This window comes from Kribbella endophytica, from assembly GCF_054781295.1.
On record NZ_BAAGUR010000002.1, the window covers coordinates 687,659 to 744,096 of the forward strand.

Sequence of the window (56,438 nt, forward strand, 5' to 3'; positions counted from 1 at the left end):
GGCTTCCGCCTGCAGGGCGTGATCATCCCGATGCTGCCGCCGCGGGTCGGCGAGGTCGGGGCGCTGCTGCTCGGCCTGGCCGTGATCGCGCTGCTCGCCCGCAAGCTGGCTGTGCTGCCTGCCGGCGCGATGATCGGGCTCGGCATGGTCCTGGTCGCCCTCAGCCGCACCAGGACCGCGGCCGCCGCGATCGCCTTCGGCCTCTTCCTGGCGTTGCTGCTGACCCGCAAGACCTGGTTCGGCCGAATCGCCGCCCTGGCCGTTCCCGGCATGGTCGGCATCGCCTTCTTACTGATTCCGACCCTGCACACCTGGCTGCTCCGCGGCCAGGGCACGCAGCAGATCAGCTCCCTCAGCGGCCGCACCACCAGCTGGCAGTACGTCCTGGACGAGGAGGTCTCCCTCCAAACCGCCATCATCGGCCACGGCCTCGGCAACAAGCGCGTCCTGCTCCGCCGCGGCGAAGGCGACATCGACGTCATGGCCATCGACAACAGCTGGCTAGGCCTCTACTGGGAAACCGGCCTGCTCGCGGTCGTCATCGTCGGCATCGCAATGATCATCGCCTGGGTCTCGGTCCTCCGAGCCCCCACCCCCTACGTCAAAGCCTGCGGAGCCCTCCTCCTCGGCTACGTCTCGGTAGCGTCGCTCAACGAAAGCGGCCTCTCCGACCTCAGCTCGATGACCCTGCATCTCCTAGTAGCCGCCGCAGTCTGCGACTCCGACCGCCTCCGCGAGAGATCCAGAGCAGCAGCCCGCCAAAAACAGTCGGACCCCCTACCCCTACTACTCCCCAACAAGCCCGTCGACCCCGCCCCAAAGCCAGCCAAGCCACCCCCGCTGCGCTAACCACACCCGCCCCACCGCACCCGGCGGGGAGACGCGCAACCGCGCATGCCGCGCACCACTCGCGCAGACCGCGCCCCGCGCGTGCAGCGCCCGGTACCCCGCACCCCGCGCGTGCAGCGCCCGGTACCCCGCGCCCCGCACCGCGGGCGTTCCTACTTTGCACCTCTTCCGGCCGGAGCGGCCTCAGCCCGGACCGCCTCACCGGCCGCATCGCCGCCAAGCAGCCACCCTGTGCTAGCCCTCGGTAGGTGAGCAGCTGCCAAGCGGCAGACCCCAGACCCCGCCAGGTACCCAGCTCCAGCACGCCCAGGGCACACCGCCTACAACTCTTCCGGCCGGAGCGGCCTCAGCCCCAGACCGCCTCACCGGCCGCATGACCGCCGAGCTCAGCTCACGCCCGGCACTCCCGCGCCCCGCACCTCGCGCCCGGCACTCCGGTGTCCCGCGCATGCAGCGCCCGGCACCCCGCGCCGGGCACCCCGCGCGCGCACCCCGGGCGTTCCTACTTTGCACCTCTTCCGGCCGGAGCGGCCTCAGCCGTAGACCACCTCACCGGCCGCATGACCGCCGAGCTCAACCCACGCCCCGGCTCTTACAACTCCTCCGACAGCATCAACGCTGGCGGGTTGGGCGGAGGACGATCTCGTTGACATCGACTGCTGACGGCTGCTCAATGGTGTAGCCGATGGCCTCGGCGACAGCGGACGGCGGGATTGACTCAGCGCGGTACGTCGCCATCAGGTCCCGCGCACCCGGGTCGGTGATGGTGCCCGCGAGCTCGGACTCGACGACGCCGGGGGAGATGGTCGTGACCCGGATCGTCGGATCCACCTCGAGCCGCAGCCCCTCGGAGATCGCCCAAGCGGCGTACTTGGTGCCGCAGTACACAGCAGCGGTCTCACTCACCTGGTGCGCGCCGATCGAAGCCACGGTGACGAAGTGCCCACCACCCTGACGCTGGAAGACCGGCAGCGCGGCAGCGATCCCGTGCAGCAGGCCGCGGACGTTCACGTCGATCATCCGGTCCCACTCGTCCACTAGGAGCCGGTCCAGCCGCGACAACGGCATCACACCGGCGTTGTTCACCAGTACGTCGACCCGCCCGTACGCCGCAACAGCCGCCGCGACAAAGGCCTCGACCTCCGCCCGATCAGTCACGTCGAGCGCCCGCCCGGTGATACTGCCGCCCGAAGCACGGACACGATCGACCAGCTCGGTGATCCGGTCGGTCCTGCGCGCGCCGGCGACGACGTGGTGCCCGGCGGCTGCCAGGTGCTCGGCGACGGCCGCGCCGATGCCGCTGCTGGCGCCGGTGACCAGGACAACCTTCGGCTCTGGGGTGGTGCTCATCGTGGGTCCTCCTGAGGATCGCTGGATGTTCTTCAGCGATGCTCGGTCGTCCGGTGGCCGCTCCGGGAGACCGCGGGGTTCCTGGGAGTACTGGTACCAGGCAAGACCGTCGGCGCCCTCCTAAGCTGGCGGGCATGGGCAGCACACCGCTCGGCGACTACCTGCGCAGCAGACGCGCGCTGGTCTCACCGGCGTCCGCCGGGCTCGCGTCGACCGGGCTCCGCCGGGTCGCCGGCCTTCGGCGCGAGGAGGTCAGCATGCTGGCCGGGATGAGCGTCGACTACTACGTCCGGCTGGAGCAGGGGCGCGAGCGCAACCCGTCGGCCCAGGTGCTCGACGCGCTGGCGGTCGCGCTCCGCCTGGACGACGACGGCCGGCTCCACCTGTTCCGGCTAGCCGGAATGGCGCCACGTCCTCGCTCGGCCGCTGTGACGGACCGGGTGGATCCAGGGCTGCTGCAACTGATGGACGCGTGGCCGGACAACCCGGCGCTGGTCTACAACCGTGCGTACGACGTACTGGCGAGCAACCGGATCGCCGACGCACTGTTCGGCGAGTACGCGTTCTCGCGCAACCTGATGCTGCTGATGTTCCTGGACCCGCAGGCCCGGACCTTCTACGCCGACTGGCCGACGGTCGCCGCCAACTCGGTAGCCGGCTTCCGCCTGGGCCACGGCGAGGCCCCCGACGACCCGCGCATCCGCGCGGTCCTCAGCGAGCTCCTAGCAGCCAGCGAGGACTTCAGTCGCCTCTGGCAACAACAGAACGCCCGCGGCAAAGCCCTGGACACCAAACGCTTCCACCACCCGTCAGTCGGCGAACTGACACTCCGCATGCAGGCCTTCGACGTCCGCTCCGCCCCAGGCCAGGAGCTGGTGGTCTACCACGCCGAGCCCGCCTCACCCAGCGCCGAAGCAGTCAACCTCCTAGGCACCCTCGCCGCCACCACGGCCCAGGAGCGAACCCCCTAAGGCTCCGCCCCCAGGCGCCGCCGCTCCGAGGATGAGCCTCCACCCGAGCTCCTCCGCCCCCGCGCCGTTGCCGGGCCGAGGATGAGCTTCCACCCGAGCTGCTCCGCGCCCTCGCGCCGTCGCCGGGCCGAGGATGAGCTTCCACCCGAGCTGCTCCGCGCCCTCGCGCCGCCGCCGGGCCGAGGATGAGCTTCCACCCGAGCTGCTCCGCGCCCTCGCGCCGCCGCCGGGCCGAGGATGAGCTTCCACCCGAGCTGCTCCGCGCCCTCGCGCCGCCGCCGGGCCGAGGATGAGCTTCCACCCGAGCTGCTCCGTCCCCTCGCGCCGCCGCCGGGCCGGGGATGAGTTTGCCGACCGGACAGCGGCGGACCCCGAGCACCAGCGAGTCGAGACGCCTCCCGACCTCTACCTCTTTCCGGCCGCCGCGGCCTCAGCCATCGACCACCTCACCGGCCGCATCGCCGCCGGCCTCAGCTGCTGCGACTGTCCTTGTCGAACCCGGCGGCCTGCCACTGCTGCCAAGTCATCGGCGCACCCTTGTACGCAAACCGCTCCGCACCCCGGTCACCAATCCGGTAGCTGTTCCGCCGGAACTGCACCGACTCCGGCGCAGGGGAGTCCTTGTTCTCCACCACCCCCGTCGAAGCGGTCTGCTCGTCCATCACCACCTGGTTCCCCTCGACCAGCACATCCCGCAGCACATATCGCCCGCGCGGCCCCTCACCCCGAGTCCGCGACTGGATCGAGATCCCGTTGCGATTCGCCCGTACCAGGTTGCCGACCACCTTCACGTCCGACGACGTGTTCACGTTGATCCCCCCGCCGTCCCACAGACTCGGCCCCGACCCCCGCCCGGTCCCAAACCCGTTGCTCTCGACAACGTTCGCCTCGATCACCCCGTTGTAGCTGATCTCGTACCGGATCCCGTCCGCGGCGTTGTCGCGGATCCGGTTCGCGCTGATCCGCCGGTCGTACTCGGCGATGTCGCTCCACATCCCGATCCCGCGGTTGGCGACGATGTCGTTCCCGGACACCTCGCCCGACGACCGCGTCGCCTTGATCCCGCCCGACTCCCAGTCCGCGATCCAGAACCCGTCGGTGTTGTTGCGCGTGATCAGGTTCTCGACGATCCGCCCTTCGGCCGACCGGAACTGCCCGATCCCGAGCTGCCCGTTGTCGGCGACGACGTTCCGCCGTACGACGGCGCGATCGCCCTCGATCACCATGATCCCGACCGCGTGGTTCCAGCGGACCTCGTTCGCCTCAACAGTCCAGTCGGTGCCCACCTGGACAGCCCCACCCTGCGGCCGGCTCGCGAAGTGCTCGACAGTCAGCCCGCGCACCGTCACCTTCGCCGCGGACTTCTCGATCGCCGTCTCGGTCTTCGACAGCTCGACCTGATGCCCAGCCGGGTCGTCAGCGACGTACACGGCGTTGGCCACATAGTCGCCGTAGAACGTCCCAGCCTTCAGCGCCGCCAGGCTCATCACCCGCGTCAGATGCTTCCCGTCGACGAACACCTGCTCACCACGCTGGCACGGGTTGGTCCGCTCGTCCTCGCACTTGCCCTTCAGCTTGTACGCCGAGGGCAGCGCGCCGCGAACCACCCAGTGCTGGCCGTCCCGCTGCCAGGTGTTCAGCGTGACCGACCCGGTCAGCACCGCCCCCTGGTCGCTGGCCAGCGTGGACCCCTCGGTCGGGCGGATCGCCCGAGCGATCCGGTGCAGCCCCTTGCTGAAACAGAACGTCGAGCCCGGCGGGTGCTCGTCGATCACCTGCTGCGGGTCCTGCCCCGGCGCAATCCCAACCCCGTCGCAGGCGCCCGCCGTACTGGGCCCTGTCGCTCCCAGCTTGGTAGTAGCCGCCGCCGGCAGCGCCGGCGCCTCAGGAGTCGGCTCAGCCTCCGGTGCAGTGTCGGTGCAGCCGACCAGCAGTACCAGCGCCAGTGCGATCCCGGCAGCGCGCTTCATCCATCCCCCAACACCCCACAGCGGCAAGTCGCCCAACTGTAGTGCCGAGGAGTAGCTCCTGGCGCCCCGCCTACTGCGCGGCACCAGGAGCACGGACTAGCTCAGGTAGGTCGTACGCGCCAGGTTGTACGCCAGGTCCTGCGCGACCTGGAACGCGTCGTCCTCGTCCAGGCGGTGCTGGACGACCAGGTCGGCCAGGTAGCCCGCGTCGATGCGCCGGGCCAGGTCGTGCCGGGCCGGGATCGACAGGAACGCGCGGGTGTCGTCGACGAAGCCGGAGGTGTTGTAGAACCCGGCTGTCTCGGTCACCAGCTCGCGGAAGCGCCGCATGCCGTCCGGGCTGTCCAGGAACCACCAGGGCGCGCCCAGCCGGACACTCGGGTACACACCGGCCAGCGGCGCCAGCTCCCGCGAGTACGTGGTCTCGTCGACGGTGAACAGCACCATCCGGAACCCCTCGGCGTGCCCGAACCGCTCCAGCACCGGCCGCAGCGACTGGGTGAACTCGGTCGCCACCGGGATGTCGTGGCCCTGGTCCGGCCCGTACGTCGCGTGGATGCCCGGGTGGTGGTCACGCAGTACGCCGGGGTGCAACTGCATGACCAGCCCGTCCTCGGCGGACATCGCGGCCATCTGGAACAGCATGTTGCCGGCAAACGCCGCGGCGTCCTCGGGCGTGGTCCGGCCGTGCAGGGCGTCGGCGTAGATCCGCTCGGCCTCGGCGTCGCTCAGGGGAGTGGCGGCCGCGCTGAAGTGCCCGTGGTCGGTCGCGCGTGCGCCCGCCGCGATGAAGGTCTGGCGGCGCTGCTTGAGCGCTTCGAGGTACCCGGCGTACGACGTGGTGTCGGTCCCGGCGCGCTCGCCGAGCAGGGTGATCAGGTCGCTCCAGCCGGGCCGGTCGACGTGGACGACGGCGTCCGGGCGCAGCGTTGGGACGATCCGGCCGGGCAGGTCGGCGGCGATCTTCGCGTGCGGGGCGAGGTCGTCGGTCGCGGCGTCGGTTGTCGACAACAGCTCGATGTTGAACGTGTCGAGCAGCGCGCGCGGCCGGAACTCCGGCTGCGCGAGGCGCGCCGCGATCTCGTCGTACAGGAGGTCGGCGGTCTCGGCCGACGGGTGCACGGTCAGCCCGAGCACCTCGGCGAACTCGTGCTCGAGCCAGTAGCGGCTCGGCGTACCGGCGAACAGGTGCCAGTGCGAGCAGAACTCCCGCCAGATCTCCCGCGGCTCGGCCGTCGTCGTCCCGTCGCGGCGCGGCAGGCCGAGCCGGTCGGGGGAGACGCCCTGGGAGATCAGCATGCGGGTGACGTAGTGGTCCGGTACGACGAGCAGCTCCGCCGGGTTGCCGAACGGCTCGTCGCTCGCGAACAGGTTCGCGTCGACATGCCCGTGCAGGCAGAGCAGCGGCAGATCCTTCGTCGACCCATGGATCCGGCGCGCCAACTCACGCGCCTCACCCGCCGGCAACGCCCGATCCGGATGAGGCTGCAGGGCCTTCGGCATGTCGTCCTCCACTACGTCGTCTGCAACAGCACTGCAAAGGATTGCAGTAGCCTCAGGTAAGCACAAGAGTCAAGATTGTTGACACCACCTTGCAATCGCTTGCAGACTCCAGGACAGAGGTTTGCGGTGGTCGGCCTCGAACGGAGGTTGCGGCTTCGGTCTCCAGCGCGAAGGGCTTGGCCTCGAGCGCGGGAGGGTGCGGTGGAGCGATCACGGTCGGGGCGGGTGCTTCGGCTTCCGGCATGGAGTCTTCGCCTCCCGGGCGGAGGCTAGGGTTTCGGCGTCCTCGGCGGAGGCTGCTGCTTCACACCGTGGAGGCTCCCGTGTGCACTCCCTCCGCCGGCAGCGGCGGGACGTTTCGGGGACGTGCCCCGGCGGGACCGCGGCGACCAGCCGTAGGGCGTTGGAGCTGAAGCGGTGACCGGTGGGTTCGGGTTTCTGAGCGGGGAGGTGGATGTGGCAGCAACACTTCGCGATGTCGCGCGGTTGGCGGGGGTGTCGACTTCGACCGTCTCGCGGGCGCTGTCGCTGCCCGACCTCGTCAACCCGGCGACCCGCGCGCGGGTGCGTTCGGCGGCTGACTCGCTCGGCTACGAACCGAACAAGGCCGCCCGCGGCCTGATCACCGGCCGGACCGGCAACATCGGCCTCGTCCTGCCGGACCTCGCCAACCCGTTCTTCCCCAGCGTCGTCAAAGGCGTCCAGGCGCGCGCCCGGGCAGCCGACGTCGCGGTGTTCGTCGCCGACACCGACGAGGACGTCGCCGCCGAGATGGACCTCGTCCGCGCACTCGCCAAGCAGGTCGACGGGCTGATCCTCTGCTCCCCACGCGCCGAAGCCGAGGACCTGAAGGCGATCGCCGCCGACACCACCGTCGTACTGCTCAACCGCATTGTCGACGATCTACCGGCCGTCGTCTTCGACCACGAGGACGGCATGCGCCAAGCAGTCGCCCACCTGGCGGCCCTGGGCCACCGACGCATCGCCTGGGTAGGCGGCCCCGCAGCCTCCTGGTCCAGCGACCAGCGCGGCCAGGGCCTCTCCCAAGCCAGCGCGGCCCACGGCGTCGACCTCGTCGAGGTCGGCCACTTCCCGCCGCACTACGACGGAGGCATGGCCGCCGCCGACCAGGTCGTAGCCACCGGCGCCACCGCCGTCATCGCCTACAACGACCTGGTCGCCATCGGCCTCCTCGCCCGCCTCCACGCCCGCAACATCCCCGTCCCCACCCGCCTCAGCGTGGTCGGCATCGACGACATCGCCATGTCCGCGATGTCCCACCCGCCCCTCACCACCATCCGCCTCCCCAAACAACAGGCCGGCCGCCTGGCGGTAGAACTCCTCCTCACCCTCCTCGACAACCCAGCCACCACCCCCGAACGCCGAACCCTCCCCGGCGACCTCCTGGTCCGAGCCTCCACCACCGAGGCCCCCCAATGATCCCAGCACCCAGGCGACAGACGCTCCGCCCCGACACCCCCGAGCCGGCGCTGGGCCTCTTCGCCAGTGCAGCGCAGCTCCGGTCCAGCCGCGCCACCGAGCGAGCTGCGCCGCTCCGGTCCAGCCGTGCTGCCGGGCGAAGTGCGCCGTCCGGTCCGGCCGTACTGTCGAGCGAGCTGCGCCGCCCGGTTCCAGCGGCGCTGCCGATGGAACTGCGCCGTTCCGGTCCAGCCGTGCAGCCGAGCGAATCGCGCCGCTCGGGTCCAGTCGCGTCGCCGAGCCAACTGCGCCGCTTCGGTCCAGCCGCGCTGCCGAGCCAACAGCGCCGTTCCGGTCCAGCCGCGCTGCCGGGCCAACTGCGCCGCTCGGGTCCAGCCGCGCTGCCGGGCCAACTGCGCCGCTCCGGTTCAGCCGTGCCACCGAGCCAACTGCGCCGCTCGGGTCCGGCCGCGCTGCCGAGCCAACTGCGCCGCTCCGGTCCATGGCTCACTCCCCACCGCACTTCCGGCCGCAGCCTGCCCAGCCCCAGCAGACCTGCCCGGCCGCATGGTCGCCGGCCTCGCCCCCAACCCGCCCTTGGAGGTACTTCTGATGGTGATGCCTGATGTGCTCGTCCTCGGGGAGATCCTCGTCGAGCTCAGCTCCACCGAGCCTCTGGATGCGGGCACCAACCTCACGCTCAACTTCTCCGGGGACGCGCTCAACGCGGCCGCCGCATCGGCTGCGGCCGGGGCCAAGACCGCGCTGCTCGCCCGCGTGCCCGACGACGAGCTCGGCGACCGCCTGCTCGACCGGGTGGTTGCCCTCGGCATCGACACCTCGCTGGTACGCCGAGTGGAGGGCCAGCACGGCCTCTATCTCCAGCACGCCGACCCCTCCGGCGCCCGCGAGTTCACCTACGTACGCCGCGGAAGCGCCGGCTCCGGTCTAGGCCCCGGCGACGTACCGCTCGACCTGGTCGCCGAAGTCGGCGCCGTACTCGCCAGCGGCATCGCCTGCGCCATCTCCCCACTCTCCGCAAAGGCTGTCCGCGTAGCCGCCCGGCACAGCAAGTGCTTCGTCTACGACCCGAACTGGCGCCCGCGCCTGGTCTCCGCCGCCGGCGCCGCCGCTCACCTGCGCGCCGTCGCGCCGTACACCCGTCTGATCACCCCCGGCTGGCCCCGCGAAGCCCAACTCGTCGCCGACACCGACGACCCGGCAGCAGCCTGTACGACGCTCCGCGGCCTCGGCATCCAAGCCGTAGCCCTGACCCGCGGCGAGGACGGCATCCTTCTGGACGACGCCGGCCGCCTCACCGAAATCCCGGTCGTCCCCGCCCCGAGCGTTGTCGACCAGACCGGCGCCGGCGACTCCTTCGCAGGCACGGTTACCGCCCGCCTCGCCCTAGGCGACGACCTCCTCACCGCCGTCCGCCTCGGCGTAGCCGCCGCCTCGCTGTCCGTCGGCGGCCTCGGCGGCACCGGCCACGTCCCCACGCTCACCCAAACCAGAACCCACGCAGCAACGGAGGTCTCAGCATGAGCACCCCCGACAACCACCCAGCCGCACCCGCCACCGCGGCCGTCCACGCCGCCTTGCCCGCCCTCAGCACCTCAGGCGTCCACGCCGCCACCTCGGAGGTCTCGGCGTGAGCACCCCCGAGAACCAGTCCACCCCTGGCCGCGTCGCCCGCCCGAGCGCCCTTGAGAACCAGTCCACGCCCGCCGCGTCGCCCATCTCGAGCACCCCCGAGAACCAGTCCACGCCCGCCGCGCCCACCCCGAGCACCTCGGGCGTCCACGCCGCCACCACGGAGGTCTCGGCGTGAGCACCCCCGACAGCCACCCAGCCGCACCCGCCACCGCAGCCGCCCGCGCCGATGCGGCCGCCCATGCAGCCGACCACATCGCCTCGCCCGTCCTCACCACCTCGGGCGTCCCCGCCGCGTCGCCCACCCCGAGCACCCCCGAGAACCAGCCCACCCCCGCCGCGTCGCCCACCCCGAGTACCTCGGGCGTCCACGCCGCCACCTCGGAGGTCTCGGCATGAGCGCCGCCGACGGCCAGCCGACCGTCCATGCCGCCTCGCCCGCCCTCACCACCGCGGGCGCCCCCGCCGCCTCGACCGGCCCCAGTATCTGGGGCATCCACGCCGCCGACCTGGCAGCTGCGCCCGGTCGTTCCACCACGGAGGTCTCCGTATGAATCGCCTGAGCTTGAGCAACCTGCCCACCAAACCCGCGGTCGACCCCGGAGAGCTTGCTGTCGGCATCGTTCACCTCGGCCTCGGCGCGTTCCACCGGGCGCATCAGGCCGTCTTCACCGAGCGGGCCGCTCAGCTCACCGGGGAGACCCGCTGGGGGATCTCCGGCATCAGCCAGCGTTCAGCCGCCGTGAAGAACCAGCTCGCACCCCAGGACGGCCTGTACGCCGTACTGACCCGCGGCACCGATGAGACCTCCATCGAGGTGATCGGCAGCATCCGCGAAGTGCTGACCGCGCCCGAGGACCCGGACGCCGTCGTCGCGCGGATTGCTGACAATGCGACAGCGGTCGTCACGCTGACGGTCACCGAGAAGGGCTATCGCGCGGCCTCCGGGGGAGGGCTCGACCTCAACGACCCAGAGATCCAGGCCGACCTCGCCGGGCGTCCGCCGCGGACCGTCGTCGGCCAGCTCGCCGCCGGCCTCGCCCGTCGTACCGGCGAACCGCTGACGATCCTCTCCTGCGACAACCTCGTTGCCAATGGCCCCTTCCTGCAGCGGCTCGTGCACGAGTACGCCGACGCGGCCGGCCTGAAGGGCGAGCAGTTCGAGGCCGCAGCGTTCCCGGCGAGCATGGTCGACCGCATCGTCCCCGCGACCACCGACGCGGACCGCGACGAGGCCGCGCGGCTGCTCGGCGTACGGGACGAGGCGGTGGTCGTCGCCGAACCGTTCCTGCAGTGGGTGATCGAGGACCACTTCGCCGGCGTCCGCCCCGCGTGGGAGACGGCCGGCGCGGTCCTCACCGCGGACGTCGCGCCGTGGGAGCAGGCCAAGCTCCGGATGCTCAACGCGACCCACTCGATGCTCGCGTACCTCGGCGCCCTGCGCGGCTACGAGACCATCGCCGAAGCAGTCCGCGACGAAGAGCTCGCGGCGGCCGCGCGCGAGCTGATCAGTAGCGACGTCATCCCCACGCTCACCCCACCCGACGGCCTCGACCTTCCGTCGTACGGCGAGTCGGTGCTCGAGCGGTTCGCCAACCCGGCCCTCAAGCACAAGACCACCCAGGTCGCGATGGACGGCTCGGTCAAGCTCCCCGTCCGACTCCTCGGCACCATCCAGGACCGACTGGCAGCCAACGCCGAACCGGTCCAAGCCGCCCGCGCGGTCGCCGCCTGGATGGTCTACGTGGCCCGCAGCACCACCGTCGACGACCCGCAGGCCGACCGCCTCAAGTCAGCCACCGCGGACGCAGGAACGCCCACCGCACTGGTGGACGCCCTGCTCGCGGTCGGGACTGTCTTCCCGGCGGACCTCCGGACCAGCGAGACCCTCCGTAGTCTCCTGATCGGGCACGTCACCGAGCTCAGCGGATGATGCGTTTGCCGAGGAGGAAGTTGCTGCCGGCATCGAAGCCGGCCTGCTGCCACTCCTTGGCGGTGAACCACTGACCGAACTTCTGGAACCGGTCCGCGGACAGGCTGTCCAGGAAGTACTCGTTGGCCTTCAGCGTGACCTCGCCGGCGGGGATCGCGGCGCCGGCGTTCTGCACCATGCCGGTCGCCGTGGTACCGCCCTTCATCGTCACCTTGTTGCCGGTGACAACGACGTCGCGCAGCACGTTCAGGCCCCACGGCCCGTTCCCGCGGGTGCGGGACTGGATCGAGATGCCGTTGACGTTGCCGGCGAGCGTGTTGTTGCGGACCTGGACGTTCGACGAGGTGTTGACGTTGATCCCGCCGCCGTCCCACAGCGACCGGCCTGACCCGCGCCCGGTGCCGAAGCCGTTGCCGGTGATCGTGTTGTTCTCGATCACGCCGTTGCGCCCGATCTCGTACCGGATGCCGTCCGCGGCATTGTCGACGATCTGATTGCTGGCGAAGGTCCGCCCGTCGTCGTACGCGTCGCTCCACAGCCCGACGCCCTTGTTGGCCTTGATCGCGTTCCCACTGACCGAGCCGCCGTTGGACCAGGTGGTCTTGATGCCACCGGACTCCCAGTCGGCGATCCAGAACCCGTCGGTGTTGTTGCCGCTGATCTGATTGCCGACAATCGACCCGTTCGTGGTGCTGTACTGGCCGACCCCGAGCTGCCCGTTGGACTGGATCAGGTTCTTCTCCAGCCGCGCGCCGTCGGCGTTGACGAGCATCGCGCCGACCGCGTGGTTCCAGCGCAGGTCGTTGGCGAAGACGTTCCACCCACCACCCAGTACGACGGCGCCCGCCTGCGGCGCGGACGCGAAGTGCTCGACGGTCAGGCCTCGCACGGTCACGTTGACCTGGCCGCCGCCGATCGCGGTCGTCGTCCTCGACATCTCGACCGACTTCCCGGCCGGGTTGTCACCGATCCACACCGCGTTGCCGGCGTAGTCGCCGTAGAAGGTGCCGGGCACCACCTTCTCGCGGGTCGCGACCCGCTTGAGGTGCTTGCCGTTGACAAAGACCTGCTCGCGCAGGTGGCAGATGTTGGTGACGTTGTCCTCGCACTGCCCGATCTGCGCGTACGCCTTCGGCAGCACGCCCTTGACCGTCCAGTCGCCGCCGTTCGCGGTCCAGCCGGCCAGCGGGACCGACCCGGTCAGTACGGCGCCCTGGTCGCTGCCCAGGGTCTGCTTGGCCTTCGGCCGCAACATCCGATCGATCCGGTGCAGTCCTGAGGCGAAGCAGATGGTGCTGCCGGCCGGGGTCTTGTCGACCACGTCGGCCGCGTTCTCGTCGGGCTTGACCACGACACCCGAGCACGCGGGTGCCTGCGACGGGCCGACCTCGAAGCTGGCGCCTGGGATCGGGGGCGGCGGCGAAGGCCGCCTCGACCGCGGCGTGATCACCGGCACCGTGATGGTCGGCCGCGGGCCGACCGGCAGCGTGATCGTGGCCGGCGGCACCAAAGGAGTGTGGACGGCGACGGGCGGTGCGCCTGCCGCAACAGTTGTCCACGGCATCGAGCCGGCCGGCTCGGCCCCGCGGTCGGGGAGTGTGGTGAGCGAGGGCTGAAACGGTGACGCTGCGGCCGGTACGGTCGTACTGACGACGGCGACGACCGTCAGCGTGCCGAGCGTGGTCGCGGCGAGAATCGTCACTTGTTTGTTCATGTTGTCGGGCCTCCGGGGCGTGACTGTCCATCGGCACCCCCCGGTGCAACTACCTGGGCAGACTAGTACCCCACGTGGCCTTGTCAACACATTCTGTTGCGTTTTGCCCCTAACAAGTTGCCTCGGGCGCATACTCGGTTGCGCGGCGCAATCATCTCCACGCCGCGCAACTACACACGGTCAACTAGTTGGTGAGGAAGCTCCCGCTGGTGTCGTGCCCAGCGGCCCGCCAGCCCTCGGCGGTCAGCTTGGTGCCGAACCGGGCGAACCGCTGCGCGGCGAGCCGGTCGAGCAGGTAGCGGTTCCCGCTGAACGCCAGCTGCCCCGCGGGCACCTCGGCACCGGAGTTCTGCACCATCCCGGTGGCCTGTGTGCCGCCGGTCATCTGGACGGTGTTCCCCGTGATGCGGACGTTGCGCAGCAGGTACTTGCCCCACGGCCCGTCGCCCCGGGTCCGGGACTGGACCGAGATGCCGTTCACGTTGCCGCTGACCACGTTGTTGCGGACCGTCACGTTCGACGAGGTGTTCACGTTGATCCCGCCGCCGTCCCACAGCGACGTCCCGGAGCCACGCCCGGTGCCGAAGCCGTTGCCGGTGATCGTGTTGTTCTCGATCGTGCCGTTGCGGCTGATCTCGAACCGGATCCCGTCGGCGGCGTTGGCGACGATCTTGTTGCCGCTGATCACCCGGCCGTCGTCGGCGACGTCGGCCCACATCCCGACGCCCTTGTTGGCCTGGATCAGGTTGCCGCTGACCGTGCCGGACGAGCGGGTCGACTTCATGCCGCCGGACTCCCAGTCGGCGATCCAGAAGCCGTCGGTGTTGTTCTGGCTGATCACGTTCGAGGTGACGTTCGCCTGCAGCGAGCTGTACTGGCCGAGGCCGAGCTGGCCGTTGTGGTGCACCAGGTTCCGCTCGATCCGTGAGCTGTTGGCCTTCACCAGCATCAGCCCGACCGACTTGTTCCAGCGGACCTCGTTCGCCTTCACCGTCCAGCCGGGGCCGGAGACCAGCGCGCCGGCCTGGGCCGCGCTGGCGAAGTGCTCGATGGTCAGCCCGCGCACGGTGACGCCGGTCTGGTTCGACTCGATCGCGGTCGACGTCTTCGCCATCTCGACCGCCTTGCCGGCCGGGTCGCTGCCGACGTAGATCGCGTTGGCGGCGTAGTCGGCGTAGAACGTGCCGGCCTTGACCGCGGCGAGCGAAGCGACCCGGGTCTGGTGTGCGCCGCCCAGGTAGACCTGCTCACGCAGGCTGCAGATGTTCGCCGCGTTGTCCTCGCACTGCCCGGCCTTGCCGTACGCCGCAGGCAGCGCGCCGCGGGTCACCCAGGCAGCGCCGGAGCGGGCCCAGCTGGTCAGCGGGACGGAGCCGGTCAGCACGGCGCGGTCGTCGCTGGCGATCGTCTGGTTGGCCTTGGGCCGGATCGTCTGGCTGATCCGGTGCAGACCGGCGCTGAAGCAGAACGTCGTACCGGCCGGGTTCGCGTTGACCACGGACTGGGCGTTCTGGCCCGGCTTGATCGCGACACCGCTGCACGGACCCGCGTACGCCGGCCCGGCGGTGCTGTTGCCGGGGACGACGACCGTCTTGGTCGGCTCCGGCGGCTCGGGGGAGGTCGGCATGCTGGTTGGATCCGCGGGCTTCGACGGCTTCGTCGTCGGTACGACGGTCGGCGGCTTGCTCGTCACCGTGCCCGGCGGGTGCGTCGTACCGGGATTCGTCGGCTTCGTGGTCGGCCGTGACGACGGGAGAATTCCCGCGCCGGCCGCGGCATTCTGCTCGGTGCTGCGTGACTTTCCCGCGGTGGCCGCGTTCTTCTGATGAGAGAAGACTGGATAGGCGACTGTAACGACAGCGACCGCGGTAGCGATAACACCGACGAACAGCAACCGCTTGGGCGACGTCCTTCTCAAAGCATCCTCCGGGTTATCGGCGCGCGGTGAAACTCCCCGAGATGCGGCCTCACGAACCAGTTGTCACCACCGCGAACCTTTAAGGTGGTGCCATGCGGGTCGCCATGTTGCACAACCGTTATCGATCAGGTCAACCCAGCGGTGAGAACACTGTCGTCGATCAAACGGCTGATTTTCTGCGCAGCTCAGGACATGTCGTCGACATCTACGAGCAGCACAGCGACTCGATCGCGCAGATGCCGGGGAAAGATCGCGCTCTGTTACCGCTTCGCTCCATCTGGTCATTTTCGGCCGCCCGCGATTTGACTCTCCGCTTACAGGAGAAACGTCCGGACATCGTGCACGTTCACAACACCTTTCCGTTGTGGAGCCCGTCGGTCCTGCGCGCTGCCCGGCGGGCCGGCCTGCCGGTCGTCGCCACGCTCCACAACTTCCGGCTGATGTGCGCGAACGCGGTGCTGCAGCGCGACGGCGGTCCGTGCGAGTCGTGCGTCGGCAAGATCCCGTGGCGCGGCGTGGTGCACGCGTGCTACCGCGAGTCGACCGTGCAGAGCCTTCCGCTGGTCGCCGGGATCACCGCGCACCAGGCCCTGCACACCTGGCAGCGGCACGTCACGACGCTGATCGCGCCCTCGGAGTTCGTCCGCTCCCGGTACGTCGCCGGCGGATTCGCGCCGGAGAAGATCGTCGTCAAGCCGCACGCCGTCCCGTCCACCGGGCAGGTCCGGACCGGTGCGGGTGAGGCCGTCGTCTTCGTCGGCAGGCTCACCGAGGACAAGGGGTTCGCGGATCTGCTCGACGCCTGGGAGCCCTCCCTCGGCCAGTTGGTCGTCGTCGGGGACGGGCCGCTGCGCGCGGCGGCCGAGGCCCGCGCCGCGGTGGACCCGTCCGTGCGGGTGCTCGGGGCGCTGCCGTGGGCCGAGAGCATGGCGGTCGTCCGTACGGCGCGGGCGGTCGTCGTACCCGCCCGTTCGTACGAGACGTTCGGCCTCGTGGTGGTCGAGGCGTTCGCGCACGGTGTGCCGGTGGTCGCGTCCCGGATCGGCGCGCTGACCGAGCTGGTCGACGACGGCGAGACCGGTGTCCTGGCCGAGCCTGGCGACCCTGAATCGCTGCGGAAGGCACTGCGGTTGATCACTGATCCCGCATGTTCGGTAACCTGCGGCGAGCGAGCCCGTCAGGTCTACCTGGAGCGCTTCACCCCGGAGCGCGACCTGGCGGCCACGGAGAGGATCTACGCCGATGCGATCGCGCGGCACGCGGCCGACCGTTGACCGGGCCGCCTGCCCCCGAAGTACCTGCCGGGGTAGTGATCGCCGCGCGGCGACGGGCGTAGGTCACCGCGGATCGCCCGGTGTAAAGTGCGCCGAGGCGAGGGGGGTCTCGCCGGCAGCTGGTGGGGACCGGGATTCCGGTATCGCGCCGGCAGTTCTCAGCACAGGTGTTCGGCGTACCGGCGAGTTCGGGAACGCCGAAGGGGAAGAGCCCGCGGGGGCTCAGTGGGGGAGTGCAGGGTGCCGCAGCGCATCGGTTATCTGACCGGGGTCTTCGACCTGTTCCACATCGGGCACCTCGACGTGCTCGAGCAGGCGCAGCAGCAGTGCGACCGGCTTGTGGTCGGCGTGCTGACCGACGACTGGGCGCTGGACGCGTGGGGCGCGCGGCCGTTCGTGCCGCTGGTCGAGCGCCGGCAGATCCTCGAGCAGCTGCGCTGCGTCGACGAGGTCGTCGTGGTGGAGGAAGCCGGGTGGCTGACCAACGTCCTCGGGGCACGGACCGTGTTCGCCGCTGACGGGACCGACGGTGTGCTGGCCGCTGACGAGCTGGACGGGATCCCCGCCGAGCTGATCAGCGAGCTGCCCGCGCGTCGCGAGTCCCGCAGCCAGATCCTGCGCGCCGCGATCGACCAGCGGCAGTCGCGCAGTTCCGTCGCATGAGCTCGTACGGCGACGCCGTCGCCCAGCTCGCGCGGGCCCAGAAGCCTTCGGCCGGTACGCCGGCGTACTCGCGTTTCGTGAACCGCAAGCTCGGGCGCTACCTGGCCGCCGGAGCGTTCGTGCTCAACCGGACGCCCAACCAGGTCAGCCTGTCCAGCGGCTTCTGCTCGCTGGTCGGGATCGTGCTGATCGCCCTCGTCGAGCCTAGCTTCGGACTGGCTCTCGCGGTGACCGCGCTGCTGGTGCTCGGGTACGCGCTGGACTCGGCCGATGGTCAGCTGGCCCGGCTGCGCGGTGGTGGTTCGCCGCTCGGTGAGTGGCTCGACCACATGATCGACTGCGTGAAGATCGCGCTGCTGCACTCGGCGGTGCTGATCTCGTTCTACCGCTTCGATGCCTTTAGCAACGAACTGGTGCTGCTGATCCCGCTCGCCTACCTGTGCGTGTCCGCGGTGATGTTCTTCGGGCTGATCCTGATCGACCAGCTGCGCCGGCGGCACGGCGCCTCGACCGCGAACGTGCGCGGCGACTCGGTGCTGAAGTCGCTGGTGATCGCGCCGACCGACTACGGGATCCTCTGCCTGGTGTTCCTCACCTTCGGGTGGCCGTCGGTGTTCGTCGGCCTGTACGGGCTGATGCTGCTGGCGAACCTGCTGTTCCTGCTGGCGGCGATCGCCAAGTGGTACAAGGAGATGGCGGCGCTGGTTCCGGCGGAGGTTCAGGGCTGATGGGTGTCGTGGGGTACGCCCCGGGGGTCTACGACATGTTCCACATCGGGCACCTGAACATCCTGCGCCGCGCCAGCGAGCACTGCGACTACCTGATCGCCGGGGTGGTCGAGGACGACGTCGTCACCAAGATCAAGGGCCGGCCGCCCGTCGTACCGCACGACGAGCGGATGGAGGTCGTGCGCGCGATCGGGATCGTCGACGAGGTGGTCAGCGACTGGTCGAGCGACAAGTTCGAGATGTGGAAGCAGCTCCGGTACGACGTGCTGTTCAAGGGCGACGACTGGAAGGGCACCGAGAAGGGGCTCCGGCTGGAGAAGCTGCTCGGGGAGGTCGGGGCCGAGGTGCACTACTTCCCGTACACGGCCTCGACGTCCAGCACGGACTTGCGGCGACTGCTGGAGGGCACGCTGTGACCGGGCCGGTGGAGGACGCTGATTCTGGAATTGCCCCGGTGGCGGGGGCCGGGGGATCGACGGCCGGGGTGCCGACGCGGCGGCGGATTCTGGTGAGTGCGTACGCGTGCCGGCCCCAGGGCGGGTCGGAGCCGGGCGCCGGGTGGGCCTGGGCGAAGGCGGCGGCGCGGGACCACGACGTGTGGTTGCTGACCCGCGGCAAGTTCGCGCACGAGATCGAGGAAGAGCTCGCGATCCGGCCGGTGCCGGGGCTGACCGTCGTACCGCTGGAGCTGTCGAAGTTCTTGCTCAAGCTGCGGCGCCGGAGCGCGGACGTCTACTGGTACTACCCGCTGTGGCAGCGCAAGGCCGGCCAGGTCGCCGAGCGGCTGCACCGCAAGCAGGCCTTCGACGTGATCCACCACCTGACGTTCGCGGTCGACTGGATGCCGGCAGGCGTCGTACGGCGGACGTCGGCGAAGGTGATCTGGGGACCGGTCGGCGGATCGACGGCGGTGCCGCTGTCGATGGCGCACTGGCTCGGATCGAGCGGCCTGGTGGGGGAGCTGGTCCGTCGCGCGTGGACCGGCCTCGCCCGGCGACTGGTCGGGCGTCAGCTCGCGCAGCGGGCCGACCTGGTCATTGCCCAGAACAAGGATGTCGCCGAGGTCTTCGGGCCGCACACGCGCGAGATCGTCGTCCAGCCGAACGTCGCGATCCGCCGCTTCGCCAGCGCCTCCGGCCCGTACGAACCCTTCGGCGGACCCGGGGTGAAGACGGCGTTGTTCGTCGGCCGCCTGATCCCGTGGAAGGGCCTGCTGCTCGCGATCAGTGCGCTCGCGCGCCCCGAGGCCGCCAACTGGGAACTCCGGGTCATCGGCGACGGCCCCGACTGGCGCCGCGCCGAACGCCTCGCCGAGCAGCTCGGCGTCCGCGACCGTGTCGAGTTCACCGGCCAGCTTCCCCGCGAGGAAGTGCTCGCCGCCCTGCTCCGCGCCGACGCCCTCCTGGCCCCCGCCCTCCGCGAGGCCGCCGGCTGGGCGGTCACCGAAGCCCTCGCCAGCGGCTGCCCGGTCGTCTGCGTGGACCGCGGCGGCCCGTCGGTCATCGTCGGCCCCGACGAAGGCGTCGCCGTCAGCTGGCGAGGCGACGTCGTAGGCGAACTGGCCAAGGGCCTGGCGTCCCTGAAGGGCCGAATCACCCCCGTAGACCGCTGGGGCCCCGACCGCCTCCCCGCCTTGCTGTCGGACTGGTACGCCGAAGCCCGCGTGACCTCTTAATACTTTCTGCTTCTTTTGTTCTTCAGTCTCTGGCGGTCTTGCCGGGCAGGGCGAGCATGCGGTCGAGGGCGATCTTGGCGTACCGCTCGGTGTCGGCGTCGACCTTGATGGGGTTGACGACGTGGCCGGCGACCAGGTTCTCCAGGGTCCAGACGAAGTGCGGCAGGTCGATGCGGTTCATCGTCGCGCAGTAGCAGACGGTCTTGTCGAGGAAGACGATGTTCTTGTCGGCGTGCTGCTTGGCCAGGCGGGAGACCAGGTTCAGCTCGGTGCCCACCGCCCACGACGTACCGGGTTCGGCCTCGTCGAGGACCTTGATGATGTACTCCGTCGAACCGACCAGGTCGGCCTTCGTGACGACCTCGTGCCGGCACTCCGGGTGCACCAGCACCTTCACCCCGGGAACGCGCGCACGGACGTCGTCGACCGACTCCGGCGTGAAGCGCCCGTGCACCGAGCAGTGCCCGCGCCACAGGATCATCTTCGCCGCCGCGAGCTGCTCGCGGGTCAGGCCGCCGCCCGGCTTGTGCGGGTCGTACACGACGCACTCGTCGAGGCTGATCCCCATCTTCTGCACCGCGGTGTTGCGCCCGAGGTGCTGGTCGGGCAGGAAGAGCACCTTCTCGCCCTGCTGGAAGGCCCAGTCGAGCGCGACGTCGGCGTTGCTCGACGTACAGACCGCTCCGCCGTTGCGGCCGCAGAACGCCTTGATGTCGGCGCTGGAGTTCATGTACGTGACCGGCACCGTGACGTCCGCGACGCCGGCGTCGGCGAGCGCGTCCCAGGCGGCCTCGACCTGCTGGATGCGCGCCATGTCGGCCATCGAGCAGCCGGCCGCGAGGTCGGGCAGGATCACCGTCTGGTTCTCGTTGGTGAGGATGTCGGCGGACTCGGCCATGAAGTGCACACCGCAGAACACGATGTACGGCGCGTCCGGCCGGTTCGCCGCGTCGCGGGCGAGCTTGAACGAGTCACCGGTGACGTCCGCGAACTGGATCACCTCGTCGCGCTGGTAGTGGTGCCCGAGCACGAACACCTGGTCGCCGAGCGTGGCCTTGGCCTTCGTCGCCCGCTCGACCAGGTCCGGGTCGGAGGCCGGCGGCAGGGCCCCCGGGCACTCGACGCCACGCTCGGAGTGGGGGTCGGTGTCGCGGCCAAGGAACAGCAGCGGAAGGGCTTTCGGGCCGTCTGCGATCGTCGTCACGTCAACATCGTCGCACGCCGCTGCCCAGGGATCGCGTGGTACACGTCACTGCCCATCATGCGAAATTACCGGCCCTAATCGTTGGGTGTGCAAGCATCGACGGATGACAGACGTGATCGTCGTCGGAGCAGGACTGGCCGGGCTGAACTGCGCCCTCACCCTGCAGAGCCGAGGCCTCGCCGTCAGCATCCTTGAGGCCGCCGACGCCGTCGGCGGCCGAGTCCGCACCGATCGCATCGACGGCTATCTGTGCGACCGAGGCTTCCAACTGCTCAATCCCGCGTATCCAGCAGTACGCCGGTACGTCGACCTGGCGGCGCTGGATCTCCATGCCTTCACCGCCGGGGTCGCTGTCGCAGGAGCCGCCGGTACGACGGTCCTCGCCGATCCCCGCCGCAGCCCTTGGTTGCTGGGCCGGACTCTCGTGAGCGGCTACCTCAGCCCAAAGGAACTGGCCCGCCTGGGTGCGTGGGCAGCCCCGGCGCTAGGCCGGGTCGACCGGCTCCTCGCCGAGGCTTCGGGCCAGGCTCCCGGGGCGCCCTCACCCGGTGCGGCCTCGCCCGGCGCGCCGCCACCCGGTGCGACGCCACCCGGTGCGACGCCACCCGGCGCCGAGGCCCCGGGGCGCTCCGCCCTTCACCCCGGCTCGGTGACCGGGGGAGACCTGTCGTTGCGGGAATCGCTGGATCGCGCGGGCGTCGACGGCAGGCTCCGGCGGGAGGTCCTCGAACCGTTCCTCGCCGGCGTCCTCGCGGAAGCGGACGGCGCGACCTCGGCGGCGTTCGTGCGGTTGCTGCTGCGCAGCTTCCTGCTCGGTACGCCGAGCCTGCCCGCGGGCGGCATGTCGGCCCTGCCCGAGCAATTGGCCGCGCGCTTGCGCGAGCCCGTGCAGCTGAGCCGCCCGGCGACCGCCGTACGGGGTGGTGACGAGGTGGTCGTCGACACCGTCGACGGCGAGCTCCGCGCCCGCGCCGTCGTCATCGCCACCGACCCGTCAGCGGCCGCCGAGCTCGTCCAGCTCCGAGCGCCGCAGCTGAAGGGCCTCAGCACCTACTGGTTCACGACCGACGAACCGCCGCGCACCGACAAGCTCCTGGTCGTCGACGGCCGCCGCGACGGCCCGGTCGTCAACACCGCGGTGATGTCGAACGTAGCACCGTCGTACGCGCCACCCGGGCAGCACCTGATCCAGGCGACCACCCTGTGGCCGACCGAAGCGGTCGAGAGCGAGGTGCGGATCCAACTGACGCGGATGTACGGGCGCTCGGCCGGCGCGTGGCAACTCGTCGTACGGCACGACATCCCCGAGGCCCTCCCGCACCAGCCGCCGCCGCTCGCCGCACGCCGCCCGGTCGCCCTCGGCGAAGGCCGCTTCGTCGCCGGCGACCACCGCGACACCGTCTCGATCCAAGGCGCCCTCGTCTCCGGCCGCCGCGCCGCGAACGCGGTCACGCAGTACTTGGCCTAAGCGTCGGCGGGCAGACCCGCCCGCGCGGCGCCGCCTAGGCGTCAGCCGGCCGATTGAAGTAGATCCCCTCCACGCCGTACGCCGTCGGCAACAACGGCCGATGATTCGCGATGACCGTCAGTTCGGCCGCCTCCGCGGCGGTGAACCACCCGACCTCGGTCACCTCGTCGGACAGCCCCGCCGTTCCCTCGACCACCTCGGCACGGAACAGGACGCCGAGGATCTGCACCCGATTCCCGTCCGGGTAGACGACGACGAGATCCGGATCCGAGTACACCCCGAGCAGCCCGGTCACGCGTACCCGCAGCCCGGTCTCCTCCAGCACCTCCCGCTGAGCAGCCTCCGCCGGCCGCTCACCCGCGTCGATCCCACCACCCGGCATGCACCACTCATCGTTGTCGCTGCGCCGAGTCAGCAACAACCGATCCCCGTCCAGCACCGCCGCCGAAGCCCCCGGCCGAAGCGGGGCCTTCGCATCAGTCCGTACGTCGTCCTCGTGCAACGTCATCCGCTCTCCCTCACAAGTCATCCCCGCGCCCGTCGCCGGGGTCTCATTCCGCCAGCCCGCCAGCCCGCCAGCCCGCCAGCCCGCCTGCCCGCCTGCCCGCCTGCCCGCCTGCCCCGAGCCCGCGAGCCCGTCAACCGGCCAGCCCGTCGCGGCAGGCCCGGTCGGCCGCTCGGGTTGTCTCCGGCAGGCGATACCGCGGCGATAGCTCCAGCACCCGCTCGACCGCAGTCCCCAGCGACACCCGATGTCCGACCGAGACGAACACCGGCTTGATCTTGTTCTGCGTCCGCAGCACTTTCCCGACGATCTCCCCGTCGAGCACCAGCTCACTGGCCTCGCCCCGCGCGGCCCCCGGCTCCTCCCACTCGCCGACGAAAGCCGTCTTCCCCACCCCGATACTCGGCAGCCCAGTCACCACTCCCAGGTGGCAAGCCAGCCCGAACCGCCGAGGATGCGCCAGCCCCTGCCCGTCACACACCAGCAGTTCCGGCGTCACCCGCAGCCGCTCCAACGCAGCCACCAACCCCGGCACCTCCCGAAACGCAAACAGCCCAGGCACGTAGGGAAACGCAGTCCGCCCCCGCACAACGGCTCGGTCGACCTCCCGCAACTCAACCGTCGCCGAGCGCGCGCCCGCCGCCTCGCAGGACCTGGACTCGCTCGACCGTGCCTCCGCCCGGATCACCTCCAGTACGACGACCGCCGCCGCGTACTCGTCGCCGTCGTACGCGACATCCAACCCGGCCACGTACCGCGGCGCCCGCGACGCGTGGTCGGTGACGTCAACGAGCCCCCGAAGCTCCTCCTGAAGAGCAATCGCCTCACCAACAGTCAGCTGCACCGCCCGCACGCTACCGGCCGACTCCGACACCCCGTCGACCGTCGCGTCGTCGAATCCACCTGATCAAGGCGGACAGCACCGACGCCCACCACTGATCAACTCACCCCTGCGCCGCTCCGGAGGTGTGCGCTGAGCGTAAGCAGCTAGTCCGCGGCGTGGTTGATCAGTGGTAGCCGTCGACGCTCGTGGCCTGTCCGCCGAGCCGGACGGGCTGATAGGCCCGGCCTATCGCACCGAGAGGGGCGTCCGGTGGGTGGCTGCTGTGGCGCAGGACGGCGCGGGAGTTTGCGAGGATGTGCGCATGCGCGTGCTGATTGCTCCGGACAAGTTCGCTGGGACGTTGACGGCGGTCGAGGCTGCGGCCGCGATCGAGGAGGGGTGGCGGCGCAGGGATCCTGAGGCCGAGGTGCTGGTGGCGCCGATGGCTGACGGGGGACCCGGGTTCATCGACGTCCTGGCGGCGGTTGTCGACGGCACCCTGTTGTCGGTCACCGTCCGCGGCCCGCTCGGTGGCGACGTTCCCGCGACCGTCCTGGTCGCCGGCGAGACGGCGTACATCGAGACCGCACAGGCCTGCGGGCTGCACCTGGTCGAGCCCGCCGATCGACGGCCTGAGGACGGTACGACGTACGGCGTCGGCCAGCTGATCGCGGCCGCCGTGGACGCGGGGGCGAAGCGGATCATCCTCGGACTCGGTGGATCCGGGACGAACGACGCGGGCGCGGGCCTGCTCGCGGCGCTCGGTGCGACCGGCGTCGGCGGCAGCCTCGACGCGGGCGCGACCGGGCTGGCCGACCTGACCGCGGTCGACCTCCAGCCGGCCCAGACCAAGATGGCGGGCGTCGAGTTCGTCGCGGCGAGCGACGTGGAGAACCCGATGCTCGGGCTGCGTGGCGCGACCAACATCTTCGGCAAGCAGAAGGGCGTCGCCGACGAGCGCAAGCCGGTCGTCGACGGCTGGCTGACCCACTTCGCCGAGCTCGCCGACCGGAAGACGGCCGACCAGAAGGGCGCCGGCGCGGCGGGCGGGCTCGGGTACGCGCTGCTGCTGCTCGGCGCCGAGCGCGTCTCAGGGATCGATCTGGTCGCCGATCTGACCGGGCTGAAGGAGAAGGCCGGGCGGGTCGATCTGGTGCTGTCCGGTGAGGGCGCGTTCGACTTCCAGTCGCGCGACGGCAAGGTGATCGCCGGGGTCGCCAAGGTCGCGAACGACGCGATGCGGCCGTGCGTCGTACTGGCCGGCAAGGTGCTGATCGGCTCCCGCGAGATGCGCACGATGGGCGTCGAGTCGGCCTACTCCCTGGTCGACGCCGTCGGCGAGGAGCAGGCCTTCGCCGACCCTCACGGCTCGCTGGCCAAGGTCGCCGAACGCGTAGCCCGCACCTGGGCCCGCTGACCACCGGCCTGCGCGCCGGTTGCCCGGTGGGTGAGGCAAGTTGTTGATCCTCGAAATTGGTGTGCGACCATGGGAATGAGCGCGGGTCAGTGGGTGTTGGCTCGTGTTGACAGCGGATTTTCCGCGTGCGGCTGCCTGCCCATCAGCAGCCGGGCGCTCAAGAGATGACTTGGAGTCAGGAATGACTGAAGCGCAGACCGAGCAGGCCACCGCCGCCGCGACGGGGATCCTGTTGACGGACGGGGCCGCCTCGAAGGTGAAGGCGCTGCTGGACCAGGAAGGTCGCGACGACCTCGCGCTGCGCGTCGCCGTGCAGCCGGGCGGGTGCTCCGGCCTGCGGTACCAGCTGTTCTTCGACGAGCGTCAGCTCGACGGTGACGTGGTCGCGGACTTCGACGGTGTGAGCGTCGTCACGGACCGGATGAGCGCGCCGTACCTCAAGGGTGCGTCGATCGACTTCGTGGACACGATCGAGAAGCAGGGCTTCACGATCGACAACCCGAACGCGACCGGCTCCTGCGCCTGCGGCGACTCGTTCAACTAAAGCCTTACCCGAAGCCCCCGGTACCGCGAGGTGCCGGGGGCTTCGTCGTGCCCTGATTAATGCCCTGAGCACGAGTCAAACGTTTGAGCTTTCTGCCGAGGGGAACCTCTGGAGGTTACCTAGCCGCAGGAAGGGCGATCGTGTGGGATTTCATCAGTGAACGGCAGTCGCAGCTTCTCTACCAGGGCTACCAGCATCTGAGCCTGGTCATCCAGTGCGTGGTGCTCGCGACGGTGATCGCCGTCGTCCTGGCCGTGCTCGTCCATCGCAACCCGAAGATCGCGTCCGCCGCCGAGGGCATCAGCGCGGTCGGCCTGACCATCCCGTCGTTCGCGCTGCTCGGCCTGCTGATCCCGCTGGCCGGCATCGGTACGGCGACGTCGGTGATCGCGGTGACCTTCTACGCGACCCTCCCGATCCTGCGTAACGCGGTCGTCGGCCTGGCCGGCGTCGACGCGACCCTGGTCGAGTCCGCCCGCGGCATGGGCATGGGCCGGCTCCGCACTCTGGTCCGGATCGAGCTCCCGCTCGCGTGGCCGGTGATCCTGGCGGGCGTCCGGGTCTCGGCGCAGATGTCGATGGGCATCGCGGCGATCGCGGCGTACGTGCTCGGCCCCGGTCTGGGCAGCTTCATCTTCACCGGCCTCACCCAGATCGGTGGCGCCAACGCTCTCAACTCCGCCCTGGTCGGAACGCTGGGGGTGGTGCTGCTGGCTCTCGTGCTGGACGCGCTGCTGCTCGGCGTCGGCCGGCTGACGACCCCCAGGGGGATCCGTGTCTGACTCACGTACGCCGTCCGCCGAGAACCTGACCGATCCCGGTACGCCGTCGGCCGCGCCCGCCTCGGCGACCTCCACGCGTCCCGTCGCCGACCCCGGCACGTCGCCCGACTCATCGGCCGGTGACGACCACGAGGTCAGCGGTGTCGACATCGATCTGGTCGACGTCGTCAAGCGTTACCCCGGCCAGCAGAAGCCGGCCGTCGAGGGCCTGTCCCTGCACGTCCCGGCCGGCGAGATCGTCATGTTCGTCGGCCCGTCCGGCTGCGGCAAGACGACGTCGCTGAAGATGATCAACCGGCTGATCGAGCCGACCTCGGGCAGCATCCGGATCGGCGGCGAGGACATCAGTGGCCGCGACGACGACGACCTGCGCCGGCACATCGGGTACGTGATCCAGGGCGGCAGCCTGTTCCCGCACATGACCGTCGCCCAGAACATCGCGATGGTCCCCGGCCTGCTCGGCTGGGACCGCGGCCGGATCACCGAGCGCGTCGACGAGCTGCTCGAGCTGGTCGGCCTCGATTCCGAGCGGTACCGAGGCCGGTACCCGCGCGAGCTGTCCGGTGGTCAGCAGCAACGAGTCGGCGTCGCGCGCGGTCTGGCCGCCGACCCGCCGGTGATCCTGATGGACGAGCCGTTCGGCGCGGTCGACCCGATCACGCGGCAGCGGTTGCAGGACGAGCTGCTCAGCATCCAGGAGGAGCTGCGCAAGACGATCGTCTGCGTCACCCACGACTTCGACGAGGCGGTCAAGCTCGGCGACCGGATCCTGATCCTCACCGAGGGCGCGAAGATCGCCCAGTACGACGTCCCGGAGGCGATCCTGTCGAACCCGGCGGACCGCTTCGTCGCGGACTTCGTCGGCGCGGGCGCGGCGCTGAAGCAGCTGACGCTGAGCCGGGTCAGCGAGATCGACCTCGGTCAGCCCACGGTCGCGTCGGTCGGTGACACCGCTGCCGACGTACTCCGTTCCGCGCAGGCCGCGGGCGACGACTCGGTCGTCGTACTGGATGCGAAGCGGCGCCCGATCGACTGGATGTGGACTCGCGACCTGGCCGACGTCGACCGCGTACCGGCGCCCAAGGAGGGCACCGACCTGGTCACGATCGACCGCCGCGCGACGCTGAACGACGCGCTCGACACGATGCTCGTCTCCAGCCACGGCAGCGCGGTCGTCACCGGTCGCCGGGACGAGTACCTCGGCGTCGTCGACTTCCAGGCGGTGCTGGCGAGGATCCAAGCCCCGGAGGCCGACGAGGTGGTCTCATGACCATCGTCGATCCCGGCACCTCCGCGGAGGAACGCCGCAATCTCGCCGACGCCAAAGCAGCAGCCGCCGGTCTGGCCTCCGAACGACGCCGCCGCCCGAGCTGGGGACTGTTGCTCGGGCAGCCTATTTTCGTTGCCCTGGTCCTCGCAGCGTGGGTGATCTGGCGTTCGCAGGCCGAGCTCGACTCGATCGAGCAACGCCAGCTGGCGTGGAGCGTCGTCGGCACGCTCACGCTCGAACATCTCAAGCTGACGATCGTTGCCACGGTCATCGTTCTGCTGATCGCCGTGCCGCTCGGCATCGCACTGACCCGCCCGCGGATGCGCCGCGCGGCGCCGATCGTCGTCGCGTTCGCGAACGCCGGGCAGGCCGCGCCGGTGATCGGTCTGATCGTGCTGCTCGCGATCTGGCTCGGCTTCGGTTTCTGGACCGCGATCCTCGCGCTCTGCCTGTACGCCGTACTGCCGGTGCTGCGCAACACGATCGTCGGCCTGCAAGGCGTCGACCGGAACCTGGTCGAGGCCGGCCGCGGGATGGGCATGTCCAGCCGCTCGGTGCTCGGGCGGATCGAGCTGCCGCTCGCCGTACCGGTCATCATGGCCGGCATCCGGACCGCCCTGGTCCTCGTCGTCGGTACGGCGACGCTCGCCACGTTCATCGACGCCGGCGGCCTGGGCATCCTGATCACGACGGGCATCCGTCTGCTGCGGTACCCGGTACTGATCAGCGGCGCGCTGCTGGTCGGCGTACTGGCTCTGCTGATCGACTGGGCCGGCCGGATCCTGGAAGAGATCACCCGGCCGAGGGGACTGCGATGAAGCGCGCTCTTGGGTTGCTGACGGCAACCATCATGGTCGTTGCCGCGTCGACCGGTTGCGGTCTCGGGACCAGCGGCGGCTACGTCCCGACCGCGTCGCTGGCCGGACCCCTTGCCCCGGTCAAGAATCTCGACGGCCTGGAGATCGGGATCGGGTCGAAGAACTTCCAGGAGCAGCTGATCCTCGGCAAGATCGCCGCGATCCTGATGCAGTCGGCCGGCGCCAAGGTCAAGGACCTGACCAACATGCCCGGCAGTGACACGTCGCGCCAGGCGATGCTGCAGGGGCAGATCCAGATGGCCTGGGAGTACACCGGCACCGCCTGGATCTCCTACCTCGGCCACGACACGGGCATTCCCGACAAGCGCAAGCAGTACGACGCTGTGGCGGGGGAGGACCTGCAGAAGTACGGGCTGGTCTGGCTCGAGCCGGCGCCGATGAACAACAGCTACGGGTTCGGCGTGACCCGGAAGAACTCCGAGAAGCTCGGCCTGACCAAGCTGTCGCAGCTGAGCCAGATTCCGCTGAAGGAACGCACGTTCTGCGTCGAGTCCGAGTTCGCGAACCGCAACGACGGGTTCGAGCCGATGCTCAAGCACTACGGCGTCCCGCTCGGCTCCGGCGTGAACCGCAACAACGTCCGGACGCTCGACACCGGCGCCGTCTACGCCGCGACCGACAACGGCGACTGCCTGTTCGGGGAGATCTACACGACGGACGGCCGGATCAAGTCGCTCGACCTGGTGGTGCTCGAGGACGACAAGCACTACTTCCCGGCGTACAACGTGGCGCCGGTGATCGCCAAGAAGGTCCTCGACCAGTACCCGCAGCTCCGCGACCTGCTGGCTCCGGTCTCCGCCAAGCTCACCGACGCGGTCCTGATCGAGCTCAACGCCCAGGTCGACGTCGACGGCCGCGAACCCGCCGACGTCGCCATGGACTGGCTGACCAAGGAAGGCTTCGTCACCAAGGACTGACGGCGCCGGCGGCGGCCTCCGCAACGGCCGGTTCTGCGTAAGCGGATCACCGGCGGCGGGCGAAGGCCGTTCGCCTCGGCGCGCCCGGGCTCCTCGGCGTGCTCGGCTCTTCGAACCGGCCAGCGCCCGCCGAGTTCACCGGGCAGCCAGCACGGCCGCGAGGCCCTCCTGCAGATCGTTGACAAAAGACCCAGGCACCTCCAGCGACGGGAAGTGCCCGCCGGCGTCAGGCGTCCTCCAGCGAACAATCTGCCGAAACCGCTTCTCCGCCCAGGGCCGCGGGCACTTCTCGATGTCCCGCGGATACGTGGTGACCGCCGCCGGGACATCGACCCGCAGCTCGGGATCCAGCGAGCTGTGGCTCTCGTAGTAGATGCGGGCCGCCGACGCACCGGTCCGCGTCAGCCAGTACAGGGTGACGTCGTCCAGAATCCGATCCCGCGAGATCCTCTCGAACGGGCTGTCCTCCGTGTCGCTCCACTCCGCGAACTTGTCGACAATCCACGCAAGCAACCCGACCGGCGAGTCCACGAGCGAGTAGCCGATCGTCTGCGGCCGGGTCGCCTGCTGCTTCGCGTACCCCGAGCGCTCGTGCCAGAAATCGCGAGTCTCCTCGGTCCAAGCACGCTCGGCCGAGGTCAGCCCGTCCGTCGACAGCCCGGGCGGCGCCTGCGCCAGCACCGTGTGGATGCCGAGAACATGTTCCGGGAACCGACCGGCGAGAACGGTCGTGACAACACCTCCCCAGTCACCGCCGTGCGCGACGAACTTGCCGTACCCGAGTCTTCCCATCAGCTCCACCCAGGCAGCCGCGATCTTCTCGGTTCCCCACCCGGTCGTGGTCGGTTTGTCGCTGTACCCGAAGCCCGGCAGCGACGGGACGACAACATGGAACGCAGGCACGTTGGCATCCTGAGGATCGGCCAGCTCGTCCACCACATCGACGAACTCGGCAATGCTGCCCGGCCAGCCGTGCGTCAGGATCAGCGGAGTCGCATCCGCACGGGCCGATCGCCGGTGCAGGAAGTGGATCCCCAGCCCGTCGATCGTCGTACGGAACTGACCGATCCGATCGAGACGTTTCTCGAACCACCGCCAGTCGTAGCCGGTGCGCCAGTACTCCACCAGCTCGACGAGATCGGCGAGCGGAACGCCCTGGTCCCATCGGCCCGGACCGGGCGCGGCGCCAAGGACCGTCTCGGCCTCCGGTAGTCGCGCCGAGGCCAATCGTGCCCGCAATTCGTCGAGTTCGGCGTCGGTCGCGTGGGCTTCGAATGCTTGTACGTCGCTGGGCATGAGACCTCCTGGGCCGTCGCGGAGCCGGCTGCTCTCATGAAGAACCGGCTAAGACGGTTCTAACATGCTTTTCTGCTCGATGTGAACCCGCTAAGGTGGTTCCATGCCCACCGAGTTCCCTGACTTCCGCCTCGGGAGCGTGCTGGCGACCAGCTTCACGGGGACCTTGTCGGAGCGTCAGGGCGATCCTGTGGAGCGCATCCCCACGCCGCAGCGACTCGTCGACTGGCTGACTGTGAGCGGCCTCGCGGTGGACTCGTGCACGGTCGTCCAGCTCGGCCTCGCCCGGGAACTGCGGGAGGCGATTCACGCCGCGGCGACAGCGGCCGCGACCCAGGACACTCTCCCTGCAGCCGCTGTCCAGGTCATCAACAACTACAGCGCTCACGGCCAGGCCGCGGCGGTCCTGACGCCCGACGGCCGGCGGCGATGGCAGCTCAGTTCGGCTTCCAGCGTGGAAGACGCGCTGAGCGTGATCGCCGCCGACGCGATCGGCATCATCTCCGGCGAGCGTGACGGGAAGTTGGCCCTGTGCGCCTCGCCGACCTGCCAAGCGGCCTTCTTCGACACGAGCCAGAGCCGCACTCGCAAATGGTGTGACATGAACACCTGCGGGAATCGTCAGAAGAAGGCCCGCTTCAACGCCAACCGGCGTACGAAATCCGGCTCAGGCGACCTCGGGACGGGCGCGGCGGGGGAGTAGCCAGGTGATCGCGAGGGCGACCACGAACAGGCCGGTCGCGACGAGCGTGCTGGTCTTGGCCGCGCCGAGGAACCCGTCCGTCGGCAGCAGCTGGAAGAAGATCGTGCCGATCACCGCGACGCCGATCGCACCGCCGAACTGCTGCATAGCGGTCAGTACGCCGGACGCCGAGCCGGCCGCGCTGTCGTCGATCGAGGCCAGGATGATGTCGAACAGCGGCGCGAACACCATGCCCGAGCCGATCCCGACCAGCAGCAGCGGCGGCACCAGGTCCCAGATCGTCGTCGCGTCGCCGTTGTGGACGAGCGTGATCCAGACCCACACCATCGCCAGCGTCATCACGCCGATGCCGAGCTGCAGCGCGACCCGGCCGAGTTTCGGCGCGAGCAGCCCCGCGGACAGCGGCGCGCCGATCGCGATCCCGAGCGAGAACGGCACCATCGCGAGGCCGGCCTTCAACGGGCTGTAGTGCAGGCCGAGCTGGGTGAACAGGTTGAGCACCAGCGTGAACCCGGACATCGCCAGGAAGAACGTGCTGATCACGCCGAGTCCAGCGACGTACCCGCGACTGCGGAACAGCGACGGGTCGATCACCGGGTTGCCCGACCGGCGCTCACGCCAGCCGAACAGCGCGAACACGGGGATCGAGGCGACCATCATGGCGATTGTCCACAACGGCCAGTCGAGCTCGCGGCCCTGCACCAGGGGGTAGATCAGCAGTCCGGCGCCCAAGCTGACCAGGATCACGCCGGCTGGGTCGAGTCCGCGGGCGCCCGGCGTCTTCACCTCGGGCATCCAGCGCAGTGCGCCGACGACCGCCGCGATGCCGATCGGCACGTTGATCCAGAAGATCATCCGCCAGCCGGCGTCGAACCAGTTCGCGTCGATCAGTACGCCGGCCAGCACGGGCCCGGCGACTGCCGACAATCCCATCACCGGTCCGAACAGCCCGAACGCCTTGCCGATCTCGTCCGGCGGGAACACCGACTTCAGGATCGCGAACCCCTGCGGGATCATCACCGCGCCGAGCAGACCCTGCGCGACCCGGCTGCCGATCAGCAGACCGGGCGAGGTCGCCAGCCCGCACAGCGCCGACGCGACGGTGAACCCGACCGCGCCGATCACGAACAGCTTGCGCCGGCCGACCAGATCGCCGAGCCGCCCGAAGCTGACCAGGCCGATCGCGAACGCGAGCGTGTACCCGGCGAGCATCCACTGCACCGCGGCGTTCGACCCGCCGAGCTCCCGCTGGATCGACGGTGCCGCGATGTTCACGATCGTCGCGTCGACCAGATCCATGATCTCGGCGACCAGCACGGTCCCGAGCACGATCCAGCGCCACTTGTACGGCGTACCGGCGGTCGGCGCGGGTCCGGCGGCAGTGGTCGCGTCGCCGCGTGAGCCGTCGGGCGTCGCCAGCTCGCCGGACGCTTCGTCGTACGACGTTTCGCCGGGTGGAGTGGTTGAGGTGGTCATCGGTGCTCCTAGTCGAACGGTGTTCGTTAACGAACACTGTTCTACGCTCGAACACTATTCGTGTCAAGTACGGTGTTCGCTACAGTGGGGCGCATGAACCAGTCGCCGTGGCAGCCGATCACCCCCGCCAAGCCGGCCCGCGCGGCGCGGGAGCCGCTCACGCGGGAGCGGATCGTCGACACCGCGCTGCGCCTGCTGGTCGATCAGGGCTACGACGCGGTGTCGATGCGCAAGGTCGCCCAGGCGCTCGACACCGGCCCGGCGTCCCTCTACGCGCACGTCGCGAACAAGAAGGAGCTCGACCAGCTGATGCTCGACCGGGCCGCCGCGGACATGAAGCTGCCCGGCGCCGATCCCGAGCACTGGCAGGAGCAGCTCAAGGCGGCGATGGACGAGATCCTCCGCGTGATGCGCGCCTACCCCGGCCTGGCCCGCGCGGCGATCGGTCAGGTCCCGCTGGGGGAGTACGCGATGCTCAGCACCGAACGCATGCTCGCGATCCTCAAGGCCGGCCGCGTCCCCGACCAGGCCGCCGCGTGGGCGGTCGACCTGATCCCGCTGTTCATCACCGCGACCGCCTTCGAGGAGAGCGTCCAGGGCGCCGCCGACTTCGCCCCCGAGGACCTAGAGGGATTCGTCGAGCAACTCCGCTCGTTCTTCGGCTCGCTAGACCCGGCCCGTTTTCCACTCACGATCGCCCTGGCCGGCGCGATGACCACCGGCGCCAGCGGCGACGAACGCTTCGACTTCGGCGCCCAGGTCATCATCGCCGGCCTAGCCTCAATGGTCCCCCCACAGCCGTAGCCGCCACCCGGTCATCGAAGCGCGTGGCGGACCCAGACATTCGGCTCGACGTACACGGCAGAGCCCGACCCGACGTCACAGTGCACGGTCGTCAGGGCGCCGGGCACCTCCACGGCGCCATCGTGGTCGAACGCGAGCCCGGTCCAGCTCCTCCACTCCTCGAGCGATCCCGAGACCAGCCAGGACGTCGGGGCAACCCCGGCGATCCGGCCGCCAACTCTGACGTGGGTCCTGAGCCACGGGTCGCAGGGCAGGCCGTCCTCGCGGACGCGCCCCGCGTACTCCGCCATCGACGTGCGTGGTTCCAGGTGTTTCCGCGTGGGCCGCACGGGCGCAACCAGGTCAGCCAGTCCCGCGTCGGCAACGGCATCCCGTAGGGCACTGAGCATCAGGCCGGCGAGCCCCAACCCCTGGAAATCTCGAGCCACGCTGATGTTGAGCGCACAGGCAGCATTCGGTACGACGTGACGGCGCGCATCGGCGAAGGCCCACACAACAGCCTGCTCCCATCCACCGGCCGGCAGCTCTGCGCGGTCCGGACCGCCCAGTCTCAGCTGCACCGCCTGGGCGTCCGCGACTGCTGAACCGTCCTCAGCCGTCGCGATCAAGCAGGTCTCCGGGAACGCTGCGAGGGTCTGCCAGAAGTAGGCCTCGGAGATCCGGTTGTGACGCATGAACTCGCTCCAGCCGCCGACGTCGATCTCGGCCCCCGCCAGTTCAGGCCGCTGCGCGATGGTCGTGATCTCGACAGCGCGCCCCGCTGCGAGGAGATGCTTCATGCCCATCACTTTCCCGTTTGCTGGGGGCCCGGGGACTGGGGCAATCGACCCTGCGCGTGGTGACAGGTTGCGGTCGAGTGCTTGCTGTTCACGATCGCACATGGCTAACCTTCGGATTGTCAACAAAACTACGAACAAGCGAAAACGGTTACATCAGCGCCCAAATGGGCACCGAGCTTGACGCTGTTGCCGATTGACGAACCAAGGAGGCCCTCCCGTGGGTTCCGAACACCCTCAGCCGACCGTCGAGACCGATCCGCCGCCCGGCGTGCTGAAGCGGGCGATCGCGGCGTCCGCGATCGGTAACGCGACCGAATGGTTCGACTACGGCATCTACGCGTACGGCGTGACCTATATCTCCGCCGCGATCTTCCCCGGCGACACCGAGAGCGCGACGCTGCTCGCGCTGATGACGTTCGCGGTCTCGTTCTTGGTCCGCCCGCTGGGCGGTCTGATCTGGGGCCCGCTCGGCGACCGCCTCGGTCGCAAGCACGTCCTCGCGATCACGATCCTGCTGATGTCCGGCGCGACCCTGTGCGTCGGCCTCGTTCCGTCGTACGACTCGATCGGCCTGTGGGCGCCGATCCTGCTGGTGCTGCTGCGGATGATCCAGGGCTTCTCGACCGGCGGTGAGTACGGCGGCGCCGCGACCTTCATGGCCGAGTACGCGCCGAGCCGCAAGCGCGGGTTCCTCGGCAGCTTCCTGGAGTTCGGCACGCTGGCCGGGTTCTCGCTCGGTGCGCTGCTGATGCTCGGCTTCTCGCTGGTGCTCAGCGACGACGCGATGGGCTCGTGGGGCTGGCGGCTGCCGTTCTTCGTCGCCGCGCCGCTCGGCCTGGTGGGGATGTACCTGCGCTCCCGGCTCGAGGACACCCCGGTGTTCAAGGAGTTGGAGGAGTCCGGGGAGAAGGAGGAGAGCACCTCCACCCAGTTCAAGGACCTGCTGGCCGGCTACTGGAAGCCGATCCTGCAGCTCGGCGGCATGGTCGTCGCGCTGAACGTCGTCAACTACACCCTGCTCACCTACATGCCGACGTACCTGGAGAAGGAGATCCATCTCAACGCCGACCAGTCGCTGATCGTGCCGATCATCGGCCAGCTGGCGATGATGTGCTTCCTGCCGTTCGCGGGCCACTTCTCCGACCGGGTCGGGCGCAAACCGTTGTGGTGGGTGTCGCTGGCCGGGCTGTTCGTCGCCGCGGTGCCGGCCTTCCTGCTGATGGGGACCAACATGCTCGGCGCGGTGCTCGGGTTCGCCATCCTGGGCCTGCTCTACGTGCCGCAGCTGGCGACGATCTCGGCGACCTTCCCGGCGATGTTCCCGACGCACGTCCGGTACGCCGGGTTCGCGATCGCCTACAACGTCTCGACCTCGCTGTTCGGCGGTACGGCGCCGGCGGTGAACGACTGGCTGACCGAGAAGACCGGCGACAACCTGACGCCGGCGTACTACATGATGGCGGCCTGCGTGATCGGCGCGATCGCGCTGGTCAAGGTTCCCGAGACCACGCGCTGCCCGCTGAACGGCACCGAGACTCCCGGCACCGAAGGCGCTCCGCCCCCGGTGGAACTGGAGCCCGCGAAGGTCTGACCCACAAAGCTCTGGCCGGGATGGATGATCCCGGCCAGAGCTTTGTCAGTTGTCGACGACCGCGTTCACCGCGTCGGACCAAAGGCCCACGGCCTCGTCGATCTCGTCGGACGAAACAACCAGCGCGGGGATGAACCGAACGACCTGCCCCCAGGCCCCACACGTCAGCAGCAGCAACCCTCGCCGCGCCGCCTCCTGCTGTACGGCGATCGCGGTGACCGGGTCCGGCTTGTTGTCCGCGTCACGGAACTCGTTGCCGATCATCAGTCCCAGCCCGCGGACGTCGGTGATCCGATCGTGCTTGCCGGCCACCGCCTGCAGCGCCTGCTTCAGTTGTGCGCCGCGCTCGGCCGAGTTCTCGACCAGCTTCTCGTCCTGGATCACGTCGAGCGTCGCCAGCGCCGCCGCGCACGCGACCGCGTTCGCGCCGTACGTGCCGCCCTGCGATCCGGGCCACGCCTTCTCCATCAACTCCGACGATGCGGCGATTGCAGACAAGGGGAATCCGGACGCGAGCCCCTTCGCCGTCACCAGGACGTCGGCGCGGGCCCCGAAGTGGTCGCCGCCCCAGAACTTCCCGGTCCGGCCGAACCCGGTCTGCACCTCGTCGATCACCAGCAGGATCCCGTGCGCATCGGCCCGCTCCCGCAGTCCGGCCAGGAATCGCTCGTTGGCCGGGACGTATCCGCCTTCGCCGAGCACCGGTTCGACGAAGAACGCCGCGGTGTCGGCCGGCGTGCTCAGGGTCTGCAGCACGTAGTCGAGCTGGGCCAGCGCGAAGTCCGTCGCCTGCTCGACCGGCCACCCGAAGTGCCCGGGGTCAGGGAACGGCGACACGTGGACGCCGCCCATCAGCGGGCTGAAGCCGGAGCGGAACTTGGTCCCCGACGTGGTCATCGAGGCCGCCGCGACGGTCCGGCCGTGGAAGCCGCCGTGGAAGACGATCACGTTCGGCCGGCCGGTCGCCTGGCGGGTCAGCCGGAGCGCCGCCTCGATCGCCTCGCTGCCGGAGTTCGCGAAGAACATCCGGTCCAGCCCGGCCGGCAGCACCTCGCCGAGCCGGTCGACCAGGTCGAGCAGCGGACGGTGCATGACCGTCGTGTACTGGGCGTGGATCAGCGTGCCGACCTGGCGCTGCGCCGCTTCGACGACCCGCGGGTGGCAGTGGCCGGTACTGGTCACGCCGATGCCGGCGGTGAAGTCGAGGTAGCGGCGGTCGTCCTCGTCGTACAGCAGGACGCCCTCGCCGCGGGCGGCCAGGACACCGGTCGCCTGCTTGAGGAGCTGCGAGAGCTCGGCCACGGGGGTTCCCCCTTGCTCGTAGGCTGGTAGATTGTCGACAATCAGCGTATCTCAGCAGACTCTGATGGTGAAGGGGCCCGAATGTCCGTGGAGCAGGAAGCAAAAGTGGTCGCCGCCGTCGAGAAGCGGCTGTACGTCGGAGGGCAGTGGGTCGACGCCACCGGCGGCCAGACCTTCGACGTACTGGATCCGTCGACCGGCGAGAAGCTGTGCGCGGTCGCCGACGCGACTCCGGCCGACGGCCGGGCCGCGCTGGACGCGGCCGTCGCGGCACAGAAGTCGTTCGCCGCGACCTCGCCGCGCGAGCGGGCCGACATGCTCACCGCCGCCTTCGAGTTGCTGCACGAGCGGATCGACGACCTGGCGTTGCTGATGACACTGGAGATGGGCAAGCCGCTGGCCGAGGCGCGGGGCGAGATCACGTACGCCGCCGAGTTCTTCCGGCACTTCGCGGGCGAGGCCGTCCGGATCGACGGCGGCTACCAGATGGCGCCCGCCGGGGGAGCGCGGTTCCTGGTCGCCAAGCAGCCCGTCGGCCCGTGCCTGCTGGTCACGCCGTGGAACTTCCCGATGGCGATGGGCACCCGCAAGCTCGGCCCGGCGATCGCCGCCGGGTGCACCAGCGTGATCAAGCCGGCCCACCAGACGCCGCTGTCGATGCTCGCGCTGATGGACATCCTGGCCGAGGCCGGCGTACCGGCCGGCGTGGTCAACTGCGTCACCGCGATGGACGCCGGGGGTGTGATGGAGCCGCTGATCCGCTCCGGCGACGCGCGTAAGTTGTCGTTCACCGGGTCGACGAAGGTCGGCCGGCTGCTGCTGGAGCAGTGCGCCGAGAAGGTGCTGCGGACGTCGCTCGAGCTCGGCGGCAACGCGCCGTTCGTGGTCTTCGAGGACGCCGACCTGGACGAGGCGGTCGACGGCGCGATCGCGGCCAAGATGCGCAACATGGGCGAGGCCTGTACGGCGGCCAACCGGATCTACGTGCACGCGTCGGTGATCGACGAGTTCGGTCGCCGGCTGGCCGAGCGGATGGGCGCGCTGAGGCTCGGACGCGGGACCGGTGACGGGGTCCAGGTCGGGCCGCTGATCGACGCGTCCGCGCTGGCCAAGGTCGAGTCGCTGGTCGCCGACGCGGTCGACCGGGGCGCGACGGTGCTGACCGGCGGAGAGGTTGCCGAGGGCAACGGGTACTTCTATCCGCCGACAGTGCTCACCGGCGTACCGCGGGACGCGCTGATGGCCGATCAGGAGATCTTCGGTCCGGTGGCGCCGCTGACGCCGTTCGAGACCGAGGACGAGGCCGTCGCGGCGGCCAACGACACGGAGTACGGGCTGGTCTCGTACGTCTTCACCAACGATCTGCGCCGGGCACTGCGGGTCGCGGAGGCGCTGGAGACCGGGATGGTCGGGCTGAACCAGGGCGTCGTGTCCAACCCGGCCGCGCCGTTCGGCGGCATCAAGCAGTCCGGCCTCGGCCGCGAGGGTGGGCCCAACGGCATCGACGAGTTCCTGGAGACCAAGTACGTCGGGATCGCGCTGAAGTAGAGCTGGTACGGTCGGTGGTTGCCGAGTCCGGCGCTCACCTCAGGAGTTCACCTTGCTGTTGGATCGGCCCGTCCAGGACCAGATCGTGCTCACCACGGTCGGCGGTGCCGAGGACCTGATCACCGGACTCGACATCACCCACCGTGCCGACGAGGCCGTCACCTGCCGGATCGACGGCCCGCTCCGGCCGCTCGCCGACCTGCGGCTCTACCTGACGGCTGCCGTGCCGTTGGCCGACGAAGCCGCCGTACTGCGGTCCGCCGAAACCGGCGTACTGTCCGCGCTGGACGAGCCGGTCCGGTTCCGGATCGCTCCTGGTACGCCGGACGCCCGCGCGCTGTGGGACCTCCTGGTCGACAAGCTCGGCTGGTCGGAGAACACGTCCGACTGGGCGGTCAATTTCGTCGCCGATCCGTCCGACGGCGGTCGTTGGCTCGGTGAGATCGGGCCGCTGCACTGGTCGCGGAACTACCCGGTATTGGAACGTCTCCCGTGGTCGACGAAGCCGGTGGTCGCGGAGGTGATGGTCCGGCTGGCGAAGCTCGGCACCGAGCACCACGTGTTCGACCCGTTCTGCGGGACCGGCACGATCCTGCTCGCGACCCACCCGTTCGCGCACGGCCGGCTAGTCGGGTCCGATCGCGACGAGAAGGCGATCAAGCTCGCCCGCGAGAACGTCGCCCGAGCCGGCATCACGGCGGAACTGTCGGTCGCCCAGGCCGAGAAGTCCTCACTCGCCTCGGGCAGCATCGACCGGGTGATCTCGAACCTCCCCTTCGGCAAACTGGTCGGCAGTCACGGCGACAACGCCAAGCTCTACCCGGCAGCCCTGAAAGAGATCGCCCGAGTCCTCCGCCCCGACGGCCGAGCCGTCCTCCTCACCGAAGACAAACGCCTCCTGAAGGACTCGGTCGCCCGCACCCCCGAGGTAAAAATCGTCCGAGAACGCCTCCTGAAGTACTCCGGCGCGACTCCGACGGTCTTCGTCCTAACCACCACCCGCCGCCGCCAAACCCGCCGCTGAGCCCGCGGGCTCCGGCTGCTTCCCCCGCTCCCCGCGGGGTCCGCTTAGCGCCGACCCGCGAACCTGCTCTTTGCCGACTCTCGCTCCCCGCCGACGCATGCTCCCGGCTGACGCCGGTTCCGGTCCGGGCCCGCTCCGGGCTCGCACCCGCTGCAGGCTGACAACCTCACCGGGCTGACTCACTGCTCTCGGCTGGCACCCGTTCCGGGACCGATGCCTGCTCTCGGCCGCCCCCGGCTATCTGCCGAAGCCCGCCCGGCTCCTCGGAGGTCAGCGGGTGGTGAGGCGGGTGATGGCGTCGTCCATGTGGGCGACCAGGAGTTGGTCAGTGAGGGTGCTGTTGCCGGCGCGGAGGGCTTCGGCGAGGGCCTGGTGCTCCTCGACGCGGACCTCGGAGGCGGAGTAGGTCTCCTCCAGCGCGTGGATGCACATTCGGGTTTCGGTGATGAAGGTCTGGTGCATCCGTGACAGCCGTGGGCTCGCGGCCAGCCGGACGAGGGTCTCGTGGAACTTGATGTCCAGCTCGCCCACCGCCGCCGGGGTCCAGGCCGCGGCCATCTCGGCGACGATGTCGATCAGCGTCTGACCGGCCGCGGCGTACCCGCCCTCGAGGATCTTCCGGGCCGCCGCGCGTTCGACGGCTTCGCGGGCGAGGTACATGTCGCGGACGTCGTCCGGGGTCATGTCCACCACGAACAGGCCGCGGTTGCGGATCGCGACCAGCAGTCCTTCCTGCGTCAGGCGCTGCATGCCCTCGCGCAGCGGTCCCCGGCTGACCCCGAGCTTGCGCGCGAGGTCGGCCTCGCCGAGCTGGGTGCCCGGCTTGAGTTCCCCGTGTCCGATGGCTTTGCGGAGCTTGTCGGCGATGATGCTCGGCGTCGACTCCTGAACCAGCGGCTCGATGTAGTTCGTCACATGCGTACTCCGAACAGTGTGCCCAATGCTGGCAGTGACGGTACCGGGCCGAGCAACTGAAGGCCCTTCCAGACCGTCACCTGGTTGGCAGTCAGAACCGGCTTGCCGACCGCGGCCTCCAACTCGTCGACAATCTGCAGGGTGTGCATCGCGGTGTCCGGCACCAGCACGGCCTCCGCGTCGGGGTGGTCGGCGGCCTTCACCATCGCGACCACCTGATCCGGCGCGAGCGTGCCGACCTCGGCGGCGGTGATGATCCCGTGGCTGCCCATCGAGACCACCTCGGCACCACCCGCGGTGAGGAACCGGGCGAAGTGCCTGGCCACCTCCTCCGGGTACGACGCGGCGACCGCGACTTTGGTCAGCCCGAGATGCTTCAGCGCGTCGACGAACGCGATCGACGTCGACGACGCCGGTACGCCGAGCGCCTGCGCCACTCCCGAGGCCTGGTTCCGCGCACCCTCCGGCCCGAACACGAAACTGCCCGACGTACAGGCCCACATCACCGCGTCCGGTGCGGAGGAAGCGAGCTCGCTCGCTCCGTCGGCCAGGCGTTCGGCCCGCCCGAGATCCAGCAACGCGTCGACCCGATGCGCGTCCTCGCCGACCGAGGTGATCACCACCGGCAGCCGCACCGAGCCGTCGAGGCGTGCCTCCAGCGCGGGGTAGTCGTCCTCCGCACTGTGGCCCGGGTAGAGCAGCCCTACTGTCACCATGCTGGCTCCCTGTCACCGGAGTAGGTAGATTGTCGACAATGTTAACCCCAGTCGACTCCGAAGGCCTTCAGCGCGGGCGCTCCAGCACGAACGGCGGCCCGCGGCGCGGGCATGCTGGAGCGAGCGACGGCCCGCAGCGGGGGTGCTGCGGTGGGGATGAGGTTCCGAGGCGCGGACGCTCCAGCGTGAACGGCGGTCTGCGGCACGGGTGCTCCGGCGTGACCGACGGCCCGCAGCGCGGGTGCTCCGGCGTGAGCGGGGAACCGCAGCGGGGGAGCTTCGGTGGAAACGAGGGTCCGCGGCGTGCCGGTGCGAGCGGCGGTCCACAGCGGAGGTGCTCCGGTGCGAGCAACAATCCGCGGCACGGACGCTCGGGTGTGAACGGCCGTCCGCAGCGCGGGTGCTCCGGTGCGAGCGGCGGCCTTCAGCGGGGGCGCTCCGGCGCGAACAAGGGTCCGCGCCGTGGGCGTTCAGGTGTTAGCGGTGGTCCGCAGCGGGGGTGCCCTACCGCGAACGACGCCCTGCAGCGGGGGAGCTTCGGTGCGAATGGCGGCCCTCAGTGCGGTCGCTCCAGCGTGAGCGAGGGTTCGGTGTGAGCGGCGGTGGCCCGGCGTACGACGTTGGCGGGCTTGTTCGGGAGTTGCGGGGCGAGTTGCGCGGGACTGTTGGTGACGACGCTCGGAGTCGTGCGCTTTACGCTGCCGACGGCTCGAACTACCGGGCGGTCCCGGACCTTGTCGTGGTTCCTGCGGATCAGGCTGATTTGGCTGCGGCGGTTGCTCTGGTCGCGGCTGCTGGCGCGCCGGTAACGCTGCGCGGGGGCGGTACGTCGATGGCCGGCAACGCGATTGGCGGTGTGGTGATCGATGCGTCGCGGCATGTGAATCGGATCTTGTCGCTCGACGTCGAGGGGCGTACGGCGGTGGTGGAGCCGGGCGTCGTCCTGACCGACTTGCTGGCTGCGGCCCGGCCGCACGGACTGGCGTTCGGTGCGGACCCGTCGTCGGCCAGTCGCGCCACCCTCGGCGGCATGATCGCGAACAACGCCTGCGGTGCCCACTCGGTCGCCTGGGGTACGACCGCGGACAACCTCCGCTCCCTCGACACGATCCTTGCCGACGGCACCCAGCTCACGCTCGGCACAGGCGCCGTCGGCTCCGGCGGCGCCCACCCCGGCGGATCCGGCTTCGGCGGAATCGGCCCGGGAGGACCCGGCTCGGGCGCCGCCTACCCCGGCGGCTCTGGCCCCGGTCTCGGCGGACCCGGCCTCGGTGGAGTTGGCCCGGGAGGACTCGGCGGCGCCTATCCCGGCGGACCCGGTTCCGGCGGACCCGGTTCCGGCGGACGCCACAGAGTCGCTGGCGCGACGCCCGGCATGGGGGATGCAGCGAGCGCCGGCCTCCCAGACGAGGTGGCCACCTTTCGTGCCCAGCTTGCCGCCCGCCCCGGGCGCGAAGGCCAGCTGCACCGCCAGCTTCAGGCCCTTGTCGACGGCAACGAGTTGCTCATTCGGCGGCGGTTTGGGCTGTTCACGCGGCAGATCTCCGGGTACGCCCTGCATCGGTTGCTGCCGGAGAACGGGTACGACGTCGCGCGCCTGCTGGCGGGAAGCGAAGGTGGCTTCGCGGCGACTCTGCAAGCGACCGTCGCGCTGACCGCCGTGCCGGCCGCGAAAGTACTGTGTGTGCTGGGCTTCGGGGACTCGATCTCCTCCGCCGACTGCGTGCCGGTCGTCCTGCGGCACGGCCCATTGACGATGGAGTCGATCAACAGCGACCTGGTCGAGCGCCTCCCAGGCGAAGTCCGCGACGCCGCAATCCAAGCCGGACTGCCGGCCGGCAGGGCCTGGCTGTTGGTCGAGATGGGCGGCCCGGACGAGACCTCCGCGGCCCGGGCCGCGGAGAAGATGCTCGAAGAGCTGCGCGACTCCGGCTCGCCCGCGACGGCCACGCTCGTCACCGATCCGCGGGCGCAGAGCGTGTTGTGGCGTTGCCGTACCGACGCCGCCGGGCTCGCGACGCGGCGCGCCGACGGTGCCGAAGCGTGGGGTGGCTGGGAGGACGCGGCCGTTCCACCCGAGCGACTCGGTGCGTACTTGCGAGGGCTGGACGAACTGCTCGCCCGGCACGGTCTGTCGGGTGCGTCGTACGGGCACTTCGGCGAAGGCTGCATGCACATGCGGATCGACTTCGACCTGTTCAGCCGGAGCGGGCTGGCGACGTACCGGGCGTTCGTCGAGCAGGCGACCGATCTCGTCGTGTCGCTGGGTGGGTCGGTCTCCGGCGAGCACGGCGACGGGCGGGCCAGGTCCGAACTGCTGGAGCGGATGTACGGCGCCGACGGCGTCCGGCTGCTCGGGGAGCTGAAGCAGATCTGGGATCCGACCGGCGTGATGAACCCGGGCGTGATCGTCGACCCGCCGCCGGTCGACGCGGCGATCCGCCACGAGGGACCGGCCAAGGACCGCAAGCTCCTGACGGTCTTCGCCTACGGCAACGACAACCACGACTTCGCCCAGGCCCAGCGGCGCTGCGTCGGGATCGGCAAGTGCCGGCAGAGCTCGGGCGGCGTGATGTGCCCGAGCTATCAAGTGACCCGCGAGGAGCTGCACTCGACGCGAGGGCGGGCGCACCTGCTCTGGGAGATGCTCGAAGGTGACCTGGTCACCGACGGCTGGCGGTCGACCGAGGTCCGCGATGCGCTGGACCTGTGCCTGTCCTGCAAGGGATGCCAGTCCGACTGCCCGGTGAACGTCGACATGGCGACGTACAAGGCCGAGTTCACCCACCACCACTACGCCCGGCGGCCGTGGGCGCGGCCGCTGTCGCACTGGTCGATGGGCTGGCTCCCGCTCTGGTCGCGCCTCGCCTCCCGGGCGCCTCGCATTGTCAACAATCTGGCCAGATTGCCGCTGGCCAAGCGCCTCGGCGGGATCGCTCCGGAACGCACGATCCCGGCGTTCGCCGAGCAGACCTTCACCGCGTGGTTCCGCGCGCGGGAGGTCCGCCAGGGCACCCGCGGCAAGGTCGTGCTCTGGCCCGACACCCTGACCGACCACCTCGCGCCCGAAATCGGCCGCGCCGCCGTCGAGGTGCTCGAAGCCGCCGGCTACCAGGTCGTCATTCCCGGCAAGTCGGTCTGCTGCGGCCTGACTTGGATCTCCACCGGCCAGCTGGGCACGGCCAAGAACGTCATAGAGCGCTCTCTGGCGGTCCTGGCTCCGTTCCTGGCCGCCGGTACGCCGATTGTCGGCCTCGAACCGAGCTGCACCGCGGCCCTGCGCCAGGACGCTCCGGACCTGCTCGAGGACAACCACCTCGCCGCGGCCGCCGCCAACTCGACGTACACGTTCGCCGAGTTCCTCCAGCAATCAGGCTGGCAGCCGCCGCAGGTCGGGGGAGAGGCGCTGGTCCAGCCGCACTGCCACCAGCACGCCGTCCTCGGGTTCGACGCCGACCGCGCGGTGATGCGGGCCGCAGGCATCGATGCGGTCGTCCCCGACGCCGGTTGCTGCGGCCTGGCCGGCAACTTCGGCTTCGAGCCCGACCACTATGAGCTGTCCCAGGCCGTCGGAGAGCGCGTTCTCCTTCCCGCCGTACGGGCTGCTGATCCGTCGACGCAGGTCCTCGCCGACGGCTTCAGTTGCCGTACTCAGATCGCCCACGGCACCGATCGCCGCCCCCTGCATCTCGCCCAGCTCCTGGCCGCAGCCCTGAAACCGGCGGAGTAGCGGTCAAGAACTGGCCGCTACTGTCCCTAGCGTTACCGGTGCCAGCAACCGCAACCGGAAGGCACCGACAATGACCGTCGCACCGATCCCGCCCGGCTACACCAGCATCACCCCGTGGATGATCTCCCGGAACACGCTCGCGCTGATGGACTACCTGACCAAGGCGTTCGACGCCGAGGACCTCGGCACGATGGTCGACGAGCACGGCGTCGTAGGGCACGCGGAGATGCGGATCGGGAACGCGATCGTGATGATGTTCGACGCCCGTCCCGAGTGGCCGACCACCCCGGCGTTCCTGCGCCTGTACGTCGACGACGCCGACGCCACCCACCGGCAGGCGGTCGCCGCCGGCGGCACCTCGGTGACGGAGGTGACCGAGCTCTTCTGGGGCGACCGCGTCGGCCGTGTCCGCGACCCGTTCGGCAACCTCTACTGGATCCAGACCCGCGTCGCCGACCTCACCGAGGACCAGATGATGGCACGCATGAACGATCCCGAGTTCGTGCGGGCGATGGAGTACGTGCAGAGCGCGAACTTCTTCCCGGGCTCACCGACCGAGCAACCGTAGGGCCGCGAGGGTGTAGGCGCGGGCGGCGGTCACGAGTTCCTCGACGGCGACGGACTCGTCGGCGCGATGGGCCTGGGTCGTGACAGAACCGGGGCCTAGGACAATGACTGGAACGGCGAGGTCGCGGGCGATGTAGCCGCCGTCGCAGGCGGCGGTCCACCCGCCGAGCGGGAGGCCGGGGCCTCCGGCGGCGGCCAGGGCCGTATCGGTCGCGCGGACCAGTTCGTCGTCGGCGGAGGTCTCGAAGGCGGGCATCTCCATCGGCATCGCGAGGTCGACGGTGAGCCCCCGGTCCTCCAGGTGGAGGGCGGCGACGCGTGCGCGCAGATCATCGAGTACGGCGTCAGGGGACTCGCCGGGGAGGAGACGGCGGTCGGCGACCAGTACGCACTCGGCGGGGACGATCGAGCCGCCGGTGCCGCCCTGGATCTGACCGACGCTCCAGGTCGCCGGGCCGAGCAGCGGGTGGGGCTTCAGAGCCAGTTCCGCGTGCAGGCGTTCGATCTCGGCGACCACGGCGGCCGCACCGTAGATCGCGTTCGCGCCGTCGGCGGGGTTGCCTGCGTGGCAGGCGCGGCCGTGGATCTCGACCCGGAGGTAGGAGTCACCGCGGGCCCCGATGATCGTCTGCAGGTCGGTCGGCTCGGTGGTGATGCAGCCGCGGAACCGAGAGGTTCGGTCCGAACCGACGTACGCGCGAATCCCCTTCCCGGTCTCCTCTTCGTCGACCAGCGCGGCCAGCTCGACGGGTCCGCTCAGCCCGGTGCCCCGGAGGGCGGCCAGGGCGGCGAGGGACGCGGCGAGACCGCCCTTCATGTCGGACGCGCCGCGGCCGTAGATCCGGCCGTCGATCAGTTCGCCGCCGAAGGGATCGGTGGTCCAGCCGTCACCGATCGGTACGACGTCGGTGTGGCCGAGCAGGAGGAGACCGGGCTCGTCACCGCCGGGCAGGGTGATGCTCAGGTTGTTCCGGCCGGGCTCGACGACGGTTTCGGCGACCTGCAGCCCGAGCTCGGCGGCCGCAGCACTCAGTACGGCGACCGTCGCGGCCTCGTCGCCCGGCGGGTTCTGACCAGTTGCCCGCAGCAACGATTGCGTGAGCTCGACCAGCCACTTCTCGTCGATCCGGTCGAGCACCACCTGCTCGGCGGCCGAGATCGCGGACTCCGTGCCGGGGGAGGTCATCGGGCCTGGCTCCTCGCTCACGTCTTGGCCTGCAGGTCGACGGCTCGCCGCAGCCGCGCGACTCCTTCGTGAATGCGCTCCGGCGGCGTCGACGCGAAGCACAGCCGGAGTGCGTCGCGGAACCGGCCGCCCGGCGAGAACGCGTTCCCCGGAATGTACGCGACGCCCTCGGCGAGCGCGACCTCGAACAGGTCGGCCGCGTCGACGCCGTTCTCCAGCGTCACCCAGAGGAAGAACCCGCCGTCGGGATCGGTCCAGCGCGCGATCCCGCCGAAGTGCTCGGTCAGCGCCGCGTGCATCGCTTCCTTGCGTCGCTTGTACTCCGCGCGCTGGGTGACCAGGTGATCGGTCAGGTGCCCGCCGGTGAGGAACCCTGTCAACAATCTCTGGGCCGGCAGGTTCGTGCAGGTGTCCATCGCTTGCTTCGCGCTGATCAGCAACGGCTGCAGCTCCGGCGCGGTGTCCACCCAGCCGACGCGCAGGCCCGGCGCGACGATCTTCGAGAAGGTCCGGACGGCGAACACCAGCGGATCGCCGGCCGCCAACTCGCGGATTGTCGGCAATGGACTGCCGTCGAACCGCAGCAGCCCGTACGGGTCGTCGTCGATCACCATCGAGCCCCACTGGCGGGCGAGTTCGAGCAGCCGGAGCCGGCGAGGGAGCGAGAGTGTCGCGCCGGACGGGTTCTGGAACGTCGGGATCGTGTAGATCGCCTTCGGGAGCCGGCCCACAGCGGCGACCAGTGCCTCCAGCGCGTCGACGTCCATCCCGTCGTCGTCGACCGGGACCTCGAGCAGCTCAGCGCCGTACGAGAGCGCGGTCGCACTGCCGTTCGTGTACGTCGGCGACTCGACGACCACCAGATCGCCGGGATCCACGAACAGCTTGCAGAACAGGTCGAGGCCCTGCATGCCGCCGGCGGTGATCGTCAACCGGTCCGCGGTCGTCTCGTCGCTCGTTCCCCGCAGTACGTCGAGCAGCGCCGCGTGCAGCGGCGGATCGCCTTCGGTGGCGGCGTAGTCGTAGGCGTCCGGCCGGGCCAGTTGGGTCTCCGCGATCCCGGCCAGGATCGCCGTCGGTACGGCCTCGGCTGCCGGGCTGCCCATCGCCAGTCGGACGATGTCGTGCTGCTGCTTGTGGAGCAACGACGTGCTGGAGTCGATCACCGACCCGACCAGTCCGGCCGCGCGGCCGGCGTACGGCAGACCTGGCGGCAGCACCACTCGCGGAGAGCTGAGCGCGCTCTCCAGGGCGGCGCTCGTGGAGCGGCGGGCTGCTGGGGTGGTCGGCAAGGTGTTACCTCCGGATCGTCAGGTCGGGTGGCAGGTCGGTGAGGCGTTCGACGCCGGTGGACGTCACGACCACCGGTTCGGACACCTCGTAGCCCCAGCCGTCCATCCACATGCCGAGAATCACGTGGAAGGCCATGCCGGCGGCCAGTTCGGTCGGTTCGCCCGGGCGCAGCGACACGGTCCGCTCGCCCCAGTCCGGCGGGTACCCGATGCCGATCGAGTACCCGATCCGGGAATCCTTGCGCAGGCCGTGGGCACGGATGACGGTGTCGAAGGCTGCGTGGACCTCGCTGCCGGTGACGCCGGGACGGATGGACTCGAGCGTCGCTTGCAGGCCCTCGGCAACGACCTTCGCCGTCTCGGTCAGCCGCAGCGGCGGTTCGCCGAGCATCACGGTCCGGGCCAGTGGTGCGTGGTAGCGGCCGAAGACGCCGGCCAGCTCGATCGTCGTCGCCTCACCGTCGCTGAACATCCGGTCGGTCCAGGTGAGGTGTGGTGTCCCGGCCGCCTCGCCGGTCGGCAGCATCGGCACGATCGCCGGGTACCCGCCGCCGTGCTCCGGCGTACCGATCGCCTGCGCGGCCATGATCTCCGCGACCAGGTCGCACTGCCGGCGCCCGGGCCGGAGCTGGTCGCAGGCGATCCGCATCGCCGTCGCCGCGATCTGGCCGGCGATCCGCAGCTGGGCCAGCTCGTGGGGGGACTTGACCAGACGGACCCAGCTGACCAGTTCGGCCGAGTCGACCAGCCGGCGCCCCGGCAGACCGTTGCCCAGGGCAAGGTAACCGCGGGCGGAGAAGTAGTGGGAGTCGGCCTCGACCGCGATTGTCTCTCCGTCGGGCAGCAGGGGTCGCGCTCTCTCCGCGATCCAGTCGAACGGATGCACGTCCGGCCGGTGCACCAGCTCCTCCGGGTAGCCGTGGATCTGGTCGGCGCGGAGATTGCAGGTGAAGGCCGCGCCTGCCGCATCCATCGCCCGGGCGAACAGGTGCGGCTCGCCCTCGGCCGGAAGGACCAGGCACTGCGGCGTGTAGAACGACCAGGCGTCGTACCCGGTCAGGTAGAAGAGGTTCGCCGGGTCGGTCACCACGAGCCCCGCCAGGGAGCGCTCTCGCATGATCGCGCGGACCCGCGCGAGCCGGTCGGCGTACTCGGCGGCCTCGACCGCCTGCACCAGGATGTCGCTCGGCATCGTCGTCCTCCCTCAGGCCGCGAGCAGTCGTTGACCGGGACCGACCGCCGGGCGGCCGGCGATCGTCAGCGCCGACCACATCGTCACCTGGTTCGCGGTCAGCACCGGCTTGCCGAGCTCGGCCTCCAGGAGCGCGATCACGTCGTACGTCGGCAGGTTGGTGCAGCTGACGAAGACCGCCTCGGCGTCGGGGGTGTCGGTGTCGCGGACCAGGTCGCTGGTCGTCTCGTACGGCACGGTCCAGATCTCGGAGGTGAGCCCGAGCCCGGCCGTCGCCACCACCTCGACGCCTGCCTCGGCCAGGTAGGCGGCGAGACCGTCGGTGAGGTCCTCGGTGTACGGCGTGACGGCGGCGATCCGGGTCAGGCCGAGCTGGCGGAGCGCGATCAGCAGCGCGCCGCTGGTCGTCACCGCGGTCGGTGCTCCGGCGTCCTCCATCGCGGCGACCATCCGCGCCTCGCCGGTGACGCCGCCGATGAAGCTGCCCGACGTACAGGCGTAGGCGGTGACCAGCGGCGAGACGGCCAGCACGTCGACGGCGCTGCGGGCGACCAGGGCGGGGGAGGAGATGTGCATAGCCATCTCGACTGTCGCGGCGAGCGGGACGTACGGCAGCCGGGTCAGGTACAGGCTCACGTCGTCGGGCACCCAGCGCCACAGTTCGCGGTCCAGCGCGAAGTCGTACGGCGCGACGACGCCGATCCCTGTCTGTAGCAGGGGAGGTGCCTGAATCATGGGACTCAGTGTGGGGTCCGGACCGGCCCGGAAACAAGGGATTGTTGACAATCCTACGGACGGTTTCTAGCCTCGACAGCGTGCCGCCAACTGCCGAGGGTCCAGTCGTCGCGGTCCTGTGTGAACAATCCTCGGACCGGCCGCCCGGGCTGGAGGGGCTGCCGGTGCAGTTCCGGTACTGCGCGGCCGACGGTCTGGCCGAGGCGGTACGGGGAGCGCGGGCCCTGATGCTGTGGGACTACTTCTCGACCGCGGTCCGCGACGTGTGGTCCGAGGCGGGGTCGGTCGAGTGGATCCACGTCACCGCCGCCGGGGTCGACACGCTGCTCTTCGACGGGCTTCGCGACTCCGACGTGGTGGTGACGAACGCCCGCGGGGTCTTCGACCGCCCGATCGCCGAGTACGTCCTGGGCGCGGTGATCGCCGCCGCCAAGGACACCCGGGGCAGCCTCGAGCTGCAACGCCGGCACGAGTGGAAGCATCGCGAGACGCGGAGCATCGCCGGCGCGAAGGCGCTGATTGTCGGCACCGGCGGCATCGGCCGGGCCACCGCCCGTCTGCTGACCGCGGCCGGCCTCGAGGTCCGCGGCGCCGGCCGTCGGGCGCTCGCCAGCGATCCCGACTTCGGCCAGGTCGTTGCCACCAGCAGCCTGGCCGCCGAGGCGGCGTGGTGCGACTACCTGATCCTCGCTGCTCCGCTCACCCCGGCGACCAGGGGTGTTGTCGACGCCGAGGTGCTCGCCCACCTGAAGCCCGACGCCCATCTGGTGAACGTCGGCCGCGGTCCGCTGGTGGACGAGGGCGCCTTGCTGACCGCGCTCGCCAGCGGTGCGCTCGGCGGCGCGACCCTCGATGTCTTCGACACCGAGCCGTTGCCAGCGGACCACCCGCTCTGGGACGCGCCGAACACCACCGTCACCGCGCACATGTCGGGTGACGTGATCGGCTGGCGGGACACGCTGGCCGCGCAGTTCGCGGACAACGTCCGGCGGTGGGTCGCCGGCGAGCAGTTGCTGAACGTTGTCGACAAAAAACTCGGTTACGTCCCCGGAGGTGCTGGTCGGTGAGAGCGGTCGAGCTGGTCGACGGATATCGGCGCAAGACGATCTCCCCGGTCGAGGCCACGCAGGAGGCACTGGACGCGATCGACCGGTACGACGAACAGGTGAACGCCTTCGTGCTGGTCGATCACGAAGGCGCGCTGGCCGCCGCGAAGCAGTCGGAGGCCCGGTGGCACACAGGGGAGCCACTGGGCCCCGGCGACGGCGTACCGACCTCGATCAAGGACGCGCTCTGGACCAAGGGCTGGCCGACGCTGCGCGGCAGTCACCTGATCGACGAGGCCGGCCCGTGGGGCGAGGACGCCCCGGCCGTGGCCCGGCTGCGGGAGACCGGCGCGGTGTTCCTCGGCAAGACGACGACGCCGGAGTACTCGTGGAAGGGCGTCACCGATTCGGTTCGGTACGGCGTGACCGGCAACCCGTGGGATCCGACGAAGACTTCGGGTGGATCCAGCGGCGGTTCGGCGACGGCGGTCGGGCTCGGCATGGGCGTGTGGTCGGTCGGCACCGACGGGGGTGGTTCGGTCCGGATCCCGGCCGCGTTCACCGGCACGGTTGCCCTCAAACCGACGTACGGGCTGATCCCGCTCTTCCCGCCGAGCGCGTTCGGCACGCTGTCGCACGCCGGGCCGATGACACGCACGGTCCGCGACAACGCCGCGCTGCTCGACGTGATCACCGGATACGACGCGCGCGACTGGTCGGCGATGCCGACTCCCACGGGTTCGTTGCTCGACGGCATCGACGACGGCGTGGCCGGCCTCAGGATCGGCTTCTCGCCGAATCTGGGGTTTGTCGACAATCATCCGGAGGTGGACGCGGCTGTTCGCGCCGCGGCCGCCGTCCTGGCCGCGGCTGGCGCCGAGGTGAGCGAGGTGGATCCGGGGTTCGCCGACCCGATCGACGCGTTCAACGTGCTCTGGTTCTCCGGTGCCGCGAAGGTCCTGCAGGCGTACGGCGACGCGGTCGGTGAGCAGGTCGACCCGGGCCTGCGCCGGACCGCCGAGGCCGGGGCGAACTTCACCGCCTCGGACTACCTCGACGCCACCGCCGTACGGACGGAGCTCGGCCGGCTGATGGGCCAGTTCCACCGCCGGTACGACGTACTGGTGACGCCGACGCTGCCGTTGCCCGCGTTCGCCGTCGGCCAGGACGTGCCGGACGGTTCGCCGTCGCCCGACTGGACCAGCTGGACGCCGTACACCTATCCGTTCAACCTCACCCAGCAACCCGCCCTGAGCGTTCCGTGTGGCTTCACCAGCCAGGGGCTGCCGGTCGGATTGCAGATTGTCGGCAGGCGTCATGCCGACGGTCTCGTGCTCCGGGTCGGGCAGGCCTACGAGTCCGCGACGGCCTGGCACACCCGTGTCCCGACCCTGCAGGAGAGCTGATGAGCCGGTTCATCACCGTGTCCCTCGACAAGCGTGGCGTCAGTTGCGTCGCCCGGCTGCTCGACGAGGAGGCGCCGCGGACCGCGGCCGCGGTGTGGGACGCGTTGCCGTTGTCGGCGCCGGTGTTCCACGGCAAGTACGCGCGCAACGAGATCTACACGCTGTTGCCGGCCTTCGCGGCGGTTGCCCCGGGCAAGGAGAACACCACGATCACGCCGATCCCGGGTGATCTGTGCTGGTTCTCCTTCGACTCCGACGACCTGGGCAACCCGGCGTACGGGTATGAGAACAGCACCGGGACCGGTACGACGGGGGCGATCGTCGATCTGGCCCTGTTCTACGGGCGCAACAACCTGCTGATCAACGGCGACCAGGGCTGGGTCCCGGGCAACGTGTTCGGCGCGATCACCGAGGGCCTGACCGAGATGGCCGCCGCCTGCCAGGATCTCTGGATGGGCGGCGCCCGCGGCGAGACCCTGACCTTCGCCCGCCGCGACTGACCACGGCGGGCGCGTTCAGCGGCGGTCGCTCACTCGGAGACGAGGGTCTCGTCGGTCGTCCCGAAGCCGACGTTGTACCTGATGCCGACCGACAGCCGCCCGTCGATCACCCGGCACCGTAACGTGATCACGAATGGCGCCTCCAGCAACCGCGCCGTCGCGACGTAGGTCCCGCTGCCGTCCGGATCGCCGTCGCCGGCGGGCTCGCCGTACGCCGAAGTCACGATGCGCTGCGCCGGGTCGGTCAGCGTGTAGGTCTGCTCGTCCCAGTCGCCCGGCGCGAACGTGATCTCCTGCGTGCCCGATTCCCTCGGCCGTGCCGCGACGAAGGTAAAGGTCCCGCTGCCGTCAGCATCCAACCGGACCGCCGACAACCCGTGGTCGTTGGCCGCGAAGGAATAGGTCTGCCCGTCACCCGGAGCGGGTGAGGACCCCGCCGGGGCCGCAATCCGCAGCTCGCCCGCGTCAGCTCCGGAGCCCGCGTGGCCTGCGTCCGCTCCGGAGCCTGCGTCCGCTCCGGCTTTCTCCAGCACCGGCAGCAGCTGTTCCCAGATCACGTTCATCGTCGCCTGCATGTCCGGCGACGCGCTCGTGATCACCACCGCGGTGTCGTGGTCGGGCAGCACCAGCACGTACTGACCGAACGCACCGTCACCCCGGTACGAGTTGTGACGCCCGCGCCAGAACTGGTACCCGTACCCCTGCTTCCAGTCCGGGTTCTCCTCGGTGCTGTTGTCCACCTGCGCCGACGTCGCGGCCTCGATCCACTCGGCGGGGACCAGTTGCTTCCCCTCCCAAGCACCACGCTGGACCAGCAGCTGAGCGAACGCCGCCAGCGAGTGCGTGTTGAGGCTCAGCCCCCACCCGCCCATGTTGATGCCCTCGTCCGACGTCTCCCAGATCTGCTCGCTGATCCCGAGCGGCTCGAACAGCCGCGGCCGCAGGTAGTCGATCAGCTTCTCGCCGGTCACCTTCTGCACGATCGCCGACAGCACGTACGTCGCTCCGCTGTTGTAGACGAACGGCGCGCCCGGCGCGTGCTCGACGTCCAACTGGAAGAAGCCCTGCACCATCCGACCGGTCCGGCCGAGTCGGTCGGCGGTGTCCTTGGAGTGGCCGGTCGACATCGTCAGCAGGTGCCGAACCTCCATCGCGGCCAGGTTCTCGCTGATCTTCTCGGGCAGGTCGTCGCCGGAGAAGAACGACACGACCTTGTCGTCCACCGACAGCAGCCCCGCCTCGACCGCCAGGCCGACCGCGGTCGAGGTGAAGCTCTTCGACACCGAGAACAGCAGGTGCCGATCGGTCAGCCGGTACGGCGACCACTCGCGCTCCAGCACGACGTGACCGTGCCGCAGCACCATCACGGTCTGGATCTCCTGCTCGGACGCGTCCAGCGCCGCGACGAAAGCGTCGAGGCCCGCGCTGGAGAGTCCCTGGTCTGCCGGCGTACTGCGAGGAAGAGTCACCCGATGCACGCTAGCCGCCGCCACCGACAAATTCACCAGGATTCGCGTGCCGTGAGACGGGCCCGAAAAACTTCCGGCCACGATGTCGATCCAGGCCGGCGCCGGTCGACGCACAGGCAAGAGCACCCCTCCAGACCCCAAGGAGCACCATCATGCGCAAGATCGTGGCCGGCCTGTTCATCTCCCTCGACGGCGTCACGCAGGCCCCCGACCAGTGGCACTTCCCGTACTTCGACGACGCGATGGGCGCGCAGGTCGACGCGCTCACCGCGCGCTCGGACACCATGCTGGTCGGGCGCCGGACGTACGAGGAGTTCGCGTCGTTCTGGCCGACCGCCGACATGGAGATGGCCGCGCACATGAACAACACCCCGAAGCTGGTCGTCTCCAGGACCCTCGAGAACGTCGACGCTTGGCAGAACTCGACGCTGGTCGAGGGCGACCCGATGAAGACCCTGGCCGAGCTGAAGGAAGGGCCGGGCAAGGACATCAGCGTTGTCGGATCGTCGACACTGGTCCGGTCGCTGCTGCGGGCGAAGGTCCTCGACGAGTTGCACCTGCTGGTTCACCCGATCGCCGTCTGTCACGGCGCGCGGCTGTTCGACGAGGGCGAGACGGTACCGCTGGAGCTCGTCTCGGTGACCCCGTTCAGCACCGGCGTACTCCACACCGTCTATCGGCCGGCCTGAAAAGGAGTACTCCCTGGGTTTCCTGGGCACACCGTGGAATGCTGCATCCCCGCACATTCCCCTGAACAGACAGGCCCCCGGTGAACCCAGAGACCCAGGACGACCAGCCCGAGCCGAACGGCCGGCTGCGCGCCGCGGTGATCCTCAACCCGATCAAGGTCGGGGACGCCGACGAGTTCCGCGCGAAGGTCGACGCGGCGCTGTCCGAGCGCGGGTTCGAGGACTCGCTCTGGCTGGAGACGACCGAGGACGACGCCGGCCACGCGATGGCGCAGCGGGCGATCGACGAGCAGGTTGCGCTGGTCGTGGTGGCCGGTGGCGACGGGACCGTGCGGGTGGTCTGCGCCGAGCTGGCGCGGACCGACGTACCGGTCGCCGTACTGCCGGCCGGTACGGGGAACCTGCTCGCCCGCAACCTCGGCATCTCGCTCGACCTCGACGAGGCGCTGAGCCAGTTGCTGGACGGGTCCGAGCAGCGGATCGACAGCGTACTGGTGAAGGGCGACCAGCTTGCGAACGACCGGTTCGTCGTGATGGCCGGGCTCGGCCTGGACGCCGCGATCATCGCCGACGCACCGGACGACCTGAAGAAGCGCGTCGGCTGGGCGGCGTACGTCGTGTCGACCGTGCGGAACCTGAACCATCCGTTCGTGAAGATCGAGATCGTCGTCGACGACAAGCCGCCGATCACCCGCCGCGCCCGCACGGTGGTGATCGGCAACGTCGGCACGCTCCAGGCGAACATCCCGCTGCTCCCGGATGCCAAGCCCGACGACGGCACGATCGACCTCGTCGTACTGGCTCCCCGTCGGATCAGCCACTGGCCCCGGCTGGCGCTGAGCCTGGTGATCAAGTCCCTGAACGAGGGCCGCCACATCGAACGCTTCACCGGCCAGAAGATCCAGATCAAGGCCGACAAACCAGCCGGGCGCCAGCTGGACGGCGACACCATCGAGAACGGCAGGATTCTGAGCGCCGAGGTCGACCCGGCAGCCCTCGTCGTCCGCATCCCCTGAAAGAGGGGGAGGGGAGGGGAGCGGCGCC

At 70.1% G+C, this 56,438-nt stretch carries 51 protein-coding genes (1 of these 51 cut by a window edge); 32 read left to right on the forward strand and 19 right to left on the reverse strand.

Translation table 11 applies throughout. The features are described from left to right. Positions 1 to 849: the 3' portion of an O-antigen ligase family protein gene (locus ACYVIO_RS21670; protein ID WP_460652669.1), read on the forward strand. The gene continues 507 nt to the left of window position 1, outside the view; the window shows 849 of its 1,356 coding nt (coding positions 508–1,356); the start codon falls outside the window, past its left edge; its stop codon occupies positions 847 to 849. 612 nt (positions 850 to 1,461) lie between these two features. Here ACYVIO_RS21670 and ACYVIO_RS21675 read toward each other — a convergent pair. Continuing rightward, on the reverse strand, positions 1,462 to 2,199 hold the full coding sequence (locus ACYVIO_RS21675) for an SDR family oxidoreductase (RefSeq protein ID WP_460652670.1): 738 nt from the start codon (positions 2,197 to 2,199) through the stop codon (positions 1,462 to 1,464). A gap of 134 nt (positions 2,200 to 2,333) precedes the next feature. Here ACYVIO_RS21675 and ACYVIO_RS21680 point away from each other — a divergent pair, with 134 nt between their 5' ends. Continuing rightward, the gene (locus ACYVIO_RS21680; protein WP_460652671.1) at positions 2,334 to 3,170 is read left to right on the forward strand and encodes a helix-turn-helix domain-containing protein; all 837 of its coding nucleotides are present in this window, start codon (positions 2,334 to 2,336) and stop codon (positions 3,168 to 3,170) included. A 470-nt stretch (positions 3,171 to 3,640) separates the two neighbouring features. Here the strand turns inward: ACYVIO_RS21680 and ACYVIO_RS21685 are convergent, their stop codons facing one another. After that, positions 3,641 to 5,140: a right-handed parallel beta-helix repeat-containing protein gene (locus ACYVIO_RS21685; protein WP_460652672.1), complete on the reverse strand. Its 1,500-nt coding sequence runs from the start codon at positions 5,138 to 5,140 to the stop codon at positions 3,641 to 3,643. A gap of 96 nt (positions 5,141 to 5,236) precedes the next feature. After that, positions 5,237 to 6,643 carry a glucuronate isomerase gene (uxaC, locus tag ACYVIO_RS21690; protein ID WP_460652673.1) on the reverse strand — a complete coding sequence of 469 codons (1,407 nt, stop codon included), beginning with the start codon at positions 6,641 to 6,643 and terminating at the stop codon, positions 5,237 to 5,239. Positions 6,644 to 7,099: 456 nt separating this feature from the next. Between uxaC and ACYVIO_RS21695 the strand changes: the two genes are divergently transcribed. From ACYVIO_RS21695 to ACYVIO_RS21715, 5 genes are all read left to right on the forward strand, one after another. Further along, entirely contained in the window at positions 7,100 to 8,083 is a 984-nt protein-coding gene (locus tag ACYVIO_RS21695; RefSeq protein WP_460652674.1) for a LacI family DNA-binding transcriptional regulator, read from the forward strand. A 591-nt stretch (positions 8,084 to 8,674) separates the two neighbouring features. Continuing rightward, a complete protein-coding gene (locus tag ACYVIO_RS21700; RefSeq protein ID WP_460652675.1) occupies positions 8,675 to 9,607 on the forward strand; it encodes a sugar kinase in 933 nt (310 codons plus the stop codon). A gap of 282 nt (positions 9,608 to 9,889) precedes the next feature. Further along, complete coding sequence (locus ACYVIO_RS21705) at positions 9,890 to 10,114, forward strand: hypothetical protein (protein WP_460652676.1); 225 nt, start codon at positions 9,890 to 9,892, stop codon at positions 10,112 to 10,114. Then, entirely contained in the window at positions 10,111 to 10,269 is a 159-nt protein-coding gene (locus ACYVIO_RS21710) for a hypothetical protein (protein WP_460652677.1), read from the forward strand. Before ACYVIO_RS21705 ends, ACYVIO_RS21710 begins: the two co-directional genes overlap by 4 nt. Beyond that, positions 10,266 to 11,648, forward strand: a complete 1,383-nt coding sequence (locus ACYVIO_RS21715) for a mannitol dehydrogenase family protein (RefSeq protein WP_460652678.1) — start codon at positions 10,266 to 10,268, stop codon at positions 11,646 to 11,648. Before ACYVIO_RS21710 ends, ACYVIO_RS21715 begins: the two co-directional genes overlap by 4 nt. Here the strand turns inward: ACYVIO_RS21715 and ACYVIO_RS21720 are convergent. Together ACYVIO_RS21720 and ACYVIO_RS21725 are read right to left on the reverse strand one after the other, a co-directional pair. Further along, positions 11,638 to 13,362: a right-handed parallel beta-helix repeat-containing protein gene (locus tag ACYVIO_RS21720; protein WP_460652679.1), complete on the reverse strand. Its 1,725-nt coding sequence runs from the start codon at positions 13,360 to 13,362 to the stop codon at positions 11,638 to 11,640. The genes ACYVIO_RS21715 and ACYVIO_RS21720 overlap by 11 nt on opposite strands. A 184-nt stretch (positions 13,363 to 13,546) precedes the next feature. Then, entirely contained in the window at positions 13,547 to 14,989 is a 1,443-nt protein-coding gene (locus tag ACYVIO_RS21725; RefSeq protein ID WP_460652680.1) for a right-handed parallel beta-helix repeat-containing protein, read from the reverse strand. Between ACYVIO_RS21725 and ACYVIO_RS21730 the strand changes: the two genes are divergently transcribed. The 6 genes from ACYVIO_RS21730 to ACYVIO_RS21755 all read left to right on the forward strand — a co-directional run bounded on the left by ACYVIO_RS21730 (position 14,988) and on the right by ACYVIO_RS21755 (position 19,620). Further along, positions 14,988 to 15,188 carry a hypothetical protein gene (locus ACYVIO_RS21730; protein ID WP_460652681.1) on the forward strand — a complete coding sequence of 67 codons (201 nt, stop codon included), beginning with the start codon at positions 14,988 to 14,990 and terminating at the stop codon, positions 15,186 to 15,188. The genes ACYVIO_RS21725 and ACYVIO_RS21730 overlap by 2 nt on opposite strands. 196 nt (positions 15,189 to 15,384) lie before the next feature. Further along, the gene (locus tag ACYVIO_RS21735; RefSeq protein WP_460653556.1) at positions 15,385 to 16,554 is read left to right on the forward strand and encodes a glycosyltransferase; all 1,170 of its coding nucleotides are present in this window, start codon (positions 15,385 to 15,387) and stop codon (positions 16,552 to 16,554) included. A gap of 240 nt (positions 16,555 to 16,794) precedes the next feature. Beyond that, on the forward strand, positions 16,795 to 17,217 hold the full coding sequence (locus tag ACYVIO_RS21740) for an adenylyltransferase/cytidyltransferase family protein (RefSeq protein ID WP_460652682.1): 423 nt from the start codon (positions 16,795 to 16,797) through the stop codon (positions 17,215 to 17,217). Further along, positions 17,214 to 17,945, forward strand: a complete 732-nt coding sequence (locus ACYVIO_RS21745) for a CDP-alcohol phosphatidyltransferase family protein (RefSeq protein WP_460652683.1) — start codon at positions 17,214 to 17,216, stop codon at positions 17,943 to 17,945. Before ACYVIO_RS21740 ends, ACYVIO_RS21745 begins: the two co-directional genes overlap by 4 nt. Beyond that, complete coding sequence (locus ACYVIO_RS21750; protein WP_460652684.1) at positions 17,945 to 18,361, forward strand: adenylyltransferase/cytidyltransferase family protein; 417 nt, start codon at positions 17,945 to 17,947, stop codon at positions 18,359 to 18,361. Before ACYVIO_RS21745 ends, ACYVIO_RS21750 begins: the two co-directional genes overlap by 1 nt. 38 nt (positions 18,362 to 18,399) lie before the next feature. Beyond that, positions 18,400 to 19,620 (forward strand): glycosyltransferase, encoded by a 1,221-nt coding sequence (locus ACYVIO_RS21755; RefSeq protein ID WP_460652685.1) that lies wholly within the window; start codon positions 18,400 to 18,402, stop codon positions 19,618 to 19,620. 22 nt (positions 19,621 to 19,642) lie between these two features. On the opposite strand, the gene nadA is transcribed toward ACYVIO_RS21755, so the two are convergent. After that, positions 19,643 to 20,824: a quinolinate synthase NadA gene (nadA, locus tag ACYVIO_RS21760; RefSeq protein ID WP_460652686.1), complete on the reverse strand. Its 1,182-nt coding sequence runs from the start codon at positions 20,822 to 20,824 to the stop codon at positions 19,643 to 19,645. A 103-nt stretch (positions 20,825 to 20,927) separates the two neighbouring features. Between nadA and ACYVIO_RS21765 the strand changes: the two genes are divergently transcribed. Continuing rightward, positions 20,928 to 22,292 carry an NAD(P)/FAD-dependent oxidoreductase gene (locus ACYVIO_RS21765; RefSeq protein WP_460652687.1) on the forward strand — a complete coding sequence of 455 codons (1,365 nt, stop codon included), beginning with the start codon at positions 20,928 to 20,930 and terminating at the stop codon, positions 22,290 to 22,292. A 34-nt stretch (positions 22,293 to 22,326) separates the two neighbouring features. Here the strand turns inward: ACYVIO_RS21765 and ACYVIO_RS21770 are convergent, their stop codons facing one another. Continuing rightward, entirely contained in the window at positions 22,327 to 22,800 is a 474-nt protein-coding gene (locus ACYVIO_RS21770) for an NUDIX domain-containing protein (RefSeq protein ID WP_460652688.1), read from the reverse strand. Between the two features lie 130 nt (positions 22,801 to 22,930). Continuing rightward, complete coding sequence (locus ACYVIO_RS21775) at positions 22,931 to 23,641, reverse strand: endonuclease V (RefSeq protein ID WP_460652689.1); 711 nt, start codon at positions 23,639 to 23,641, stop codon at positions 22,931 to 22,933. A 301-nt stretch (positions 23,642 to 23,942) separates the two neighbouring features. On the opposite strand from ACYVIO_RS21775, the gene ACYVIO_RS21780 reads away from it, so the two are divergent. The 6 genes from ACYVIO_RS21780 (at position 23,943) to ACYVIO_RS21805 (ending at position 29,428) form a co-directional block, all read left to right on the forward strand. Then, the gene (locus ACYVIO_RS21780; protein WP_460652690.1) at positions 23,943 to 25,037 is read left to right on the forward strand and encodes a glycerate kinase family protein; all 1,095 of its coding nucleotides are present in this window, start codon (positions 23,943 to 23,945) and stop codon (positions 25,035 to 25,037) included. A gap of 181 nt (positions 25,038 to 25,218) precedes the next feature. Further along, on the forward strand, positions 25,219 to 25,581 hold the full coding sequence (erpA, locus tag ACYVIO_RS21785) for an iron-sulfur cluster insertion protein ErpA (protein ID WP_184793950.1): 363 nt from the start codon (positions 25,219 to 25,221) through the stop codon (positions 25,579 to 25,581). Between the two features lie 140 nt (positions 25,582 to 25,721). Further along, positions 25,722 to 26,363, forward strand: coding sequence for an ABC transporter permease (locus ACYVIO_RS21790; protein WP_460652691.1), 642 nt, complete (start codon positions 25,722 to 25,724; stop codon positions 26,361 to 26,363). Then, complete coding sequence (locus tag ACYVIO_RS21795; protein WP_460652692.1) at positions 26,356 to 27,633, forward strand: ABC transporter ATP-binding protein; 1,278 nt, start codon at positions 26,356 to 26,358, stop codon at positions 27,631 to 27,633. Before ACYVIO_RS21790 ends, ACYVIO_RS21795 begins: the two co-directional genes overlap by 8 nt. Beyond that, complete coding sequence (locus tag ACYVIO_RS21800) at positions 27,630 to 28,451, forward strand: ABC transporter permease (protein WP_460652693.1); 822 nt, start codon at positions 27,630 to 27,632, stop codon at positions 28,449 to 28,451. The genes ACYVIO_RS21795 and ACYVIO_RS21800 overlap by 4 nt, the downstream gene beginning before the upstream one ends. Beyond that, the gene (locus ACYVIO_RS21805) at positions 28,448 to 29,428 is read left to right on the forward strand and encodes a glycine betaine ABC transporter substrate-binding protein (protein WP_460652694.1); all 981 of its coding nucleotides are present in this window, start codon (positions 28,448 to 28,450) and stop codon (positions 29,426 to 29,428) included. The genes ACYVIO_RS21800 and ACYVIO_RS21805 overlap by 4 nt, the downstream gene beginning before the upstream one ends. Before the next feature lie 135 nt (positions 29,429 to 29,563). On the opposite strand, the gene ACYVIO_RS21810 is transcribed toward ACYVIO_RS21805, so the two are convergent. Continuing rightward, positions 29,564 to 30,724 carry an epoxide hydrolase family protein gene (locus ACYVIO_RS21810; RefSeq protein ID WP_460652695.1) on the reverse strand — a complete coding sequence of 387 codons (1,161 nt, stop codon included), beginning with the start codon at positions 30,722 to 30,724 and terminating at the stop codon, positions 29,564 to 29,566. Between the two features lie 103 nt (positions 30,725 to 30,827). On the opposite strand from ACYVIO_RS21810, the gene ACYVIO_RS21815 reads away from it, so the two are divergent. Continuing rightward, positions 30,828 to 31,427, forward strand: coding sequence for a CGNR zinc finger domain-containing protein (locus ACYVIO_RS21815; RefSeq protein WP_460652696.1), 600 nt, complete (start codon positions 30,828 to 30,830; stop codon positions 31,425 to 31,427). Here the strand turns inward: ACYVIO_RS21815 and ACYVIO_RS21820 are convergent. Next, complete coding sequence (locus tag ACYVIO_RS21820; protein ID WP_460652697.1) at positions 31,392 to 32,903, reverse strand: MFS transporter; 1,512 nt, start codon at positions 32,901 to 32,903, stop codon at positions 31,392 to 31,394. The genes ACYVIO_RS21815 and ACYVIO_RS21820 overlap by 36 nt on opposite strands. 93 nt (positions 32,904 to 32,996) lie before the next feature. Between ACYVIO_RS21820 and ACYVIO_RS21825 the strand changes: the two genes are divergently transcribed. Next, the gene (locus tag ACYVIO_RS21825) at positions 32,997 to 33,707 is read left to right on the forward strand and encodes a TetR/AcrR family transcriptional regulator (RefSeq protein ID WP_460652698.1); all 711 of its coding nucleotides are present in this window, start codon (positions 32,997 to 32,999) and stop codon (positions 33,705 to 33,707) included. 11 nt (positions 33,708 to 33,718) lie between these two features. Here the strand turns inward: ACYVIO_RS21825 and ACYVIO_RS21830 are convergent, their stop codons facing one another. After that, positions 33,719 to 34,486: an N-acetyltransferase gene (locus tag ACYVIO_RS21830; protein ID WP_460652699.1), complete on the reverse strand. Its 768-nt coding sequence runs from the start codon at positions 34,484 to 34,486 to the stop codon at positions 33,719 to 33,721. 217 nt (positions 34,487 to 34,703) lie between these two features. On the opposite strand from ACYVIO_RS21830, the gene ACYVIO_RS21835 reads away from it, so the two are divergent. Beyond that, the gene (locus ACYVIO_RS21835) at positions 34,704 to 36,077 is read left to right on the forward strand and encodes an MFS transporter (protein ID WP_460652700.1); all 1,374 of its coding nucleotides are present in this window, start codon (positions 34,704 to 34,706) and stop codon (positions 36,075 to 36,077) included. Positions 36,078 to 36,122: 45 nt separating this feature from the next. Here the strand turns inward: ACYVIO_RS21835 and ACYVIO_RS21840 are convergent, their stop codons facing one another. Further along, positions 36,123 to 37,379, reverse strand: coding sequence for an aspartate aminotransferase family protein (locus ACYVIO_RS21840; protein WP_460652701.1), 1,257 nt, complete (start codon positions 37,377 to 37,379; stop codon positions 36,123 to 36,125). A gap of 81 nt (positions 37,380 to 37,460) precedes the next feature. Here ACYVIO_RS21840 and ACYVIO_RS21845 point away from each other — a divergent pair, with 81 nt between their 5' ends. Together ACYVIO_RS21845 and ACYVIO_RS21850 are read left to right on the forward strand one after the other, a co-directional pair. Beyond that, positions 37,461 to 38,927 (forward strand): NAD-dependent succinate-semialdehyde dehydrogenase, encoded by a 1,467-nt coding sequence (locus ACYVIO_RS21845; RefSeq protein WP_460652702.1) that lies wholly within the window; start codon positions 37,461 to 37,463, stop codon positions 38,925 to 38,927. Between the two features lie 52 nt (positions 38,928 to 38,979). Continuing rightward, positions 38,980 to 39,951 carry a TRM11 family SAM-dependent methyltransferase gene (locus ACYVIO_RS21850; protein WP_460652703.1) on the forward strand — a complete coding sequence of 324 codons (972 nt, stop codon included), beginning with the start codon at positions 38,980 to 38,982 and terminating at the stop codon, positions 39,949 to 39,951. A 270-nt stretch (positions 39,952 to 40,221) separates the two neighbouring features. On the opposite strand, the gene ACYVIO_RS21855 is transcribed toward ACYVIO_RS21850, so the two are convergent. Together ACYVIO_RS21855 and ACYVIO_RS21860 are read right to left on the reverse strand one after the other, a co-directional pair. Then, complete coding sequence (locus tag ACYVIO_RS21855; RefSeq protein ID WP_460652704.1) at positions 40,222 to 40,866, reverse strand: GntR family transcriptional regulator; 645 nt, start codon at positions 40,864 to 40,866, stop codon at positions 40,222 to 40,224. Then, on the reverse strand, positions 40,863 to 41,582 hold the full coding sequence (locus tag ACYVIO_RS21860; RefSeq protein ID WP_460652705.1) for a maleate cis-trans isomerase family protein: 720 nt from the start codon (positions 41,580 to 41,582) through the stop codon (positions 40,863 to 40,865). The genes ACYVIO_RS21855 and ACYVIO_RS21860 overlap by 4 nt, the downstream gene beginning before the upstream one ends. A 592-nt stretch (positions 41,583 to 42,174) precedes the next feature. Between ACYVIO_RS21860 and ACYVIO_RS21865 the strand changes: the two genes are divergently transcribed. After that, the gene (locus ACYVIO_RS21865) at positions 42,175 to 45,312 is read left to right on the forward strand and encodes an FAD-binding and (Fe-S)-binding domain-containing protein (protein WP_460652706.1); all 3,138 of its coding nucleotides are present in this window, start codon (positions 42,175 to 42,177) and stop codon (positions 45,310 to 45,312) included. 70 nt (positions 45,313 to 45,382) lie between these two features. Continuing rightward, positions 45,383 to 45,880, forward strand: a complete 498-nt coding sequence (locus ACYVIO_RS21870; protein ID WP_460652707.1) for a VOC family protein — start codon at positions 45,383 to 45,385, stop codon at positions 45,878 to 45,880. Here the strand turns inward: ACYVIO_RS21870 and ACYVIO_RS21875 are convergent. From ACYVIO_RS21875 to ACYVIO_RS21890, 4 genes are read right to left on the reverse strand one after another with little or no spacing between them, the layout of a single operon-like run. After that, the gene (locus ACYVIO_RS21875; RefSeq protein WP_460652708.1) at positions 45,860 to 47,065 is read right to left on the reverse strand and encodes a M20 family metallopeptidase; all 1,206 of its coding nucleotides are present in this window, start codon (positions 47,063 to 47,065) and stop codon (positions 45,860 to 45,862) included. The two genes, ACYVIO_RS21870 and ACYVIO_RS21875, sit on opposite strands and share 21 nt — an antisense overlap. A gap of 17 nt (positions 47,066 to 47,082) precedes the next feature. After that, on the reverse strand, positions 47,083 to 48,357 hold the full coding sequence (locus ACYVIO_RS21880) for an aminotransferase-like domain-containing protein (protein ID WP_460652709.1): 1,275 nt from the start codon (positions 48,355 to 48,357) through the stop codon (positions 47,083 to 47,085). Positions 48,358 to 48,361: 4 nt separating this feature from the next. Continuing rightward, a complete protein-coding gene (locus ACYVIO_RS21885; RefSeq protein WP_460652710.1) occupies positions 48,362 to 49,549 on the reverse strand; it encodes a M24 family metallopeptidase in 1,188 nt (395 codons plus the stop codon). Between the two features lie 12 nt (positions 49,550 to 49,561). Next, positions 49,562 to 50,284, reverse strand: coding sequence for a maleate cis-trans isomerase family protein (locus tag ACYVIO_RS21890; RefSeq protein WP_460652711.1), 723 nt, complete (start codon positions 50,282 to 50,284; stop codon positions 49,562 to 49,564). Positions 50,285 to 50,364: 80 nt separating this feature from the next. On the opposite strand from ACYVIO_RS21890, the gene ACYVIO_RS21895 reads away from it, so the two are divergent. Genes ACYVIO_RS21895 through ACYVIO_RS21905 form a run of 3 tightly spaced genes read left to right on the forward strand, consistent with a single transcriptional unit; the run spans position 50,365 to position 53,236 of the window. Beyond that, positions 50,365 to 51,351, forward strand: a complete 987-nt coding sequence (locus ACYVIO_RS21895) for a D-2-hydroxyacid dehydrogenase (protein WP_460652712.1) — start codon at positions 50,365 to 50,367, stop codon at positions 51,349 to 51,351. Next, positions 51,348 to 52,736, forward strand: coding sequence for an amidase (locus ACYVIO_RS21900; protein ID WP_460652713.1), 1,389 nt, complete (start codon positions 51,348 to 51,350; stop codon positions 52,734 to 52,736). The genes ACYVIO_RS21895 and ACYVIO_RS21900 overlap by 4 nt, the downstream gene beginning before the upstream one ends. After that, positions 52,736 to 53,236 (forward strand): DUF3830 family protein, encoded by a 501-nt coding sequence (locus ACYVIO_RS21905; protein WP_460652714.1) that lies wholly within the window; start codon positions 52,736 to 52,738, stop codon positions 53,234 to 53,236. Before ACYVIO_RS21900 ends, ACYVIO_RS21905 begins: the two co-directional genes overlap by 1 nt. A 29-nt stretch (positions 53,237 to 53,265) precedes the next feature. On the opposite strand, the gene ACYVIO_RS21910 is transcribed toward ACYVIO_RS21905, so the two are convergent. Then, positions 53,266 to 54,705 carry a serine hydrolase domain-containing protein gene (locus tag ACYVIO_RS21910; protein WP_460652715.1) on the reverse strand — a complete coding sequence of 480 codons (1,440 nt, stop codon included), beginning with the start codon at positions 54,703 to 54,705 and terminating at the stop codon, positions 53,266 to 53,268. 152 nt (positions 54,706 to 54,857) lie between these two features. Between ACYVIO_RS21910 and ACYVIO_RS21915 the strand changes: the two genes are divergently transcribed. After that, entirely contained in the window at positions 54,858 to 55,394 is a 537-nt protein-coding gene (locus ACYVIO_RS21915; protein WP_460652716.1) for a dihydrofolate reductase family protein, read from the forward strand. A gap of 80 nt (positions 55,395 to 55,474) precedes the next feature. After that, entirely contained in the window at positions 55,475 to 56,410 is a 936-nt protein-coding gene (locus ACYVIO_RS21920) for a diacylglycerol/lipid kinase family protein (protein WP_460652717.1), read from the forward strand. Positions 56,411 to 56,438: the final 28 nt, after the last annotated feature.

Bases quoted from the DNA above. Each gene is read 5' to 3' on its own strand.
- ACYVIO_RS21905 (WP_460652714.1), top strand. From the start codon at position 52,736: ATGAGCCGGTTCATCACCGTGTCCCTCGACAAGCGTGGCGTCAGTTGC.
- ACYVIO_RS21810 (WP_460652695.1), bottom strand. From the start codon at position 30,724: ATGCCCAGCGACGTACAAGCATTCGAAGCCCACGCGACCGACGCCGAA.
- uxaC (WP_460652673.1), bottom strand. From the start codon at position 6,643: ATGCCGAAGGCCCTGCAGCCTCATCCGGATCGGGCGTTGCCGGCGGGT.
- ACYVIO_RS21825 (WP_460652698.1), top strand. From the start codon at position 32,997: ATGAACCAGTCGCCGTGGCAGCCGATCACCCCCGCCAAGCCGGCCCGC.
- ACYVIO_RS21890 (WP_460652711.1), bottom strand. From the start codon at position 50,284: ATGATTCAGGCACCTCCCCTGCTACAGACAGGGATCGGCGTCGTCGCG.
- ACYVIO_RS21745 (WP_460652683.1), top strand. From the start codon at position 17,214: ATGAGCTCGTACGGCGACGCCGTCGCCCAGCTCGCGCGGGCCCAGAAG.
- ACYVIO_RS21700 (WP_460652675.1), top strand. From the start codon at position 8,675: ATGGTGATGCCTGATGTGCTCGTCCTCGGGGAGATCCTCGTCGAGCTC.
- ACYVIO_RS21820 (WP_460652697.1), bottom strand. From the start codon at position 32,903: ATGACCACCTCAACCACTCCACCCGGCGAAACGTCGTACGACGAAGCG.
- ACYVIO_RS21870 (WP_460652707.1), top strand. From the start codon at position 45,383: ATGACCGTCGCACCGATCCCGCCCGGCTACACCAGCATCACCCCGTGG.
- ACYVIO_RS21750 (WP_460652684.1), top strand. From the start codon at position 17,945: ATGGGTGTCGTGGGGTACGCCCCGGGGGTCTACGACATGTTCCACATC.
- ACYVIO_RS21715 (WP_460652678.1), top strand. From the start codon at position 10,266: ATGAATCGCCTGAGCTTGAGCAACCTGCCCACCAAACCCGCGGTCGAC.
- ACYVIO_RS21680 (WP_460652671.1), top strand. From the start codon at position 2,334: ATGGGCAGCACACCGCTCGGCGACTACCTGCGCAGCAGACGCGCGCTG.
- ACYVIO_RS21845 (WP_460652702.1), top strand. From the start codon at position 37,461: ATGTCCGTGGAGCAGGAAGCAAAAGTGGTCGCCGCCGTCGAGAAGCGG.
- ACYVIO_RS21765 (WP_460652687.1), top strand. From the start codon at position 20,928: ATGACAGACGTGATCGTCGTCGGAGCAGGACTGGCCGGGCTGAACTGC.
- ACYVIO_RS21815 (WP_460652696.1), top strand. From the start codon at position 30,828: ATGCCCACCGAGTTCCCTGACTTCCGCCTCGGGAGCGTGCTGGCGACC.
- ACYVIO_RS21725 (WP_460652680.1), bottom strand. From the start codon at position 14,989: ATGCCGACCTCCCCCGAGCCGCCGGAGCCGACCAAGACGGTCGTCGTC.
- ACYVIO_RS21675 (WP_460652670.1), bottom strand. From the start codon at position 2,199: ATGAGCACCACCCCAGAGCCGAAGGTTGTCCTGGTCACCGGCGCCAGC.
- ACYVIO_RS21915 (WP_460652716.1), top strand. From the start codon at position 54,858: ATGCGCAAGATCGTGGCCGGCCTGTTCATCTCCCTCGACGGCGTCACG.
- ACYVIO_RS21685 (WP_460652672.1), bottom strand. From the start codon at position 5,140: ATGAAGCGCGCTGCCGGGATCGCACTGGCGCTGGTACTGCTGGTCGGC.
- ACYVIO_RS21735 (WP_460653556.1), top strand. From the start codon at position 15,385: ATGTTGCACAACCGTTATCGATCAGGTCAACCCAGCGGTGAGAACACT.
- ACYVIO_RS21830 (WP_460652699.1), bottom strand. From the start codon at position 34,486: ATGAAGCATCTCCTCGCAGCGGGGCGCGCTGTCGAGATCACGACCATC.
- ACYVIO_RS21885 (WP_460652710.1), bottom strand. From the start codon at position 49,549: ATGCCGAGCGACATCCTGGTGCAGGCGGTCGAGGCCGCCGAGTACGCC.
- ACYVIO_RS21805 (WP_460652694.1), top strand. From the start codon at position 28,448: ATGAAGCGCGCTCTTGGGTTGCTGACGGCAACCATCATGGTCGTTGCC.
- ACYVIO_RS21780 (WP_460652690.1), top strand. From the start codon at position 23,943: ATGCGCGTGCTGATTGCTCCGGACAAGTTCGCTGGGACGTTGACGGCG.
- ACYVIO_RS21875 (WP_460652708.1), bottom strand. From the start codon at position 47,065: ATGACCTCCCCCGGCACGGAGTCCGCGATCTCGGCCGCCGAGCAGGTG.
- ACYVIO_RS21720 (WP_460652679.1), bottom strand. From the start codon at position 13,362: ATGAACAAACAAGTGACGATTCTCGCCGCGACCACGCTCGGCACGCTG.
- ACYVIO_RS21770 (WP_460652688.1), bottom strand. From the start codon at position 22,800: ATGACGTTGCACGAGGACGACGTACGGACTGATGCGAAGGCCCCGCTT.
- ACYVIO_RS21710 (WP_460652677.1), top strand. From the start codon at position 10,111: ATGAGCGCCGCCGACGGCCAGCCGACCGTCCATGCCGCCTCGCCCGCC.
- ACYVIO_RS21730 (WP_460652681.1), top strand. From the start codon at position 14,988: ATGCTGGTTGGATCCGCGGGCTTCGACGGCTTCGTCGTCGGTACGACG.
- ACYVIO_RS21860 (WP_460652705.1), bottom strand. From the start codon at position 41,582: ATGGTGACAGTAGGGCTGCTCTACCCGGGCCACAGTGCGGAGGACGAC.
- ACYVIO_RS21800 (WP_460652693.1), top strand. From the start codon at position 27,630: ATGACCATCGTCGATCCCGGCACCTCCGCGGAGGAACGCCGCAATCTC.
- erpA (WP_184793950.1), top strand. From the start codon at position 25,219: ATGACTGAAGCGCAGACCGAGCAGGCCACCGCCGCCGCGACGGGGATC.